The sequence below is a fragment of the Clostridium sp. MSTE9 genome (genome assembly GCF_000277625.1).
Classification (GTDB): domain Bacteria; phylum Bacillota; class Clostridia; order Oscillospirales; family Acutalibacteraceae; genus Faecalispora; species Faecalispora jeddahensis.
Map to the genome: position 1 here is coordinate 1 of NZ_AKFU01000017.1, position 56,999 is coordinate 56,999.

A 56,999-nucleotide genomic window follows, 5' to 3' on the forward strand; every position below is an offset into this window, starting at 1 on the left:
GGCGCCGCCCGAATCACAGTTGTGGTGTCAGCATAACTCCCTACGTTGGCATAATCCAAATCAGGTCAAGGGTCAAAGGTCGGTTCCTTTTTCTCAGCCCGAAACACGGGCTCCCCTGTTATTTCCGGTTTAGTATAGCACAGCCTTCTGTCTGCTGTCAAATCGGTTTATCCGATTTGACAGTCTCCGGATTTTCCGTTTCCTGCGTTTTCTGCCAAAGCTCCCCGGGCTGTGCTTCCTGCTCTTCAGAATAAGTTTGATCCTCGTTTTGCAGCGAGGCTTCCTGTTCTTCCGGCTGCGGCTCGGGAATCACCGGGAACGAAACGACAGCGCTGAAGAGATCGGCGTCCGTGCTGATGGAGAAGCTTCCGCCGCAGGCTTCGGTAAAGCTTTTGGCGATCGAAAGCCCCAGGCCGGAGCCGTCGGTGCTGCGGGATTCATCGCCCCGTACAAAGCGCTCGGTCACATCGGGCAGATTATCCAAGGCAAAGCGAGAGGTGTTTTTGATCTGCGTGAGAGCGGTGCCGTCCTGCACCGTGAGCTGAATGAACACGCGCGAGCCCTCCAGCGAGTACTGCAGCGCGTTGCGGATCAGGTTCTGGAAAACGCGGTACATCCGGTTGCCGTCGGTCAGAACATAAACCGGCTCCTGCGGCAAATCGAGGCGGAGGGCCAGATGCGCGGCCGCGACGGACTCTTCCATATCGGCCAGTGTCTGCTGAATCAGCTTCTGCAGAATCAGCGGCTCGGGGTGCAGTTCAATGTTTCCGGTGCTGGCTTTTGATACCTCGAAAATATCCTGCACCATTTTTTTCAGGCGGTCAGCCTTTCCGGCCAAAATCTCAATATAGTCCTGCACGTGCTCGGGCAGATCGCGCTCCTGCCGCAGCAGGCCGATGTAGTTGATGATAGAGGTCAGCGGCGTTTTGATGTCGTGTGAAACGTTGGTGATCAGCTCTATCTTCATGCGCTCCGCCCGCACCTGATCCTCCACCGCGTGGCTGATGCCGGACTGAATGCTGTTCAGGTCTTCGGCTGCAGGGGCCAGGGCCGATTCCGCGCGGAATGTGAGCGGCGGGGTATCGGCGCCGGCCTTCATTTCCGAAATCTGGTCGGTCAGCCTTGCAAAGTCGGTGAGAATTCCGGCAAAATACCGAATGTACAGCAGCAGAATAACCGCTGCCGCCGCGGCTGTAATCCATGCGCCGAGGGAAGAGGGGATCACCCGGAAAATCCAGAACAAAACGCCTTCCGTCGCGGCAAACAGGGCAAAACTGCTCATCATGCGCTGTTGGAAGCGCTTTTTCATCTGGTGCGTCAGGTACCAGCTTTTCGTGCTGCGGTAGCTGTTGTGCTGGTAAACATGGGGATTATAGCGAATGTCGTTGAGGAGGAACAGCAGCGTCCAGAACAGCAGCAGCAGGGGGAAGAGCGTTTCCTTGACGCTCTCCTTTTCCAGAAACGGCTGCGCACAGAACCATGTGACCCAGCCGAGAAACAGCAGCTTGATTTCAAACCAGACTTCCCCGCTGATCTGCGCAAGCTGACGGTCCACCTCTGCCTTTCTGTCGCGGGAAAACAGGTAGAAAACGAACATCAGAAGGGCCAGTACCAGCGCCGCCGCGCCGCCGAACCAGAGCATCTGCAGTGAAAACAGCTCACTGGCCGCGTCTGAAAGTACGGCGGAATCACGGTCGGTGCGCAGATTCGGCGCAACGACCATTACCAGCGAAAGATCGGAGAGATCGGAGTATTCCTCCCAGAACTCCCCGTCTTTATCGGCCAATTTGGAAAAATAAGTGCGGTAGCCGTCTGAATCGATCATTGCGTCGGTGTCGTATACGCGCACCCCGTCGCGCTCAATGACCAGACTGTCGCCGTCAAACAGCAGCATGTAATTGTAGCCCTCCGGCGCGCCCATCAGGTAGCTTTGCAGCAGCCGGGTGTTGCGTGCGCTTTCCGGGTCGGTGGAGCCGGTGTTGCTCAGTGTGTCGCGCGAATCCTCCTGAGCGAACAGCAGAATGTTCGAGGTTTCCCATTTTAAATTCGGGTAGGTTTTGGAAAAGCTTCCCCGCTGCTCCCTGTCCGCCAGGTCAGTCAAAGCGGCGTAGACGATCTGACTGACGTCCTCGCGGAACGCGACGGTTTCCTGCGGGTTGTCGTCCAGAGCGGTCTGCAAAGACTGCTTGGCCTGCGCTACCGCGCTCCCGCCGGAAAAAAACGTCTGCAGAGCGGCTGCGGCCGCCGTGAACAGAATGCTCACGCTCAGAACAAAGCACAGCCAGCTGAGCAGGTTCGCTCTTTTATGGTTTGTCGATTTTGTATCCAATCCCCCACACCACCTTCAAATATTCGGGTTCCTTCGGGTTGATCTCAATTTTCTCGCGGATGCGGCGGATGTGTACCATCACGGTGTTTTCAGCCGAAAAAGCCGGCTCGTTCCAAACGCGCCGATAGATTTCCTCCGCCGGAAAAATCCGGCCGGCGTTTTTCATCAGCAGCTCCACGATCTTTGTTTCGGTGGCGGTCAGCCGCACCGGCTCGCCGTCGGCCGTGAGCGTGTGGTTATCCGTGTCAAAGGTCAGGCGGCCGATCGTAATCAGGTTCTGCGCCGTCGAGTTGATATCCCCCAGGGTGGTGTAGCGCCGCAGCTGCGATTTTACCCGCGCTACCAGCTCCTGTGGATTAAAAGGCTTTGTAATGTAATCGTCCGCGCCCATAGAAAGGCCCAGAATCTTGTCGCTGTCCTCCGATTTGGCGGAAAGCACAATGATCGGCAGATTGCGGGTTTCGCGGATTTTCAGAATCGCGGCCAAACCGTTCTGCCGCGGCATCATCACATCGATCAGGATCAGATGGATGTTCCGGCTCATGGCAAAATCCACAGCTTGTACACCATCGTATGCGCACAGTACGTCGTAGCCCTCTTTTTCCAGATAAATCGAAATGGCCCGAACGATTTCCTTGTCGTCGTCCACGACCAGAATGCATTGTTTTTCCATCTCCGATTTTCCTCCAAACAATTGTTACAGGAACTTGACCGGATGTTCAAGGGACATAGGTTCCTTTTTTTATCTTAGTATAAAAAACTGACAAATTTGAGGCAGTTTTCTTACAGCTCTCTTACGATTGCCACAAGGCTCTTCCCATTGCCCAAAGGATATGCTTTGATGAGGATGGAGTGCAGCCCGAAGTTCTTCTTCCGTATTATAGCACAACAAAGACTTCCCTGTCATCCCGGCGTTTATTGGGAAATCGGTTTGTGGGCCCGGGAGACAAACCGGAAAAAGAAACAAAAGATTTTACGCAGATGGGAAGCTTCTGTTACTTTTACATCTTTATTCCCGGTCAAAATATGGTATAATGACCGCAGGCGGCCATTATACCAGCTTCGCCAATTGATAAAGATACCACAATGGCGCTTTGCGCCTGTGGTATCAGGAACATCGGAAATATGTTGCCGAAACAAAGGCGTTTCGCCGTTCAAATAGCAAATGAAATGTCAGGAGTGTGTGTGCAGATGCAGGCACCCGAGCTTTCCCTGATCCTGCCCGTGCGGGATATTGAAATAGAATTGCCTGGAATCCTGCGTTCTATCAAAGAGCAGGTGGGCGCCGCTGCGGCAGAGTGGATCATTGTCGATATGGGCTCTGAGGATCAGACGGTGCTGCGTGCGGTGCAGTATATCAAAGAAGAAAGACTGCAGGGCTTTGTGATTCAAAATGGAAAAGGAAGCGTTTCCGCCGCGCTGAACACCGGCATGCAGAAGGCGGCGGGGGAGTACCTTTCCTTCGTGTTCGCCCGCCGGCTGTACGGCGGGTATCTTTCCTCCTATCTGGAAGCGGCGCGGGCGGCGCAGGCGGATTTGGTGTTCGGCGGCCTGGATGCGAACGCGGAGCAATTAAAGGGCAAACCGGCGGGCGGCGACGGCCCCTGGTATGTGCAGCAGATGGCGCAGGGCCGCCTGCGCATCGATATTGCCGCGCTGCTGCTGCGCAAAGGCTTTCTGCAGGCGCAGAAGCTGTATTTTCAGGAAAACTGCAGCCACGGCTACAGCGAGGAGTTCATTTACTGCTGTCTGCTTTCCGGCGCAAAGGTTGCAAGAGCGCCGGTAGCGCTCAAACGCCGCCGCGAGCTGGAGCTGTGGCGGGCAAAGTCCGCCCCGGCGGGCCGCGAGATTTTTCAGGCGATTGAGGCAATGCTGCGGGTTCAGGCCGTGATCGAAAACCGCTGCCCGGACAATCGGGAGCTGTGTGAAAGCTTTGAGGAACGAAAGCTGCCCGAAACGGTGATGGACTGCGTAGATGTGCTTCTGCGCGAGGGCCTCGGTTACAATACCGTGCGCGGGTACCTGCGGGTAGAAGGATACGACCGCCTGCTGGTGCAGGGGAAGAAAACCGGCAGGGCGCTGCGGGGCCGCATCCGGCTGTGGCGGATGCTTCCGTGGATGTACCACCCGCGGTGACGGGGACGATCAAAAAACAGAATGGGCCGTCTGGGTTTCGATGCGGAGAGTTTCCCCGCCGATCCGGGCGGCCCTGCCGATTCTTCCGGTCTTTGTATTCGGGGAAAACGGCTCTTTACAAATGGGAAAACAGCGCCGCTTCCCATGGTGTTTTACTTGCCGGAAAAGGTAAAATATGATATAATACACTGATACCGTAGCATAGGAGGTCGCACTTTTTGACAGAGAAGCTGGAACAGACTACGCGGGAATTCACCCGCGAAGAGCATATTGAAGAAGTGGCGCAGATCATGTCCATCCGCGCCCGGGGCGCAGTGCCGATGGCGTGCGTGCGCACCTACGGCTGCCAGCAGAACGTGGCGGACGGGGAAAAAATCAAAGGACAGTTAGAGCAGATGGGCTTCTCTTTCACTGAGGACGAGGATGAGGCGGATCTGATTCTGTTTAACACCTGCGCGATCCGCGAGCACGCGGAAGACCGTGTGTTCGGCAACGTGGGCGCGCTCAAAAACGTCAAGCGCCGCAATCCATCCCTGATCGTGGCCGTGTGCGGCTGCATGATGGAACAGGAGCACGTGGCCGAGCGCATGAAAAAAAGCTTTCCGTTTGTGAATCTGGTGTTCGGCACCCACGTGATTCACAAGCTGCCGGAGCTGATGTTCCGCACGCTGACCGACGGGCGGCGCGTGTTTGAGCGCGGCGACGACAGTGAGGATAAAACGATTGTGGAGGGTCTTCCCATCCGGCGCGACGGCTCGTTCAAGGCGTGGGTGACCGTGATGTATGGCTGCAACAACTTCTGCTCGTACTGCATCGTGCCCTATGTGCGCGGGCGTGAGCGCAGCCGCAGGCCCGAGGCGATTTTCGAAGAGGTACGCTCTTTAGTAAGTGCAGGCTACCGGGATATTACCCTCTTGGGGCAGAACGTCAACTCCTACGGCAAAGAGCTGACTCCCGCAATTAGCTTTGCGGAGCTGCTGCGGCAGCTTGACGCGATCGACGGGGATTTTCAGCTGCGCTTTATGACGTCGCACCCGAAGGACGCGACGCACGAGCTGATCGACACCATCGCACAGAGCCGGCACATCTCGCACCATCTGCACCTGCCGTTCCAATCCGGCAGCAACCGGATTCTAAAGGCGATGAACCGCAGCTATACGCGGGAAAAATACCTCGGTCTGGTCGCCTACGCGAAAGAGAAAATCCCGGATTTATCGCTGACGTCCGATATTATTGTGGGCTTTCCCGGTGAAACCTACGAGGAGTTTTGCGAAACTGTCAGTTTGATCAAAGAGGTGGAGTTTACCTCTTTGTTTACGTTCATCTATTCACCCCGCATCGGTACCCGCGCGGCAGAGCTGCCGGACCCGGTTTCGTATGAGGAGAAGTCCCGCTGGTTCCGCGAGCTGCTCGCCGTGCAGGAAGAGATTGCGGCAAAGCGCTGCGCCGAGATGGTCGGTACGGTGCAGCGGGTGCTGGCGGAGGAAAGAAGCTCCAAAACCGGCCGCTTGGCCGGGCGCTCCGGCGGCAACATCATCGTAGAATTCGACGGCGGCGACGAGAAGATCGGTGAGTTCTGTCAGGTTCGGGTTACGGCCGCCCGAAACTGGATTTTAAACGGAGAATTGGCCTGACGATTCAGCGATGGCGCTTTTTTGCGGGCATGCTAATGACAGTGTACCCGGGAAAAGCGGTTTCGGTTTGGATACAGCCGCCACCCGGCGGCGCGCAGATAAAATTTTAATGAAATAAATTAGGAGGCAGTAACCATGGACGTTATTGAGATGGCCCGCCAGCTCGGCAAAGAGATTCAGAAGGACGAAAGATACCTTGATTTTCAGAAGGCCCGCAAAGAGAGCGAAGAAAACGAGGAACTGCAGAAGATGATCGCGGATTTCAACCTCAAGAGAATCGCGATCAGCCAGGAGGGCGGCAAAGCCGACCGTGACGAGGACAAGATGCAGCAGCTCAACGAGGAACTGCGCGAAGCGTATGACAGTGTGATGAACCACCCTGCCATGATGGACTTTAACCTTGCGAAGGAAGATATGGACATGATGCTCCAGCGCGTCAGCGCGATCATCAACGCTTCTGCCGACGGCGAAGACCCCGATCTGGCGGATTACCAGGCCGGCGGCTGCGGTGCGGGCGGATGCTCCGGCTGCTCTGGCTGCCATTGATCATCAGAACAAAGCAAACAGACGGGGGATGGAGAAATGGCGGATCTTTCGCCCATGATGAAGCAATATTTTGAAATCAAGGAACAGAATCCGGATACCCTGCTGTTTTTCCGGCTGGGCGATTTTTACGAGATGTTTTTTGAGGATGCGAAGCTCGCTTCCCGCGAGCTGGAGCTGACCCTGACGGGCCGCGACTGCGGGCAGGAGGAGCGCGCGCCCATGTGCGGCGTACCGTTCCACAGTGCCGAAAGCTACATCGCGCGCCTGGTGGCCAAGGGCTACAAGGTAGCGATCTGCGAGCAGATGGAAGACCCGGCGTTGGCCAAGGGGCTGGTCAAACGCGCGGTCATCCGCGTGATCACGCCCGGCACGGTCATGGAGAGCAGCATGCTCGACGAATCGAAGAACAACTTTATCTGCTCGGTGTTCGCGGGGGAACATGCCGCGGGCGTCTGTTTTGCGGATATTTCCACGGGTGAACTGCGGGCCACGGAGCTCCTGGCGGATTCCTTGCAGGAGCTGGAATCCCAAGTGAGAAACGAACTGGCCCGCTTTTCTCCCCGTGAGATTCTCATCAATCCCCAGACCCTGCAAATGACGGGTCTGGGCAAATTTATCAAGGAAAAACTCAGCGCGGCGCTGGAGTGCCTGCCGCAGGAGGAAACGACGGGCGCCGAACAGCTGCTCAAGGCGCAGTTTTCGCCCGAGCGGCTCGATTCCTCCGGCGTTTCCGCGTATCCCTTAACGGCACAGGCGGTCGGATGCCTGCTGCTGTACCTCAAAAAGACCCAGCGTACGGGCCTGGAGCGCATGGATACCATCGAGATGTATTCCGGCTCACAGTTTATGGGTCTGGATTTATCGGCCCGGCGCAATCTGGAGCTGCTTGAAACCATGCGCGGCAAAAGTAAGCGCGGTTCGCTGCTCTGGGTGCTGGACAAGACCAAAACCGCGATGGGCAAACGGCTCATCCGGGTGTGGATTGAACGCCCGCTTCTGAATCCTGCGCAGATTCTTCGCCGCCAGAACGCGGTGGAGGAGCTCTCGATGGACAGCATGTTCCGCGACGCCGTTGCCGAACAGCTCTCCGGGATACACGATCTGGAGCGGCTGATGACGCGCATCGTGTACGGCTCGGCCAACGCGCGCGAGCTGCGCTCCCTGTGCGCTGCGCTTTCGCGCCTGCCGGAATTAAAACAATTGCTGGGCGGCGTTTCCTCGGCTCTGCTCAGGGAAATCCGGGAAAAGATCGACCCGCTCGAGGATGTGGCGGCCTTAATTGAAAGCGCCATCGTCGACGAGCCCCCGTTTTCCATCCGCGAGGGCGGCATGATCCGCCCCGGCTACCACGAGGAGCTCGACGAGCTGAGAACCGATATGGGCAGCGGCAAAGAAATCATCGCCCAGCTCGAAGCAGGGGAGCGCGAGAAAACGGGAATCCCAAAACTCAAAGTAGGTTACAACCGGGTATTCGGTTATTATATCGAGGTTTCAAACTCTTACCGCGACAAGGTGCCCGACGAGTACATAAGAAAGCAGACTCTGACGAACTGCGAGCGCTTCATCACGCCCGATCTGAAACAGCTTGAGGGCCGCATTCTGGGCGCGCATGAAAAATCCGTGCAGCTCGAAACCCAGCTTTTTGAGCAGGTGCGGGCCGAAGCGGCGTCGCAGCTCGAACGGGTGCAGGCTACGGCCTCCGCCGTGGCGCAGCTCGATGTTCTCACCTCGTTTGCGGCGGTGTCTGTGGCGAACAGCTATCAGCGCCCCGAGGTGAACCTCAGCGGAAAAATCATTCTGAAAGAGAGCCGCCACCCCGTGGTGGAGCAGATGCTCGACGGCGCGCCCTTTGTGCCGAATGATGTGGAGCTCGATCAGGAAGAAAACCGCGTCGCGATCATCACCGGCCCGAACATGGCCGGTAAATCCACCTATATGCGCCAGATCGCGCTGATCGTGCTGATGGCGCAGATCGGCTGCTTTGTGCCGGCGCAGTCGGCGGAAATCGGCGTGGTAGACGCGATCTTTACCCGCGTCGGAGCGTCGGACGACATGGCCTCCGGGCAGTCCACCTTTATGGTAGAGATGACCGAGGTCGCGGATATTCTGAAAAACGCCACGAGCCGCAGCCTTTTGATCCTCGACGAGATCGGGCGCGGCACCTCCACGTTCGACGGCATGAGCATCGCCCGCGCGGTGCTTGAGCATGTGGCGGACAAGCATTCCCTCGGCGCAAAGGCGCTGTTTGCGACGCACTACCACGAGCTCACCGTGCTGGAGGAGCTCGTTTCCGGCGTGAAGAATTTCAATATCGCCGTGAAAAAGCGCGGTGACGATATCACCTTCCTGCGGCGCATCGTGCGCGGCGGGGCGGACGACAGCTTCGGCATCGAGGTGGCAAAGCTCGCCGGCGTGCCGAACTCCGTAGTGAACCGGGCCAAGCAGGTGCTGCGCGAGCTGGAAAGCGGCAGGCCGGTCACGCCGAAGGGCTCCGGCAGAAAACCGCGCGAAGAGGAAACGGCGCAGCTGTCCCTTGTGCCGCCGCAGGAGTCCGAGGTGCTGGCGCGTCTGCGGCAGATGGATGTCAATACGCTGACGCCGATCGAATGTATGAATACGCTGTTTGAACTGAGTAAGCTGGCGCAGAATTAGGGCCATATCATATGGAATCATGGCGGGTATCTTTCTCCGTCATAGGCGGGGGAAGATACCGCTGTACTTGCATCATATGGGATGGAAAAGCAATTGACCAACAGGAAGCAGGGAGGCAAGTGAATGGGGAAAATTAATCTGCTCGATAAACACGTTGCGGAGCTGATCGCCGCCGGTGAGGTGGTGGAGCGCCCGGCCTCCGTCATCAAAGAGCTGGTCGAAAACTCGATCGACGCCGGTGCGACGAGCATTTCGGTAGAGATTCAAAATGGCGGCGCGCTGCTGATGCGCGTCACCGACAACGGCAGCGGCATCGCGCGGGAGGATGTCCCCACGGCGTTTCTGCGCCACGCCACCAGCAAAGTGCTGCACGCGGAGGATCTCGAATCCATCGGCACGCTCGGTTTTCGCGGCGAGGCATTGGCCTCCGTTGCGGCGGTGGCAAGGGTCGATCTGCTCACCCGCATCGAAGAGGAACTGGCCGGAACGCATTATGTGATCGAAGGCGGCGAGGAACAGGCGCTGGAGGATGCGGGCTGCGCGCGCGGCACCGTCATTACCGTGCGCGACATTTTCTTCAACACCCCTGCCCGCATGAAATTCTTGAAGAAAGACACGGTAGAGGCAAACGCGGTCGCCGCCGTGATGGATAAAATCGCCCTGTCGCACCCGGAGCTTGCCGTACGCTTTGTGCGCGACGGAAAAGAGACCCTGCGCGCCCCAGGCGACGGGCAGCTGAAATCCGCGGTGTTTGCGGTGTTCGGCCGGGAATTCACCGCAGGGCTGATTCCGGTGGAGTATGAATTGCAGGGGGTGCGGGTCACTGGTTTTGTGAGCAAGCCCTCGCACGCGCGCCCGAACCGCAGCATGCAGCAGTTTTTCATCAACGGGCGCACGATCCGTAGCCGCACCGCGCAGGTGGCGCTGGAGCAGGCGTTCAAGGGCTCGCTGATGGTCGGCAAATTCCCGGCCTGCGTGCTGCATCTGGAGATTCCCGTGCAGGCGGTGGACGTGAACGTTCACCCCGGCAAGCTCGAGGTTCGCTTTATCAACGAACGCCCGGTGTTCGACGCCGTGTATTACGGGGTCAAGACCGCGCTCTCGAAGGGGGATTCCCCGAATAAAATCACGTTGCCCGGTACGGCGGAACCGCCGGCCGCGAAGCCGCAGACACCGCCTTTGCCGTTCGATGTGCCGGATACAAAACCCCAGCAGATTGCGATGCCCGGCGTGTTTGGCGCTGCAAAGCCTGCCGCCCTGGCCCTGAACGACAGTGCTGTGGACGACCCGGTGGAGATTGCCGTGCCGACCACGCCCGCGTATCACAAAATAGGCTCTCCGGAGTCTGCCCATCCTCTGACAGAGCGATGGCCGGACACACGACCCGCTTTGCCGGTACAGCCGAACGCAAGCACACCCGCTCAGCCCGGCACAGCCCCGCAAAGAGCTACCGAACCGGAGGAATGGGAGGTTTCCTCCAGCGGGGAGGCCACTCCTGTCGGCTCTGTGCCGGTCAGCAGTCTGGCACAGTCAGAAGAGAGTAATCCTTTCGCGGAACATCCCTCTATGGGGCAAATGGAAGCGCCGTCGCCCGACGTGCAGGCTCCAGCGGATTTCCGCTATATCGGCCACGCGTTCGGCACATATATCCTGCTCGAGCGCGACGGCGCGGACGGCGAGGAGCTGGTGCTGATCGATCGCCACGCGGCGCACGAGCGACTGCTGTACGAGCGACTCAAAGAGCAGAGCGGCACGGTCTTTTCGCAAATGCTGCTGGCCCCCGTACCCGTTCTGCTGGAAAAGAACGAATACGCGGCCGTGCTGGCTTCGCTGGATCTATGCGAAACAGCCGGCTTTGAAATAGACGATTTCGGCGGCGGCACCGTACTGGTGCGCAGCGCGCCTTTGTCCCTGACCGGGGAGGACGTACCGGAGGCCGTGATGGAGATCGCGGGTTACTTAGCGCAGTCGCGCACCGATGTGACGACCGAGCACCTCGACTGGCTGTACCATAATATCGCCTGCCGTGCGGCGATGAAAGCGCACGACGACCGTTCGCCGGAGGAACTGATCGCCCTGGTGAGGCAGCTCGATGAAAACCCGCAGCTCCGCTATTGCCCGCATGGGCGGCCGATCTCGATCGTGCTGACCCGCAAGGAATTAGAGCGCCAGTTCGGCCGGGCATAATCCGTGTCACGGGAAAAATGACGTAACTGCAACATAAAAAAAGCAATTTTGCTTCCTGTTATTTTGTCTCGTACAATTTTCAACGGCTGGGGAAAAAGTAAATCTGATTATTACGGAAGGGAGGAAGGCTTATGCCGCAGGAGAAAATACCGCTGCTTGTCATCGGCGGGCCAACAGCCAGCGGCAAGACCCGCCTTGCGGCGGAGCTGGCCCTGCGCCACGGCGGAGAAGTGGTTTCTGCCGATTCCATGCAGATTTACCGGGGGATGGAAATCGGAACCGCAAAGCCCACTCCCGAAGAAACGCTGGGGGTGCCTCACTATCTGATGGGTTTTGTGGAGCCGGGCCAATCCTTTTCCGTGGCGGATTATGTAGCCCTGGCCAAGGAAACGATCGTGGACATCCACAGCCGGGGTCACCTGCCGGTGCTGGCGGGGGGAACCGGGCTGTATATTCGCTCGCTCATTACGAACACCGCGTTTACCGAAGCGGACAACGACCCCGCCCTGCGCGCCGAGCTGACACAGCGGGCAGCGCAGGAGGGAACCGAGGGCCTGATGCAGGAGCTTCGCTCCTTTGACCCAGAGTCTGCGGATCGTATCGAGCCGCGCAATCTGCCGCGGCTGATCCGTGCGATCGAGCTGTACCGCGTCACAGGCGTAACGATGACAGAGCACCTGCGCCGTTCGCGCCTTGTGCCTTCGCCGTACCGGGTGTGCTTCTTATGCCTCGGCTTCCGCGACCGGGAGCGCCTGTATGAAAGAATCAACCAGCGGGTGGATGAAATGTTTCGCCGCGGGCTGGTGGAAGAGGCGAAGGAGCTTCTCGAAATGCCCAGCGGCGCCACGGCAATGCAGGCGATCGGCTATAAAGAGCTGCTGCCGTATTTTCGCGGTGAGGTTTCACTCCCTGAAGCGCAGGATACTATCAAGCGCGAAACCCGCCGCTACGCCAAGCGCCAGCTTACCTGGTTCCGCCGGGAGGAGCAGGCGCGCTGGCTGTTCGTGGATGATTACGCACAGTGGGACGCGCTCCGCGGTGCCGCAGAAGAGATCATAAGGGGGGAGCTGTATGAATAATCCGGTTTTAAAGCGCCTGGTTTCGGGCCTGATCGGCCTGCTGCTCCTTTTTTATATCGGCAATCAGATTTATAACGCCAGCTACAGCGGGGTCAAGGCTGAAACCGCTGTGTATGCCAACGCAGAGGATACGATCCAGATGACCGGCACGGTGATCCGCAAAGAACAGCTGCTCCGCCAGAGCGTGCAGGGCGTTCTCACGTACCCGCTCGGCGAGGGCGGCAAAATCGCCAAGGACGGCGTTGTGGCAGAGGTATACGACAGCGCCAAAGACGCCACGCAGCAGCAGCAGGCAGCACACCTTTCGGCGGAGATCGCCCGCCTGCAAAGCCTGAGCAAGCCCGGCGATACGTATGCCGCAAACCCCGGCTCGCTGACAAAGCAGATCAATCAGGGCCTCAAAGAAATTCTGACCTCGCTGCAGGGCCGTGATTACAACACTCTGTCGTCGCAGCGCGACTCCCTGCTGTACCTGATGAACGAGCAGCAGGTGGTCACCGGCGCGTCCAAGGATTTCAGCGCCAGAATCGCGCAGCTGCAAGGCCAGCTCGGTGCGATCCCCACCTCCGGCGGCACGAAAATGGGGCAGATCAAATCACCGGTTTCGGGCTATTTCGTCAGTGCGGCGGACGGGTACGAATCCCAGTACAATTACGCTTCCGTACTGGAGCTTTCGGTGGCTGACCTGAAAGCGAAAAAAAAGCCGCAGGCCCTTGGCAGCGATGTGATCGGCAAGGTGTGCGAGGAGTTTGACTGGTACTTCGCCGCCGTAGTCAGCCAGGATGACGCGCTCAAGCTCAAGGAGGGCAACCGCGTCAACATCAACTTTCCGTTTGCGGTGGGCAAGTCGGTCCCCGCGACTGTGGCCGCCGTGAATCAGCCGAACCATCAGGGAGACGCTGCCGTGATCCTGCAGTGCTCTTATATGGATACCGGCATCGCGTCCGTGCGCGACGCCACAGTGCAGGTACAGGCGGGAACCTACTCCGGGATCATGGTCAGCCAGAAGAGCATCCATTTTGAAAAGCTGACGAAGGAGTTCACGCAGGAGGACGGCACCAAGAAGAAGGTGGAAAAAGAAGTGCAGGGTGTTTATGTCATGCACGGCAATACCATCGAATTCGTGCAGATCATCCCGCTGATGAGCAGCGGCAGCTATGTCATCTGCAAAGAGCTGAGCGACACCGACCCGGAGTGGAAAGAACTCATGACAAAATCCCCTATCCGTTTATACGATGAGGTGATTATAGAAGGGACGGATCTTTATGACGGAAAAGTCGTTAAATGAAACCGAACAGGAATACGCGGAGCGGATGCGTGACCTGGAAGAAAACCTGAAGGTTGTTCGGGCGAAGATCGAAGAGGCCGCCGTCAAGTCCGGCAGAAGCCCCGAAGAGATTACGCTTTTGGCAGCGACCAAAACGGTCCCCGTTCCGGTGATCAACCGCGCGATCGAGCTGGGAGTTTCGCATATCGGCGAAAACCGCGTGCAGGAGCTGTGCGACAAGCTGCCGCTGCTTTCCCCCTGCGACCGCCAGTTTATCGGGCATTTGCAGACCAACAAGGTCAAGTTCCTGATTGGCCAGGTCAGCTTGATTCAGTCTGTGGACAACGAAAAGCTCGCAAAAGAGATTTCGCGCCTTTCTTTGCAGAACAAAACCACGACCAATGTGCTGATCGAAGTGAATATCGGGCACGAAGAAAATAAGTCCGGCGTTCTGCCGGAGAAGCTGTCGGAGCTGCTGGAAAAAGTTTCCTGCATGCCCGGCATTTCGGTGCGGGGCCTCATGGCAATCCCGCCTGTCTGCGATCGCCCGGAGGACGCGATGCCATATTTTTCGCGCATGCGCGAATATTATGTTGACATCAAGGCGAAAAGAATGGATAATATTCTCATGGATTACTTATCCATGGGCATGTCGTCAGACTATGCTCAGGCAATCCTTTGCGGAGCAAATATGGTTCGGGTGGGCTCGTCTCTCTTCGGACCTAGGAAATATCAAATCCTTTAGAACGAAAATAGGGAGGCATCAGAATGGCCGGATTGGTTCAAAAATTTAAAGATATGTTGGGCGCCCCTGAAGATGAGTATGAGGATGAGGAATATGTAGATGATCGCGCAGACGAGATCATCTCTGGCCCGGACAATCACGCGGATACGATCCGCGAGCGTGAAACGGCAAGACGCGGCGGCAGCACTGGCGGCAGCAATAAGGTCGTGAATATTCACGCCACCACGCAGCTGCAGGTGGTTCTCTTCAAGCCCGAGCGTTTTGGCGAGGAAACCCGTGCCGTGGCAGACGAACTGCTAAAAATGCACACCGTGGTGCTCAACCTTGAAAACACCAATAAAGACATCAGCCGCCGCATCATCGATTTTCTCAGCGGCGTGGCTTACGCAAACGGGGGCAAAATCAAGCGTGTTGCGGCAAGCACCTTTATCATCACCCCGTATAATGTAGAGCTGACCGGCGACGACGTGCTCGACGAGCTGGAAAACAACGGCGTTTATTTCTGATGAAGCAGAATTCCCCCGGGGATAACGCCATACTGGAGGCAAGGCTCCTGGATGCGGTCCGCCTATGTTCCCGGCGGTCTCAGCCGGTTTTTGTAGGCTTTCTGTCAGAAGCGGAAGCCTTCTCGGCACAGGGTGTTCTGCGCCGGGAGGGCTTTTTCCACTATTTATTCTGGGGCGGCTTTGAAGGGGCGGAGCGCGTGATGTTTGGCGCGTTCCCCGATTACCTTGAGCCGGAGCCGGAGTCGTTCCCCATTTGTGCCGTTACTGCCGCCTTCCGCGATTGCGACAAGCTCACACACCGGGATTTTCTCGGTGCGCTGATGGCGCTTGGCATTACCCGCGACACGGTGGGTGATCTTCTGATCGAGCCGGGCCGGGGCGTTTTATTCCTACGCGAAGAAATGGCCGGCTACGTACAGACGCAGGTGGAAAAGATCGGCCGGGTGGGGGTGCGGCTTACCCCCGGCTTTACCGAGCCTTTGCCGGGCGGCCTTGGCTTTGAGCCGTTCAGTACGGTGATCGCTTCGCCCAGGCTGGATTGTGTCGTCGCTGCGGCACTGCGCATCAGCCGCGAGAAAGCGGCGCGCCTGGTGGAATCGGGCGGCGTACTGCTGGGCGGCGTGCAAATTATGTCGGTTTCCGCGGCGGTCAAAGACGGCGACCGTCTCTCCGTGCGCGGTAAGGGCCGGTTTATTCTGGATCAGATCGGGCCCGAAACCAAACGGGGCCGTGTGAACTTGAGTGGAAGAAAATACAGATAACAGGAGGTTTTTGTCGTGCTTACTCTCAACGATATTATCAATGTCAGCTTCCGCAAATCGAATTTTTCCGGTTATCGTACCGAAGATGTAGATGCCTTTATTGATCAGGTGAAGGATTCCTACGACCAACTGCTGAAAAAAACGATGGAGCAGGCCGAAGTGTACGAAACACTGGCAAACGAAAAGAAAGAGCTGGAGAGAAAACTCTCCGTTCTGGCGGAAAAGATTGAGGATTACCGTCAGGAAGAAAGCGAGATCAAAACCGCTCTGGTCAGCGCGCAGAAGCTGGGCGAATCTTCTGTCAGGGAGGCGCGCCATAAGGCAGAAATCATCCTGAAGGACGCGAATTTGAAGGCCGAGCGCATTCTCGGCACCGCCAAGGCGGATGTGGTTGAACAGCAGCGCGAGCTGGATGAGCTGAAGAAAAAGGTCATCGAATTCCGCACCAAGCTGCTTGCGATTTACAAAGAGCATCTGACGCTGATCGATGCGATCCCCAGCCGCAAGGAAGAGTTTGCGCAGGAAGGCAGCCATGCCGCAGCCGAGCCGGAGAAAGAGCAGGAGGAGCCGGAGCAGCAGAGCCACTATATGCCCGAGGAGCCTCCCGTGCCCGCAGAGCCGGAGCCGGAGTACACCCCGGAACCGGAGAAGGACGACTTTTCTGTCGACGCCGCGGTGTTCGATACAGAGTCGCCGAATCACGACCTGCGTTATGATGTTTTAAAATTTGATGAAGTGGATGAATCCGGAGAAGAATAAGTACATCACCCGAAATCCGGGTCCGGAGTATTTCATAGATGGAGGAGGGACGGAGCGATCCGCCCTTTTTTCCTGAAAGAGAGGGAGTTTCTTTTGCCTTATATTGCAGTGTTTTTGTCCTTCGTCGCGGCAGCGGCGGGGATTGCCGTAGATCAGGTTCTGAAAGCCGCGGTGGTGGAGCAGCTGAAACCACTGGGCCGGATTGAGTTGATCCCGGGCTTTTTTCAGCTTACCTACGTGGAAAACCGCGGCGCGGCGTTCGGCATACTGGCGAACTACCAGTGGCTGTTTATTGCCGTTACCGCTGTGGTTTGCCTTTTGATCGCGGCGGCGCTGATTTTTTACCGCGGCCACACCGCCCTGACCCGTACGGCGCTCACGCTGATTCTGGCCGGTGGAATCGGAAACATGATCGATCGGCTGCGCTATCAGTATGTGGTGGATTATATTCACTTTCAGTTCTTCCCGCCGGTATTCAACTTTGCGGACATCTGCGTCACGGTTGGCTGTGCGCTGCTGGTGATCTACCTGCTGTTCTTTGCAGACGACAGGGGCCGGCCCAAGCAGCCGGGGCGTTATGCCAAATACGCGCACTACAATCAGAACAGAAATCACAGAATGGGTGGTTAAGGTGCAGAAAAAGCTGCTGGTAATCGGGGCGGAGCATCAGGATGCCCGGGCGGACCTGGCAGTGAGCGAGCTGCTGGAGGGCCAGACGCGCTCCGGCGTGCAGAAGCTGATGCTTGCGGGCGCGGTGCTGTGCGGCGGGCGTCCGCTTTCTAAGAACGACCGGGTGGCCGAGGGCCAGACGATCGAGGTGCTGCTGCCGGACCCTGCCCCTATGGAGCAGGCGAAACCGGAAAACATCCCGCTCGATATCGTCTATGAAGATGACGACCTGCTGGTAGTCAATAAGCCGAAGGGCATGGTGGTTCATCCCGCGCCGGGCAACCGCGACAAAACGCTTGTCAACGCGCTGCTGTACCATTGCGGCGATTCCCTGTCCGGAATCAATGGGGTCATCCGCCCCGGCATTGTGCACCGTATTGATAAAGATACCAGCGGCCTTTTGATCGTCGCGAAGAATGATTTTGCCCACCAGAGCCTTGCCGCGCAGATTAAAGAGCATTCCTTTACCCGTGAATACGAGGCCGTGGTATACGGCCATCTTCGCGAGCAAAGCGGCACGGTGGATGCACCCATCGGCCGGCACCCGACCGACCGCAAGAAGATGACGGTCACGCAGAAAAACAGCCGCCGCGCAGTCACGCACTATCAGGTGCTGGAGGAACTGCCCGGCTTTTCCTATGTGCGTCTGCGGCTTGAAACGGGCCGAACCCATCAGATTCGGGTGCATATGGCGTATTTGGGCCACCCCGTTGCGGGCGACCCGGTATACGGGCCGAAAAAAGTGATTCCCTCGCTGAACGGCCAGTGCCTGCACGCGAGAGTCATCGGCTTTTGTCACCCGCGCGACGGCCGGTATATTGAGCTGACAAGTCCGCTTCCGCCGTATTTTACCGATTTTCTGGCACGTCTGCGCAGTCAGCCGTACTGATCTTCCATAAAAATTTGGAATTGTAGCGGCGCTCCCCTGCTAAAGATATGGGGGCAATGCCTGTTTTTTTACTTTTCGTCGCTGGTGATAGTATAAGGAGGTTCTCTTTTGAAGCTTCAGGATATATTCTTGGTGTCTGATCTTGACGGTACCCTGATTGGTGCAAACCATACGATACCGCAGCGCAATATCGATGCGATCCGGCGGTTTCAGGAGCAGGGCGGCCGCTTTGCCGTGGCGACCGGGCGCTCCGTGAATTCCGGAGAGCGCTATTGCCGCCAGGTGCAGCCCAAGGGGCTTTGTGTGATGCTGAACGGCTCTATTTTATACGATTATGAGCAGGATGAGATTGCCAAGGCGTTCTTTCTGCCGCCGCAAGCGAGGGACTATGCCCGCCTTCTCACAGAACACTTTCCGGAGATAGGCTGTGAGGTATTCGCGCAGCGCAGGCAGTTTGTTTTGCGCGCGAATCAGTATGTCAGGGCGCATCTGGGGAATGAGAACCTGCCCTGTGTAGAGATAGACGCAGGCGAAATTACCGACCACTGGTGCAAGGCGTTGTGTGCCGCCGACCCCGAAACCAAGCTGAAAATACAGGCCTTTACCGAGTCCTTTGCGCACCCCGGAGTCCGTTTTGTGCAGAGCGAGAAGTGCTTTCTGGAAATGCTGCCCGAAGGAGTCGACAAAGGCAGCGGCCTGTTAGAGATTCTGCGGCAGACCGGCTTGCCTCGTGAGAATCTGGTGGTGATCGGCGACTATTATAACGATGTGGAGATGCTGCACGCCGCCGGTTTTGCAGCAGTGCCCTCCAATGCGCCGCAGGACATTCGGCAGATGGCTGATCTCGTCGTAGGCGACTGCCGAGACGGCGCGGTAGCCGACCTGATTGAATATCTGGAACGCGCGGAATAAGGGGTGGCGGTGGAAGAATGGATCAGGATGCCCGTCAGGTTCGCTGGCTGCTTGCCGTCGCGATCATTCTCTGCGCCTTGATGATCGGGTATAACGTGCTGTTTGTGCCGCAGGTAACGCTGACGGCCGTGGTGAAAACAGACCTTTCTTCTGCGGCGCAGGCGGCGGTTCCCTCCGCACCGGACGACGTTTCTCAGCCGGAGGGCTACGAGCCGGAGCCGGTGGAGCAGACCGCGCTGGTCAATCTGAATACGGCAGATGCCGAAGAGCTGGAAACGCTGCCCGGAATTGGTCCGGCAACAGCGCAGAAGATCATCGCTTACCGCGAATCCGTCGGGGCCTTCCAGAGCACGGAGGAGCTGATGCAGGTAGGCGGGATCGGTGAAAAAACATTCGAAAAGCTCAAAGAGCTTGTGACGGTGGAAGCAGCAGAGTGAAAACCCCCGACGGGGCCGACTGCCCCGCACAGGTTTTGATATCTACATAAGAAAGGGGAAGATCCAATGCAGGAAAACGGACAGAACGACATGCTCTCGGAAAACCAGAAGAGATTTCGATGCAGAATCTGCGGATATATTTTTATCGGCAGTGAGCTTCCCCAGGATTTTCGATGTCCCCGGTGCGGGTCCGATAGCGAGCAGTTTATTGAATTAAGACAAAGATGAGTAAGAGGGGACTGCATCCTTACCAAGGATGCAGTCCCCTCTTACTCTGCATCTGCGCAAATCCCGCAGGAATTACTTGCAAAATGCAGGGAAAATGGGTAAAATAAGGAAAATAAGCAGAGGGGGAGAAGTTTATGGCGGTGAGTCCCTTGCAGGATATCATGAATCATTACCTTTGGAATTTCAGCGCATATCTGTTGGCGCTGGCGATTATTTTGCTGAACGCGGCCCGCAGCGTGTATTTTTATTTGAGGAGCAAGCATAGACCCCTGTACCCGAAGCGCGGCAGACTGGACCTTCTCATCAGCCTGCTGTGCGGCGTGTCGCTGGCGATGGGTCTGATGTTCCAGGGGGTTCTGGCGGACAACAATGCCCCCGACATCTATCATTGGTCAAGCTATCTCTGGATGGTCTGCCTTGTTTCGCTGGCGCTGTTTGTCGTTCAGATCGTATTTCACATCAAGACCCCCTCTGTGCGCCCCAGAGTGGAACCGACAGACGAAATTCCGGCGCTGCAGACCGCGCCGCAGGAGCAGTTCCAGCCACAGACTCCTTTGGAGCAGCCCGCGGTTTCTCAGGAAGATTCCGCGCCGAAGGACGGGGAATGACGGCAAACTTTTCCCGTGCGGAGTGAATTAATTTTATAAGGCCAAGAGCAAACTTCGCGCTATGAGCCTTTTGACATTTCGGGATGTTTCGGAATACAGAAATTTATTGTAAATAAAATTCCGGTTCTACTTGTGTGCCGCTTCTTTGTCTGTTACAATCAAGGCAAAGGAGTGGCCACTGTGAATTTAGCCGTAATTCATATTTTAAATAATAAACTCCATCGTTACTGCTAACGGCTATCCCTGAAAGGGAATAGCCGTGGGTCGTTATGCCCACATGGCAGTAAACGGATTTCTGTCATTGGTGAGCAGCCAATGACTTTTTTATGTTTGGAGTGAATTATAATATGAATAAAAAGCTGGCCTATCATGCTTTTATTGTTTTGGAATGCGTCCTCTGGGGCGTTGGAAATACCGTCACTAAAATTGGCCTGCAATCGATCTCGCCATTTTATTGTCTGACGATCCGCTTCTTTTTATCGTTTGGTTTGTTTGTTCTGTTTTTCTTTCCAATACTGACAAAATACAGCACTGAACTGAAAAAATGTATCCCAATCAGCGTTATGACAGCCGCATCTTTTATTTTATCAACGCTGTCCCTGCAATTTGCGCCTGTGACCACGGCCGGGCTGTTGATGGCTTTGTCCGTAGTGTTTACCCCCATTTTGGCCCTTTTGGTTCACAAAACGCAACCTGAAAAGAAAATAGCAGGCGCTGTGCTGCTGGTGCTTACGGGTTTGTATCTCATTTGTGGCATTAGTGGAGAGAATGCTTTTGGGATTGGTGAACTTATGGCGCTGATCAGTTCGTTTTGTTTAGCCGTCACACTTACATTCAGCGCAAAGCTTGTCAGCACAATCGAACCTGTCGTTTTATCAACAGTCCAATCAGGAGTGACTGCCCTGATTTCACTCTTCTTTTCAGTTATGCTGGAGGATTTTCGTTCCCTTTATCATGTATCTGCCTCCGGGTGGCTTTCCATCCTTTATTTGGCAGCGGGGTGTACGTTTATCGCTTATCTTCTGCAAAACATTGCATTAAAGCATATCTCTCCTGTTTTTGCATCGATCGCTTTTTGCACAGAGCCTGTTTTTACCGCTTTGTCTGCCTATCTGATGTTAGGTGAGCAGTTGTCTGCTTTCGGGTATCTGGGGTCGGTATTTATCCTTATGGGGATGGTCGTGAGCTCGCTGCCGAAAAGGGTGTCCTCTAACTGACTTTCAAGGGTAGGGGAACTGAAACTGCATTTTAAACTTTTCTAAAGTAGTATCCATATCCTGACGACAAGGAAAGGGCCGGATTTTCAACACTGAAAATCCGGCCTTTTCCATTTTTATATTGGGGATGATTTCTTTTGTATCTGATGTCGTCGAGGCTCAGTCGCCAAAGCTGATGCCGATGTCCCGCGCGGACTGAATCATCTCGCAGTCCAGCGGAACAGCCTTGAGCTTGCCTGCCACCTCTCCCAGCGGAACGGGTACGATCTTCTGGTTCTGCAGGGCCATCATGCAGCCGAAATGGCGATCCTGAATCATTTGGGCCGCGGCGGTGCCAAGGCGGGTCGCCAGCACGCGATCATAAGGACAGGGGCTGCCGCCGCGCTGAAAATGACCGGGAATCGTCACGCGCACCTCGTTGCCGGTGCGCTCGCTGATCTCTTTGGCCAAACGGTAAGAAAGGGAAGGCTCTGTCATTTTGGCCCGCTGTGCTTTCAGTTCTTTTTTGGAAAGGGCCGCTTCTTTATCCGAAATGGCTCCCTCCGCCACGGCCAGAATCGAAAACTGCTTGCCGGAGCGCTTCCTCTGCTGCAGCGCACGGCTGATGGAATCGATGTTATAGGGGATTTCGGGCAGGAGAATCGCATCCGCGCCGCCCGCGATGCCCGCGTGCAGCGTCAGCCAGCCCACCTTGTGGCCCATCAGCTCCACGATGAACACCCGCCCGTGCGACGTGGCGGTGCTGTGGATGGAGTCGATGACCATCGAAGCGATCTCCACCGCGCTGGAAAAGCCGAAGGTCATTTCGGTGTTCCACAGGTCGTTGTCGATGGTTTTGGGCAGTGTGATCACATTCAGCCCCTCCCCGCTGAGCAGGTTCGCGGTTTTGTGGGTGCCGTTGCCGCCCAGAATCACAATACAGTCGAGCCTGAGCTTCTTATAGTTTTTCTTCATCTGCTCAACCTTTTCGCTCTGGCTGCCCTCGGGGCCGCGAATCTCTTTAAACGGCTGGCGCGAGGTGCCCAGAATCGTGCCGCCCAGCGTTAAAATACCGGAAAAGTCGCGGGGGGACATCTCCCAGTAATCGCCCTCCATCAGGCCGCGGTATCCGTCGCGGATTCCAAATATGGCAACGTCGTCCTCAAATTTTTCGTAAAGTGCTTTTCCTACGGCGCGAATCGCGGCGTTTAGCCCCTGGCAGTCGCCTCCGCTGGTCAGAATTCCAACTCTCATCGTTGTGGGCCCCTTTCCGTTATTTGAGCCGCTTCGCCTTATCCGCATCGCGGATCGGCTCCATCAGCTTGCTTTCCTCCGATTTTTTCAGTTCCGTCAGGCTCTTTCTCGCCATGGTGGAGAACAAAGACTGGCAATTGACGGCGGCCTTGCCGCGCCGGCTGACGTGCAGGTAAGTCGTATCCGGCTGCATCATGCGTGTGTTGACATTGTCGCTGCGCAGAATTTCCAGAATTTCAAACGCGCGGCGCTTCAGCTCTTCGCCCTCAATGGGGAACACGAGCTCTACCCGGCGGTCCAGGTTACGGGGCATCCAGTCGGCGCTGCCCATATAGATTTTGGGGTCGCCCCCGTTTTGAAAGGCGTAAATGCGGCTGTGCTCCAAAAGCTGGCCCACAATACTCTGCACGGTGATGGTTTCGCTCAGCCCTGGCAGCCGGGGAATGAGACTGCACATGCCGCGCACGATCAGGTGGATCGGCACGCCGGCCTGCGATGCTTCGTACAGCAGTTCGATCATCTGCGGGTCGATCAGAGCATTTACCTTTACGGTGATGCCGCTGGGCAGCCCCTTGTTCGCGTTTTCGGTTTCGCGGCGGATCATGCGTTCAAAAACGTTCCGCATTCCCTGCGGCGCCACCACGAATTTGCGGTATTCCGGCGGGCGGGAATAGCCGGTAAGCACGTTGAACAGCGACGAAGCGTCGATGCCGTACGGCTCGCGGCACGTGAACACGCCGATGTCAGTATAGATTTTGGCGGTGGAGTCGTTGTAATTTCCGGTTCCCATGTGTACGTACCGGCGGATGCCGTCTTCCTCGCGCCGCACCACCAACAGGATTTTGCAGTGGGTCTTGAGGCCCGCAAGGCCATAGATGACGTGGCATCCGGCCTGTTCCAGCTTTTTGGCCCAGTTGATGTTGTTTTCCTCGTCAAAGCGGGCTTTCAGCTCTACCAGCACCGTTACCTGCTTGCCGTTCTCCGCCGCGCGGATCAGCGCCGCGATGATAGGGGAATGGCCGCTGACGCGGTACAGGGTCTGCTTGATGGCCAGCACATCCGCGTCATCGGCCGCGCGGCTGACAAAATCGACCACGCACTGAAAGCTTTCGTACGGGTGGTGCACCATCCGGTCTTTTTCCCGAATGGCCTCGAAAATATCGTCATAGCCCCAGAAGGCCGCGGGGGGATAGACCGGCTTGATCGGGTCAAAGCACAAAGCGTCGTACCCCGGCAGGGACGCAAATTTGGTCAGGTATGTCAGGTCGATGGGCCCGGGCACCTCGAACAGGTCGTTCGGCTTCAGGTCGAGCATCTCTACAAGAAAATCCTTGATTTCGGCGTCGCAGTTCTGCAAAAGTTCCAGCCGCACGGGCCGCCCGCGCTTGCGCTTTTTAATGGATTTCTGCACCTCGGTCAGAAGGTCCTCGGCGTCCTCGTCGATTTCCAAATCAGAGTTTCTCGTCAATCGAAAGGGCGAGCAGGCTTCGATGTGGTGCATGCCGAACAGATTGTTGATTTTATAAGAGATAATATTCTCCAGCAGCACATAAATTTTTCGTTCCGGGTCGGGTACCAGCAAAAACCGGGAAAGGATCGACGGCACCTGTACCACCGCGAACAGGGATTCCTCTTCGCCCTTCAGGCGAACCGCCAGATTCAGGCTCTTGTTTGTGAGCATGGGGAACGGGCGGCTGCGGTCTACCGCGAGCGGCGTCAGCACCGGGTACAGAATCTTATCAAAATAATCCGAAAGAAAATTCTGTTGTTCCTCACTCAGGTCGCTCGGCGCGCAGAAAAAGACGTTCTCCTTCCGCAGGGCCGGCAGAATCGAGCGGTGCAAAGACGTATACTGCTGCTCGGTAAACGAACGGATTTTGCGTGTCAGGCGAACCATCAGCTCATCCGGCGTCAGGCCGGAAAGGTCGGGAATTTTATAGCCCGAGTGCACCTGGGCCTTGACGCCCGCTACGCGCACCATAAAAAACTCATCCAGATTGGAAGAGGTGATCCCCAAAAACCGCAGGCGCTCCATGACGGGATTTTCCTTTTCAAAGGCCTCCTCCAAAACGCGCCAGTTAAAATCCATCCAGCTCAGTTCCCGGTTGATAAAGGGGAGCTGTTTGTTCTCACCCATAGTGTTTCCCCCTCTCTCAAAGCATCAGCGTTTTGATTTTCAGTACGGGATGAATCCCGAATACCTCCTGGAAAAACGGCGCGCACAGATCGAACGCCCATTTTTCCAGCGTCAGGTTCCCGTCGCTGCTGCCCGTGATCACAAGCCGGTCTTTTTCCAGCTTGATCGTAATATCCTCCAGCTTCTGCGTCTGCGATTTATCCAGCGCGTTCGAAAGGCGGAAAATCGCCACGAGCTTTGAAATCATCAGGCGGGTCTGTTTGTCAAGGCGGTTGAATTCCGGGTCGTCGTCGCTGGGTACGCAGTATTCGTCGTAGCTGGACAAAAACGCGATCATCAGCACCTCGCGGTCGGTCAGGCCATAAATGTCGATGTTCTTGACCAGATCGAACGTGCTGTTCAGGTGCTCTTTGGAATTGATGTAATACCCCGCGTCGTGCAGGATGCAGGCCAGCTCCAGAATCAGTCTGCTCTTGTAATCCATGCCGTGAATCTTTTTGGTTTTGTCAAAAATCCGGCACGAAAAACGGCGCACCGCGTCCGAATGCGAGCGGTTGCAGCGGTAGCGGTCGGCGATCCACTGCGCGCACGAAATCGCGCTGTTTACGACATGGGTTTCGTAATCCTTTTTGCTTTTCGGTACCAGCATCTGGCGCAGAAGAGCGTCCCACAGCTCTACCTTCGGGCAGATCACCCGGTCGGCGTGCGTCAGCTGCAAAAGCTGCATGTAAATTACCAGCACCGGGTACAGCACCTGTGCGCTGGCATCGGTGATGTCGTACTTGGCAGCGAGAGAGTCCGGCGTCATGACGCGAACCTCCTGCAGCAGGCGGCCGATCAGCTCCGACTGGATGATGTAATGCCCCTGCTCGGGTGTAACGCTGCAAATGCGCGCAATCAGCTCGATCTCGCTGCCTGCCAGCACCAGGTTGCGGATGCTCTTCAGGCGTCCGGGAATGGGGATGTGCTTCACGATCAGGTTCAGGTATTCCTCTACCACCGTATCGAAATCGCCGCTGTTTTCCTGAATGCTGCCGAGCATGTTGTACAGCTTCATCGGCCCGATGGAGATGTTCTGCGAGAAGATCATATTCGTTCCGTCGAAAATGGAAAGTCCGATGCTGCCGGTGCCGATGAACGAAATCAGGGTGTTGCCGGCCGGAAAGTTCGGCATGGCCTGGATCGAGTTCAAAACCTCGGAGTAGATCAGCGTTTTTTCCTGGTCGTCCTCCAAAACCTGTACGGTGATCCCGTTCTGGATTTTCAGCTGGTCGGTGATGTAATCCCGGTTCTTCGCCTCGCGCAGGGCCGTGGTGGCCACCACGCGCTGCTGCTCGGCGCCGTATTCCTTCATCACATCGCTGTATCCGTGCAGGGTGGAGGAAATATTCCAAAGGCTTTCAAAGCTGATTTTCCCGCCGTGAAACACCTCAGAGCCAATCTTGACGGGGTATTCCAGCCGATCCAGCGTGACGATTTTGTCCTTTTGCAGCTGAGCAATTTTCATTTTCAGCATGCTCGAGCTGATGTCAATAACAGCGGCCACTTTGCCTCCCTTTTTACGGTTCATCCCACAGTCCCTCCTCTGCAATATGAAATAGTATACTCAAATAATAGGATGGATTTCTTCTCCGCTGAAGACGGGAAAGAAATCCGCACTTTTTATGATTGTATGATTATAGCATGATAACAACGGTAAGGGTATTTTCTTTCCTCAAAAGCGGTACCTTGAGCAGTGTTATCATGCTTCAATGTTCTCTCAGGCGCCCGAAGCTTTGCTTCGGCTTGCGCCGTGAGGTTATTATAGCAAACAGGGCATAGAATATCAATTCGCTTCCCTTTAAAATTCTGCGAAAAATGTCGCAAAACCGGAGCCCCAAAATGAGAGTCAGACGCGAGGTATTGCGTTTTGCCGGTAGATTGTGGTATACTTCTTAAATATAAAGAATCGGGTGGTGTGCGTTCCGCCCGAAAAACAGCCGGGCTGATCCGGAATGCCCGGCGTTATCCGCCGGAGAGGGCTGTGGCGCCAACCGGCGGGATAACGCCTGCTTTGTGTGTCCATAATAGCATTATGGAGGAACCAGTATGACTGACTTTGAGCTATGCATGAACTGTATGTCGGAGCGGCCCGTGGGCGAGCCATGCCCTCATTGCGGGTGTCCGACGGATGAGCCGCAGCGGCCGGACGCGCTGCCGTTCAAAACCATGCTGCAAAATCGATATATGATCGGCTTGGCCCGCAAGAGCAACGGAGAGGGAATCTCTTATATCGGCTACGACAGTGTGCTGAATATCAAAACGTTGATTCGTGAGTTTTTTCCCCAGACGATGAGCGAGCGCCTGCCGGACAGCCAGACGGTGCGTGTGGTAGACGGCAGTGAGGTCACGTTTCAGGAATATAAAACCTCCTTTTTAAATGATGCGCGTGAGCTGGCACATATGCGGCAGCTTTCTGCCATCGAGCAGATTTACGATATTTTTGAAGAAAACGGAACGGCCTATACGGTAGCGGAGTGGGAAGAATGCATCACACTGCGCTATTTTGTGGAGCGCCGCGGCGGCAGCCTGGACTGGAATGCCGCCCGCCCGCTGTTCATGCCGGTGCTGTCCGCGCTTTCCACACTGCATTCCAAGGGCGTAAATCACCTTGGCATTTCGCCTGACACGCTGGTGATTCTGCAGGACGGCCGCATGAAACTGACCGATTTTGAGCTGGACGCCGTGCGCCGTATGGATACCGACCTGCCGCCGGACTTGGTGGCGGGCTGCGCCGCGCTCGAGCAATATGTGATGAATTATGTGCCGGATGAGTCGACGGACGTGTACGGCTTTGCCGCATGTCTGTTTTTTGCGCTGACCGGCGCTCTGCCGCAGGATGCTTTGCGCCGCAAGGGGGATTCGCGGCTGATGATCCCGACCAGTACGCTCAAAAGTCTGCCCCCGTATGTGATCACCGGCCTGGCCAACGCTCTGCAGGTGATGCCGTCCAAACGAACCCCTCATTTTGAGCGCCTGCGGGCTGAGCTTTCGGCAGCGCCCACTGTTACGGCAAAAATAGAGGAACCCCTGCCGCCGGAGTCTGCTCCGGAACCGGAGCCCGCCCGACGCGGCATCCCGGGCATTGCCTGGGCAATCGGTTCCGGTGTGGTTTCTTTGGCTGTTTTTGTTTGTATCGGGATCTTCTGGCTGTTCCCGCCAAGCTTTGGCGGCACGGCCGGCGCTGCGGATTCCACCGCCATGAAGGCGACTGTGGAATCTGCCGATTCCGGGATGCTGATGAACGGCCTTGACGCGGCGGAGCTTTCCGGCACGGAGCGCGTTCAGGTTCCCGATCTGGTGGGGCAGAAGCTTGACGACGTTCTGGCGGCGGAAAGCGCCGGAACCGAGGACTACGACATTCTGGTCTCTGATCAGGAGTTCAGCGATACGGTGGCCGAAGGCAAGATCATCCGGCAGTCCCCTACGGCGGGCGAGCTGGCGCAGAAGGGCGTGAAAATCGTCGTTGTCGTCAGTCAGGGCGCTCAAATGCGTTCCCTGCCCGAGATTCGGGGCATGAGTCTGGAGGATGCCTCTCTGGCGGTTACGTCTGCGGGGCTGACCCCTGCAAAGCGGGATGTGTTTGACGACACCGTACCGGCCGGGCAGGCCGTCGGTTACCAGGACCACAAGGCGGGCGATTCGCTGGAGTACGGCGCCCATGTGGTGATTTTATTGAGCAAGGGGCCGGACCCGTCCGTTCTGGGCGGCCCGGCCGGAAGCGGAGGAACATAATACAATGGCAAAGGTAGCGTTGATCGCTTATACGCCGCAGCCGGAGCAGACGGTGGCAGCCGCCGCAAAGCTCTGCTATTCCGCTGCGGATGTGGAACATATTATGGACGGTCTCACAGAGGAAAAAACCGCCCGTTTTGTCGAGATGCTCTCTGAGATCGGGCATGAAAGCCCGATTGAGCACGCATCGTTTACATTTGCGATCGAAGGAGTGTCGCGCGCGTTTCTGGCGCAGATGACCCGTCATCGCATTGCTTCTTACAGCGTGCAGAGCCAAAGATATGTAGCGGAGCATCAGTTCGGCTACGTGATCCCGCCCGAGATTGAGGCGATCCCCGAGGCACGGCAGGAATTCATCGAATCGATGGAGGAAGCCCAGCGCCGGTATGAAACTCTGACCCGCCTGCTGCAGGAAAAACATCAGGCCCAAATGATCGCGGAGGGCAAAAAGCCGGAAGAGGCTGCCCGCGCGGCGCAGAAAAAGGCGATTGAGGACGCGCGCTTTGTGCTGCCGAACGCCTGTGAAACCAAAATGATCTGTACCATGAACGCCCGGTCGCTGTACAATTTCTTTTCGCACCGCTGCTGCAACCGCGCTCAATGGGAAATTCAGGAGGTCGCGATTCAGATGCTGCGTCTGGTGCGCGGCGTCGCGCCGAACCTGTTCTCTCACTGCGGCCCGCCGTGCGTGCGCGGCGGCTGTCCCGAAGGGAAGATGAGCTGCGGCAAGATGACAGAGGTACGCGCGTATTACAAAAATCTGGAGGAGCAGCCGTGAGCGGCCGGCTGGTCGTGATCGAGGGCCTTGACGGCAGCGGGAAGGCCACACAGACCGCGCTTCTGTGCGAGGCGCTCACAAAGAGCGGCGTGCGGCTGCGGCGGGTTTCTTTTCCGGATTATCAGGAGAAATCCTCCGCGCTGGTGAAAATGTATCTCGGCGGCGAGCTCGGCGCGCATCCGCAGGAGGTCAACGCCTTTGCGGCCAGCTCCTTTTACGCGGTGGACCGCTTTGCGAGCTATGTGCGCCACTGGCGCAGTGACTACGAAAACGGCAGCCTGATCGTTGCCGACCGGTATACCACCTCTAACATGGTATACCAAATGACGAAGCTGCCCCATTCGGAGTGGGATTCCTACCTGGATTGGGTCTGCGATTTTGAGTATAATAAACTGGAGCTTCCCGCACCGGACGCCGTGATTTATCTGGACATGCCGCTGGAAATCTCTCAGCGTCTGCTCCGGGAACGGTATGAGGGCGACGAAGCGAAGAAGGATCTGCACGAGCAGGACACCGCCTTTCTGGCTGCCTGCCGGCAAAGCGCATTATACTGCGCCGAAAAGCTGGGATGGCTTGTCATCCCATGCGCCGAAAATGGGCAGATCAAACCGGCACAGCAAATCCATGCGGAAATCATGGAAAGTGAAATCATAAAGGAATGTAGCGATTTATGTTAAAATTTGAATATGCAACGATCGAGGATCGGAAATGGCTTCAGCCGATTTTGGCGGCCAGCGGTAAAATGGGGAGCGAGAACGCGTTTGGCACCCTGCTTATCTGGAATGAATCATATCATTCCCGTATTTGCCGTCAGGATGGGTATGTGCTTTTGTCCTCGGGCGAGCATTTTCACACCTATAATTTCCCTTATGTGGCAGACCCTGCAAGCGCCGGGAGCCTCAGGGACGCTCTGCAGCTGCTGATTGACGACGCGGCGGAAAAGGGCTTTCGCTTTCAGATGTGGGGCATGACTGAAAAAGAGGTCGCCCGCATGGAAGAGGCGATGCCGGGCCGTTTTGAATTCAGCATCGACAGAGACGGCGCGGACTATATTTATAACAGCAGCGATCTGATTGAGCTGGCGGGCAGAAAATACCACGGTAAGCGCAATCACGTTTCCAAATTCAACCGCCAGTATCAGTGGGAATATGAGGATGTCACGGTCGATACGCTCGATGCGTGCCGCGAGGTCAGCTGCGAGTGGTGCCGCCAGAACGGATGCGACCCGGAAAACGGGCTGGATAAAGAGGTGCGCGCGCTTCGAAAAGCGTTCGCCAACTTTGAAGAGCTGAAGCTTTCCGGCGGTCTGATCCGCATTGATGGTAAGCCGGTGGCCTACACGATCGGCGAGGAAATCAATCCGCAGGTATTCCTGCTTCATTTTGAAAAGGCGCTGGCCGGTTACGACGGCCTGTACGCGGCAATCAACAACGAGTTTGCCCGCCGCAATCTCTCGGGCTACCAATATATCAACAGGGAAGAGGATCTGGGGCTGGAGGGCCTGCGCAAGGCAAAGCTGTCTTACCACCCCGTAATCATACTGGAGAAGTACCGTGCGGTACTGAAGGGAACGGAATAATGAGCGGCAGAATCATCAGGCTGGCCCGCTGGGGCATGCAGCCGGAGCTCGAAACGATATGGCAGGTCTGCTTTGGGGACCCTAAGCGGCCCGTTGCCTATTTTTTCAATAATGCCTTTCAGCCGCGTACCTGTTTGGTCTACGAAATAGACGGCAGGGCGGCTGCAATGGTGCATATGCTGCCGGTGCGCATGGTGCAGCCGGGCGGCGAGGTGCGCGGCCACTATATTTACGCCGCCGCCACTCTGCCGGAATACCGTAAGCAGGGCTGCATGGGCGCGCTGCTGCGGGCCGCGGCGCATCTGGGCCTGAAACGCGGCGAGCACTTTTCGTGCCTGCTGCCGTCGAGCGATGCGCTGTATGATTACTACGCGAATTATGGTTACGAAGAAGCCTTTTTTACCCGTTTTGTCACCGTTTCGGCGGAAGAGCTTTCGCAGCTTTCCGCGGGGGCGCAGCGCGGGCAGGTGGTTTTGGGCTATTCGAAGATGAAACAAATCCGGGAAGAACAGCTTTCTTCCCTTTGGGGTTCCGTTTTGTGGGATGAGCGCGCGCTCTGCTTTGCGCAGGGCTTTAACCGCCAGTACGGCGGCAAGCTGATCGCCGTGCAGTCGGGCGAGGATGCGGCCTGGGCGCTCTGCCGCCTGCTGGAGGACGGCTCCTGCGAGGTGACCGAGCTGATGGCGAATGAAGCGGCGTTCCCGGCGCTTCTCGGGCAGTTGCTTGCCGAAATGCCGGCGCAAAGCTATCACCTGCGCCTGCCGGAAAACGGAGCGCTGTTCCCGAACAGGGGCGAGGTTCGGCGGTTTGGTATGCTCCGGCCGCTCAGGCCGGTGGAACATAACGGCAAGGCCTATTTGGGGCTGACGCTGGATTAACTGAAAAAGGGGATGTGACTGGAATGACGTACGTATTTTTGGCGAATGGATTTGAAGAGATTGAGGCTTTAACGGCGGTTGATCTGCTTCGGCGCGCCAATGTGCCGATTCAGACAGTGGGGGTCGGCGGCAGGCAAATCATGGGTGCCCATCAAATCCCTGTCATAGCTGATCTGGAAGAAAGCGAAATCTCTCTGGAGAGCCTTCAGATGGTGGTTCTGCCGGGCGGACTGCCGGGAACACCGAATCTGGAGCAGTCACAGGTGGTAAAGGATACGGTGATGCACTGCTATGAGCATGGCGCTTATGTGGCGGCCATCTGCGCGGCTCCGTCGATTCTGGGGCACATGGGGCTGTTAAAGGGCCGGCGCGCCACGGTCAGCGACGGATTCGTTTCTGAAATTACCGGCGCGGAATATACCGGTGAGCTTGTCACTGTGGACGGAAAAATCATTACGGGCCGCGGCCCGATGGCTGCGATGGCGTTTGCGCTGCAGCTCACTGATCTTTTGGCGGACAAAGAAGCCGCGGAAAAGCTGAGGAATTTGATGCAATGCCAGTAAAGAACATCAAAGAGGTAAAGACAGGTCTGCGGGGCAAATATCGCAGGCTCAGAGAAGATCTGTCGGAGGAAGAAAAGCTGAGGTTGGATTCTGAAATCCAGTCCCGGCTGCTATCTTTGCGGGAATACAGTCAGGCCGATACGGTATTTACCTATATCAGCAAAGAGCTGGAGGTAGATACCCTTGCCATTGTGCAGGCGGCCTGGGCAAATCAGAAGCGGGTGGCTGTTCCCCGGTGCATTCCGGGAACCCGCGACATGGAATTCTATTACATTCGCTCCTGGCAGGACCTGGAGCGCGCGTCGTTCGGCGTGATGGAGCCGATTGTGCAGCGTTGTGAAAGGGTGGAAGACGAGTCCCGCGGCTTTTGCCTGGTGCCCGGCTTTAGCTTTGACGTACAGGGCTTTCGGCTCGGGTATGGCGGCGGCTATTACGACCGCTTTTTGTCCCGCTTTGGCGGGTTTACGGTGGGCGTGTGCTATTCCTTCTGTGTTCAGTGGAATCTGCCGCACGGCTATTACGACAGATCGGTCGATCTGTTGGTAACGGAAAAGTATGTCCGCAGGACATCGAAGAAAGCAAGATAGGGGGTCTGTCATGCGCGACGACGACAATCAGCGGCGAAACCGCGGCCAGGAGGATCAGCGGCAGAACCGGGCCCAGCATTTCAGGGTCGAAATCAATGACAACGATGATATGGATCAGTCCGTTTCGCAGGAGTCAAGGCCGGCTGCCGGTGAGCCGGATGTGCTGCACAGCTACAGTAGCCCCCAGACGCGTAAGGCGATGGCGGAATCGGAGCGCCGCGCCCAAAAGGCCGAAGAGAAGGCCCTGCGGGAAAGAAGCCACGAAAAGGGCCGCAGAAACAGGCGTTTTTTCCGCATGATCTGGATGTCGATGATCCTTATCCTCGGGATTGGAACGGGCCAGTATCTGGTGACCGGAATGGCGGATATGCTCGCGTACCAGAAACCGGAATCCTCAGTGACCGTCGAGATTCCGAAAGGCGCAAGCGTCGGTGAAATCGCCAAGGTGCTGTACCGCGGCGGCGTGATCGAACAGCCGGGCTTTTTCCAGCTGTATTCCACCATCACGCGCGCAAACGGTTCCTATCTGCACGGCACGTACGAGCTGACAACAGATATGGACTACGAGGCGATCATCAATTACCTTCAAACGAACAATAACCGTACCGATATTGTGAAGGTCTTGTTCCAGGAGGGCCTGAACGTGCAGGAGGTCGCCGCTCTGATGGAGAAAAACGGCGTCTGTTCCGCACAAGACATTTTAAAATATGCCAATTCTCAGGACTTTAATAACTACGACCTGATCAAGACAATCGGCAACGACAACGATCGCTATTATCTGCTGGAGGGCTACCTGTTCCCCGACACCTATGAATTCTATAAGGACGAGGATCCGAAGCAGGCCCTGGGCAAGATGATCAACAACACGAGCAAAAAGCTGACCGCCGAGGTGCGTGAGAAGGCGGAGGAGCAGGGAATGACGCTCGATCAGGTGCTGAACCTTGCCTCCATCATTCAGGAGGAATCCGCAGACGAAGAGGATATGTATCAGGTTTCTTCCGTTTTGCACAATCGCCTGAAAAACGGCGTGGCGACCGGCACACAGCAGCTCGGGTGCGACTCCACCATCTACTATCCCTACCGCACGAAGGCGCAGGTGCCCGAGGCGCAGCGGGATACGTACAGCAGCCGGTACAACACCTATAACATTGTCGGGCTGCCCCCGGGGCCGATCGCAAATCCCGGCAGTGCGGCGATTGACGCGGCGCTGAATCCGGCGAAAACAGATTATTATTACTTCTGCCACTCTGCGGACGGCAAGGCCTATTATGCCAAGACAGCGGAGCAGCATCAGAAAAACTTGAAAAAGGCGGGTCTGACTCAGTGAATATGGAACTATTGGCTCCGGCGGGGGATTTTGAACGGCTGGAGGCCGCTTTGGCTTTTGGGGCGGATGCGGTTTATCTGGCGGCAAAGGAGTTCGGAATGAGAGCCGGCCCGGCCAATTTCTCACCGGAAGAGCTGGCGGCGGCCGTTCAGGCTGCCCACCGGAAAGGTACCCGGGTTCACATGACCTGCAACACGCTGCCCCGTGTGGATGAGCTCGACCGCCTGCCCGATTTGCTGCGTTATGCCCAGCAGGTAGGGGTGGACGCATTGATCGTCGCCGATCTCGGCGTGATGAAGCTGGCGCAGAAATACGCGCCGGACGTGGAGCTTCACGTTTCTACCCAGGCGGGAGTCGTCAACCACGAGACCGCGCGCGTCTTTTATGAAATGGGCGCGTCGCGCGTGGTGCTGGCCAGAGAGCTGAGCATGGACGAGATCGCGCAGATCCGCGCCAAGACGCCGCCCGAACTGGAGCTGGAAGCGTTTGTGCACGGCTCGATGTGCGTGTCCTTCTCCGGACGATGTCTGCTGTCGAACTATCTGACCGGCCGGGACGCCAACCGCGGCGACTGCGCGCAGCCGTGCCGCTGGTCGTACCGCCTTGTAGAAGAAAAACGACTCGGCGAGTATTTCCCCATTGAGGAGGACGACCGGGGGACTTATATCCTCAATTCCCGCGACATGTGTATGATCCGCCATATTCCGGAGCTTCAAAAGGCGGGGATCAGCAGCCTGAAAATCGAGGGCCGGGCCAAATCGGCTTATTACGTGGCGGTCACGGTCAACGCGTACCGCAGCGCGATCGATTTCTGTGAGCAGCATCCTGGCGAGCCGCTGCCGGAATGGATTCCCGAGGAGCTGAACAAAATCAGTCACCGCGAATACAGCACCGGCTTTTATTTCGGCACGCCGGGGCAGGTATACCAGAACGGCGGCTATGTGCGCGATTACGAGGTCGCGGCTGTCTGCGAGGGCTGGGAGAACGGCATGGCGACTCTGTCGCAGCGCAACCGCTTCTTCCGGGGAGATACGGTGGATGTGCTGGAACCCGGCGCGCAGCCTTATCTGCTCACGCTCGACGAGCTGTACGACGCGGAAATGACGCCGATCGACGCGGCCCCTCATGCGACCATGCGGGTTCTGGCAAAAACCGAGCATCCCGTTAAACCCGGCGCTTTGCTGCGGCGGATGCGCGGCGAATGATTCCGTAATGCCGAAAGGGCAGAAAGCCGGAAAGCTTTCTGCCCTTTTCCAAATTTGTAATATAGAGACTTCGTTTTCGCCTTTGGCGGCGGAAGAAGCGAACGGTACGATGAATAAGGCCGCAGAATCCGCAAAGTATGATAAAAGGAATCTTCAGCTCGAGATGGAATTTTTGCCGCTGTGTTTGCCCTGGTACAGCTTTTGATCCAGGTGGTCGAAAAAGTCGACGGCGGAAGAACCGTCCTCCGGGTTGGCGCTGGAGACGCCGCAGCTGATCGTCGTAGAAACGGTGCAGCCGCGAAGCTCAAATGTTTCCTGCTCAATCTGCTGCCGAATCCGCTCTGCAATTTTCCTGGCGTTTTTCTGGTCGGCATCCGGCAGTACCACTAAGAATTCGTCGCCGCCGTACCGCGCGACCCAGTCGCCCTTGCGTTGGATATTGTTTTGCAAAATCTCCGCGACCTTTTGCAGCACGCGGTCGCCCATGCTGTGGCCGTAGGTATCGTTGATCTGTTTGAAATCATCAATGTCGATCAGGATCGCGGAAAGAACGCCGCCGTTCAGAACAACGGCATATAAATCGATCGGCAGCTTCTCATTGATAAAGCGCCGGTTATACACTTGGGTAAGCTCGTCGGTAATGGCGGCCTGGTTCAGGCTCTCAATAATCTGGTTGATTTCCTCAACGCTTTTGCCCTTCAGGTCGGGCACAATACCGGTTTCGGAAACATCCTTCAGCATCTCTACAATATAAGTGCGGCTGCTCAGAATTACTGGCGTGGCCATCACCATAAAAATTTTATCCTGGTTGTATTCAATCTTGACGAACGTATCGTTTTCGTTGGCGGCGCGCATTGAAACGCAGTTGGCGCAGTGGCTGTTTTTTTCCCAGAACTCGTAGCAGATGGAATCCTCAATCATTTCTGCACTGCAGCCGGTGATGGAAATCACCCGCTTCGCCAATGGGTCAACAACACGGACCAGATTGTACATCTTTTCAAATTGCTGAAGAAATTGCATGAGCTGCTGGGGATTCTCCATTTCCGACATTCTGCTTTCACCTCTGCGCGATTCCGGTATATGGGATCTGTTTTTATTTGATAACATGATGGCAGTCAAGGCCATTTTTGGCCATGAAAGCAATTTTCCGTACAATGTGATCATGCTTCAATGCTCTCTCAGCCGCCCAAAGCTGTGCTTTGGGATGCGGCGTAAGGTTATTGAAATTATTATAACATGTCCCTTACTTCGACACAAGCAATGAAAAAGCAAAAAATGCAAATCAAGAACAGCTCGTTTTATCAGAATTGGATAGACTGCGGGCCGTCAGGCCATAACATGGGGAGGCAGTATGGACATTACAGCAAAATATGAGATTGCGGTTGTCGGCGGCGGCGCGGCAGGGCTGATGGCCGCCGGCGAAGCGGCAAAGCTGCTTGGCGGCGGGAAGGTTGCTCTGTTGGAGGCGGCCCCGCGTGTGGGGAAAAAACTGCTGGCTACCGGCAACGGCAGATGCAATATCACCAATCTGTCGGCGGCCTGGCCGATGTATCACGGCGATGCACCGCTGGCCAGAGAGGTGTTTGAATCCATTTCACCGGCAGAGGTATTGCAGCAATTTGAAGCGATGGGCCTTTTCTGCCGGGAAGAGGAGCAGGGCCGGGTATACCCGCAAAACGGGCAGGCCTCCGCTGTGCTGGACGCGCTGCGTCTGTTCTTTCAAAAGAAGGGCGGGGAAGAGCTGTGCGGTGCTGCGGTGGTTCAGGTAAAACGGCAAAAAAGCGGATATTTGCTGAGCCTTGAGGATGGCAGAACCCTTTTGGCGAGCCGGCTGATTCTGGCGCAGGGCGGCAAGGCCTCACCGCAGATCAGTTCGGATCAGGGAATTTCTCTGGCCCGCCAGCTCGGCCACAGTCAGACTGCGCTGCTCCCCGCGCTGGTGCAGGTGACAGTGCCGCAGGCGAGGGTCCGGGCACTCAAGGGCGTGCGCTGTTCAGGCGCCGTCCGCTTTCTGGCGGACGGACATGCAGTGCGGCAGGAAGAAGGAGAAATCCAGTTCACGGAGCGCGGCTTATCCGGTGTCTGTGTATTCCAGTTGTCGCGGCTGGCGGCGGAGTATGCCGCGTCCAAAACCGTTCAGGGCAAACCCTGTAAAAATGTGCAGCTTGCAGTGGACCTTTTGCCGGAATCCTCTTTTCAGGAGGTTTGCGAGCTGCTGCGCTGTCTGGCGTCCATTTATCCGCAGCTTGCGGCAAGAGACTTGCTGTTTGGCGTGCTGCCCAAGCGCGTGGGCCAGCAGGTGATGGCGTCCGCCCTTTCCGAAAAAGCCGGAGAACCGGCAGGCAGTCTCGGCGGCCCGTGGGTGAAAACGGTGGCCGGTGTGCTTAAGGGCTGGGCCTTCCCAGTCACAGGCACGCTGCCCTGGCAGTATGCACAGGTGACGGCGGGCGGAGTACCGCTTGCGGAACTGTTTCTGCCGTCCATGGAATCACGCATCAGCTCCGGCGTTTATCTGGCCGGAGAGCAGTTGAATGTGGATGGAGACTGCGGCGGCTTTAATCTGCACTGGGCGTGGATCAGCGGCATGGCAGCCGGCAGAAGCGCCGCTATGGCGGCAAAGGAGGAAAACGTATGATTCGAATTTCAGAGATCGCCCTGCCCCTTTCCGCGGGGGAGGGAGAGCTTTTGCGGCAGGCGGCGGCCCGGCTTTCCCTGCCGGAGCAGCAGATCCGTTCCCTGACCATTTTGAAAAAATCGGTGGACGCCCGAAAAAAGCAGGATATTCACTTTCAATATACCGTTGGCGTAACGCTGGAAAGCGGGGAAGAAACAGTTTTGTCCCGGTGCGGCGGCGCGAAGATTTCCCGCTTTCAGCCGTACAGCTATGAACTGCCGCCCTGCCGCAGGCTGGGGGAGCGGCCGGTCGTTGTGGGCTTTGGGCCTGCAGGGATGTTTGCCGCGCTGATTCTGGCGCAGGCAGGACAGCGTCCCATTGTGATCGAGCGCGGAGCGGATGCGGACAAGCGCACACAGCAGGTGGATGCTTTCTGGAAAGGCGGCGCTCTGAATCCCGAAACGAATGTGCAGTTCGGTGAGGGCGGCGCCGGAACCTTTTCGGACGGCAAGCTGAACACCGGCACCAAGGATGGCCGTGCAGGCAAGGTGTTCGAGGAGCTGGTCAAGGCCGGCGCGCCGGAAGAGATTCTATATGACGCAAAACCGCATGTCGGTACCGATTTGCTGCCGGGGATCGTGAAGAAGATCCGCGGGCAGATCGTGGAGCTGGGCGGAGAAATCCGGTTTGAAACAAAGCTGGTCGAGATCGTATCGGTGCAAGGCAGGGCGACGGGCGTCATCGTAGAGCATGATGGAGTGCGCCAGCAACTGGATACACACCATGTGATCCTGGCGATCGGCCACAGCGCACGCGATACCTTTGAAGGTCTGCTGGAGCAGGGTGTGGCGATGGAGCAGAAGCCCTTTTCCATCGGTGCGCGCATCGAGCATCCGCAGGCGGCCATCAACCGCGCGCAGTATGGCGCATTTGCGGAGCATCCCGCGCTGGGAGCGGCGGATTACAAGCTTGCGGTGCATCTGGAAAACGGCCGGGGCGTGTACACCTTCTGCATGTGCCCCGGCGGTCGGGTCGTCGCGGCCGCCTCGGAGCCCGGGCGGCTGGTGACGAACGGAATGAGCCGCTGGGCGCGTGACGAAAAGAATGCAAACTCCGCCCTGCTCGTCGGCGTATCCTCTTCAGATTTTGAAAGCACGCATCCGCTCGCGGGCATGTGGTTCCAGAGAAGGTGGGAAGAGGCGGCGTTTCATCTGGGCGGCGGGGATTACCGTGCCCCTGCCCAGCGCGTCGGCGATTTTCTGAAAGGCAAAGCGTCGGATTCGTTCGGTATGGCCCCCAGCTACCAGCCCGGCGTGGTCCCGGCAGATTTGTCGGGTTGTCTGCCGTCTTACGCCGTAGAATCGATGCGGCAGGGGATTTTGCTGATGGATCGCAGGCTGCGTGGATTTGCCCATCCGGACGCGGTTCTGACGGGTGTGGAAACCCGCAGCTCCTCCCCGGTGCGGCTGACGCGCGGGGCCGACGGCCAGTCGATCACTCTCGGCGGGCTGTATCCCTGCGGGGAGGGCGCCGGTTACGCGGGCGGCATCGTATCCGCGGCAGTGGATGGAATCCGGAGCGCGGAGGCCGTGCTGACCTCGCCAAAAGAAGGATAATCAGATTTTGATTCTGTAAAACCCGGAAGTCCGCACCCGGTAAAATTGGAACTTCCACCGAATGAGCACGGGCTTTGCCGGGTATGCTAACAGCGTACCCGGCGGGATATAGCGGGCGATCATTTCTGCTTTGCCCAGTGCCTATATCGCTTTACTGCGAAAACGACAGAATTCCTTTTTTCCGTTGGATAAAATTCAAAAACATTCAAATTTTCAGTAGATTTTTTTTAGAAACCTATTGACATTCGTTGGAATTTTGCTATAATAAATGACGTTGCTTCTGGCAATTAAATATTGATGCGGAATTGTGTAATGGTAGCACGACAGACTCTGACTCTGTTTGTCTGGGTTCAAATCCTAGTTCCGCAGCCATATAGCCTCGGGAAACCGAGGCTAGCTTTTTCGAGGTGTGGCTCAGCTTGGTAGAGCGCTACGTTCGGGACGTAGAAGTCGCAGGTTCAAATCCTGTCACCTCGACCATTGAAAAAATGCATTAGATAGCCATTTGGGGATATCTAATGCGTTTTTTTATTTTTGGAAAATCCAGAAAATTATAGAGAGACAGGTAAAAATAGAATACACGTAGAAATTCGACTCATGACAAATACGTACGTCTTTCAATCTACGCTTTTGCCGAAAAAATATTGACTCAGTTTGTCCATACCGCAAGCTTGACTTATTTGTCCTGATGTGAAGAAAGGAATACAAACCAGAAAGGAATCTGTACCCTCATAGCTCAATCAGGGCGCAGGCTTTGACATGTCTTCGCTAAATATCTAATTACTGACAATTCTTGCTGTGGTTTTGATTCATATTGACATTTTTAGTTCGCCATGCTAGAATAAGCGCGAATTAAGCTTATTGGTTCTAAGACATCCTTTTGGAACTGTGATAAGTGAAGCGTACAATGAAATTTGCCTCTGATTCATTCTTACTTAGAATTTTAGGAACAAGCGCTCTTTTCGCAAGCCTTTCAAAACAGATGAGGAGAAAACAAAGCAGATGTATTATCCGAAGTCTTCCGTCTTTGTAACTGGCGTTGCGCAAATCGGTAAAACGGATGCGATCAACGCGATGTACGGAACGTTTTCTTTGAGTCTGATTATAGACACGCACAGCGATACTATCATCAGTCTTAGCTGTAATATGGTAATGGCTGAAACCATTGAGTTTGTCCGTCAGCTTCTGATCGGCAAAAACATCGTTACAGATATGGATGAAATGATTGAGACCATTCAGAAACGCTTTTTGGCGCTTTCTCAAAAAGCGTTAATTGTTGCTTTGCGTGACGCGCAGAACCGTTACCAGATGTCAATGAAAGAGTTTTAAATTTCGTTTCAGAAAGTATCAAAATTAAATAGTCTCTTTTTTAAAGGGTGACCAAAAACCTTGGGTACTCGATTTAAGGAAGATCAGATTTGAATTTTTATTCAGATGTGATCTTCCTTTTTGTTTTTTCACCGATCATTTCCCAATATCCAATATTTTTTATTTTGAAAGGAGTTTTTCTCTATGTCTATTCCCACCAAACAGGACGCAATGAAGCTTCTCGACATTTTTGACCCCGAAATGGCCGACTTACTCCATCGCGAGGAAAAGCGTCAATTCGAAACACTCAGTCTGATTGCCTCTGAAAATGTGGTTTCTCCCTTGGCCTCTTGTCTGGAAGGTTCCGTCTTTACAAACAAGAATACCGAAGGCTACCCCGGCAAACGCTTTGTCGGCGGATGCCAGCTTTCCGATCAGGCAGAGATTCTGGCCATTGAACGCGTGAAAAAGGCCTTTGGTGCGGAACATGCCAACATCCAGTCCGGCAACGCAACCATTGCGAACATGGCGGTTCTAACCGGTCTGCTGAACCCCGGTGACACCTTTCTGGGCCTGACGCTGGACAACGGTGGACATTTGAGTCACGGTGCGAAATTCCATTACAGCGGCCGCAATTTCAACGCTTTGCACTATGGTGTCGATAAGGAAACCGGAATGATCGATATGGATCAGGTGCGCCAGATGGCCCTCGAAAACAAACCCAAGCTGATCGTGACCGGCGCTTCCTCTTATCCCCGTGCGATCGATTACAAAGCATTCCGTGAGATTTGCGATGAGGTCGGCGCCTATTTCTGGGTCGACTGCGCGCATGACTGTGGTCTGATCGCAGGCGGCGCGATCCCCAGCCCGGTGCCTTATGCCGATGTTGTCACGATGTCCACCCAGAAAACACTGCGCGGCCCGCGCGGATGCGGCGTGATTCTTTGCAGGGAGGAACTCGCAGCCAAGCTTGACCGCGGTGTGTTCCCCAGACTGCAGGGCGGCCCCAAAGGCGATATGCTGGCTGCACGCGGCGTCCTGTTCCTCGAGCTGCTTCAGCCGGAATTCAAGACATACGCTCATCAGGTCTGCGCGAACGCCAAGGCTTTGGCACAGGGCTGCCAGGAGGAAGGCATGCGCATCATCACCGGCGGAACCGATACCCATATGGTGATGCTGGATGTCACTCCGGTGATCGCCAACGGTCAGGAAGCGGAAGATTTGCTGAGCAGCGTTGGAATCGTCGCCAACAAAAACATGATCCCCTACGATACGCTTCCCCCGAGCCTTGGCAGCGGCCTGCGCATCGGTAGCCCCACTATGACGACCCGGGGAGCCAAAGAAGAAGAAATGAAGCATATCGGCCATCTGCTCGGGCGCACCTTAAACAACAAAAATAACCCTGCGGTATTGGCGGAAATCAAAGAGGAAATCTACAAAATCGCCACCTCTCATCCCATGTTCTCCAGCGAGTGGGTTTCTCCCAGCATTCGTGAAGAGTTTGAGGCAATGTATTATAACCGATAACCCACAGGTCACTGATCGTAAGAGAAGACAAAATATTCCGAGAGGTGAACAGTATGTCCTTGAAAAGTGATATTGAAATTGCACAGCAGTACGAAGCAAAAGACATTCGAGACATCGCAAAGACCGCGGGTATCGACGAGAAATACCTGGAAATGTACGGACGGAACAAGGCAAAGGTAGACTATAAGCTTCTGGGTGATCTGGCGGACAAACCGAACGGCAAACTGATTCTGGTCACGGCGATCAATCCGACCCCCGCGGGTGAGGGAAAGACCACCACCAGTGTCGGCCTGACCGACGGCCTGCGCCACATTGGCAAAAAGGCGATTGTTGCCCTGCGTGAACCCTCCCTCGGCCCGGTATTCGGCGTAAAGGGCGGCGCGGCCGGCGGCGGATATGCCCAGGTCGTCCCGATGGAGGATATCAATCTGCACTTTACCGGCGATTTCCATGCGATCGGCGCGGCGAATAACCTGCTGGCTGCTCTGCTGGATAACCACATTTATCAGGGCAACGAGCTGCGCATCGATCCCAAGCGCATCACCTGGAAGCGCGTTGTCGATATGAACGACCGTCAGCTGCGCAGCATTGTGGACGGCCTTGGCCCGCGCACCAACGGCGTCACCCGTGAAGACAGCTACGACATCACCGTCGCTTCCGAGATCATGGCGGTTCTGTGCCTGTCCTCTTCCATCAGCGACATGAAAGAGCGCCTTGGCAAAATGATCATCGGCTATACTTACAACGAAGAGCCCGTTACCGCTGCTCAGCTCAAGGCAGAAGGCGCGATGTGCGCTCTGCTGAAGGATGCGATCAAGCCGAACCTGGTGCAGACGTTGGAAGGCACCCCGGCCTTCATCCACGGCGGCCCGTTCGCGAACATCGCTCACGGCTGCAACTCCCTGATGGCGACCCGCATGGCGCTTAAGCTGAGCGATTATGCCGTTACAGAGGCAGGCTTCGGCGCCGACCTGGGCGCGGAGAAATTCCTCGATATCAAATGCCGCATGGCGGGCATTGCTCCCAGTGCGGTTGTCATCGTAGCAACAGCCCGTGCGCTCAAGCATCACGGCGGCGTTGCAAAGCCCGACCTGAACAACGAGAACCTGGAGGCGCTGGAGAAGGGCATGCCCAACCTGCTCCGCCATGTAGAGAACGTCACAAAGGTGTATGGCCTGCCCTGCGTAGTTGCCATCAACCGTTTCCCCACCGATACCGAAGCCGAGCTGACCCTGATCCGCAGCAAGTGCAAAGAGCTGGGCGTTGAGGTTGCTCTCAGCGAGGTATGGGCAAAGGGCGGCGCCGGCGCTGTAGAGCTGGCGGAAGAGGTCGTTCGTCTGTGCGAGGCCCCGAACAACTTTAGCTATGTGTACGATGCCGAGCTGTCGATCAAAGAGAAGCTCAATGCGATCGTACAGAGAGTGTACCACGGCAGCCACGCTGTTCTGACCGGCCCGGCCGTGAAGCAGGCGCAGCAGCTCGAGCAGCTTGGCTTTGGCAACCTGCCGATCTGCATGGCGAAAACACAGTACAGCTTTACCGATGACGCGAAGTCCCTGGGTGCTCCCGAAGGCTTCGAAATCGCGGTCAAAAACCTGAAGGTATCCGCGGGCGCCGGATTCATCGTTGCTCTCACCGGCGACGTCATGACGATGCCCGGCCTGCCGAAGAAGCCGTCGTCCGAGAACATCGACGTGGATGAAAACGGCCGCATTTCCGGGTTGTTCTGAGAAACATACTCCTTCGGGCCGGCCTGTGCAGGCATGTTCCGCACAGGCTCGCCTGAATCTTCAACAAAGGAAGAAAATCATGTGCGAAAAACTGATCGAAAAAAGCTGTCTGGATTTTACAGGGATTCTGGCGTCCAAAGCGCCGGTGCCCGGCGGTGGCGGGGCCGCAGCCCTGGTGGGAGCGCTGGGAATAGCGCTGTGCTCCATGGTGGGGAATCTGACCGTTGGCCGCAAAAAATATGCCGAGGCAGAGTATGATATAAAAATCATGCTGAAAAAGGCAGAAGCCATTCAGGCCCGTCTGTTGGATTTGGTGGAGGAAGACGCCGCTGTTTTTGAACCTCTCGCAAAGGCATATTCCATCCTGAAGGAGAATCCGAAGCGCGCGGAATTTCTGGAGGAAGTGACTCTGAATGCCTGCAAGGCTCCTTTGAAAATGATGGAATGCTGCTGCGAAGCCATTGACTTGCTGAAAGAAATGATGGATAAGGGCAGTGCAACACTGATTTCGGATATCGGCTGCGGCGCACTGTGCTGTAAGGCGGCTCTGGAAAGTGCGGGCATGAATGTTTTTGTCAACACAAGAACTCTGGCCGATAAAAATCAGGCGGCGGAGACAGAAGCAAAAGCGGACGCGATGTTGATCGTTTACAGCGGGATTGCGGACCGGATTGCGGAGGAAGTAACGCGCCGCCTGCGGGGAGTGAAATAAATATGGCAAGGATTTTAAAGGGCGCGCCCGTTGCCGCCTCTTTGAGCGAAAAGCTGTCAGAACGCGTGAGCGCTCTGAAAACGGATGGAGTCATCCCTACTCTGGCGATGATCCGTGTCGGGAAGAAGGACAGCGATGTCGCCTATGAGCGCGGCGCGGTAAAACGCTGTGAAAAAGTAGGGATCAACGTTTTAAATTATATTTTAGCGGAGGACTGTACTCAGGATTACCTGATGCACGTGATTGATCGAATCAATCAGGATGAAAACATTCACGGCTGTCTGCTGTTCCGTCCTCTGCCCAGGCACATCGATGAACGGACCGTCTGCGAGGCGCTTCTTCCGGAAAAGGATATCGATGGCCTGACAACAGGCTCGCTGAGCGGTGTGTTTACCGGAAAAGGCTCCGGCTTTTCTCCCTGCACCGCACAGGCCTGTATCGATATTCTGGATTACAACAGCATTCCCCTGCGCGGGAAGCGCGCCGTTGTGGTTGGCGCGAGTTTGGTGATCGGCCGTCCGGTGGCAATGATGCTGCTGGCGCGCGGAGCCACCGTTACGCTGTGTCACATCGACACCGTTGATCTTCCGTCCGAATGCCGCCGGGCCGAAATCATTATCGCCGCCGCGGGAGTTCGCGCGCTGCTGAACAGTGACTGCCTTTCTCCCGGGCAAATTATTCTGGACGTAGGCGTTACGGTTGGGGAGGACGGAAAGCTGCACGGGGATGTCGACCCCGACGCGGCGGATGCGGCGGCCGAAGCGTTTACTCCGGTTCCGGGCGGGGTAGGCACGGTCACTACCTCCATCCTCGCGAAGCATATCGTAGAAGCGGCGGAGAAGAGGAGAATGACAAAGTCATGCTGAACTCTTCCGATTTTGTAGAAAGCTATACGCCAATTGGCGGGAAAAAGGCAAATTCCCCGGCATTCAGGTTGCTGCTTTTGGGAATCCTCGCGGGGTTTCTGATCGGAATGGGAAGCGCCGTCACCAATGTGGCGGTTCACAGCATGGCGAATGTGTCTGCGGCGAAGGTGATTGGCGGCCTTTTGTTCCCGTTTGGTTTGATTGCGGTCATTCTGACAGGCGCTGAATTATTTACCGGCAACTGCTTTCTCATCATGCCTGCGCTTTCCCGTCAGATTCAAATCGGCGCAATGCTTCGAAATCTGGTTCTCGTTTATCTTGGGAATTTGATTGGCGCAATCGCCCTTGCGGCGGCATATTGTTTTAGCGGGCAGATGAATCTTTCCGGCGGTCATTTAGCTGTTTATACCATGAAAGTTGCGGCGGCCAAATGTTCTCTTTCCTTTGAAAGCGCCGTCGTGCTGGGGATTCTGTGCAATGTTCTGGTTTGCATCGGCGTCATGTGCGCGCTCTGCGCGAAAGATGTGGCGGGGCGTGCCGCAGGGGCGTTTGGTCCGGTCTGCTTTTTCGTGGTGTGTGGTTTTGAGCATTGTGTGGCAAATATGTATTATATTTCTGCCGGGCTGTTCGCCCTTTCGAATCCGGATTATTCTGAATTGGCCTCGGTAGCGGGGGTGAATCTCTCCGCTTTGACCTGGAACGGATTCCTGCTTCACAATTTACTGCCGGTTACGATCGGGAATTTGATCGGCGGCGTTGCTTTTGCAGCACTGATATGGGCAGCGAATCATAAAAAAGAACAAATCACAGAGTAGGCCAGCGCGTCAAGCACCGCTGAGCGGGAAGTTGGGACAAAGAGGCTAGGGCTTCATGTTGCGGTACCCGCATCCGCCGCCACAAGAAAGAGAAGCGTTCTCCTGATGTGGCGGCTGGCACAAAGGGAGGATTTTAAAATGCAAAAGATGAAATGGAATACGGAGGCAATTGTACTGTTGGGAGTTCTGATTTCCACAGAGGTGGTGCTTTCCCGCTTTTTCTCCATTTCCGCATGGAATATCAAAATCGGTTTTTCGTTTCTGCCCGTTGTGGTGGCCGCGCTGCTGTTGGGGCCGCTGCAGGCGGGAATCGTGGCCGCGCTGGGTGATTTGATCGGGGCTCTTTTGTTTCCAATCGGCGCTTATTTTCCGGGCTTCACACTGACGGCCTTTCTTAGCGGAATCGTATTTGGCCTTTTTCTCCGCAAGAGCCAAAGCATGACGAGGGTAATCGGGGCCGTGGCAGTGAATCAGCTGGTGCTGAGCCTTCTGTTAAACACCCTGTGGATTTCTGTGATGTACCATTCCCCTTTCAGCGCCCTGCTGGTGGTTCGTATCGTGCAGTGCGCGATTTTGATCCCGATTCAGATCATCATGATTCGATTGATGAGCAAAGCGCTGAACCATGATTGGAAGAAGGCAATTGTATAATGTTCTTACCGACACGTTCTTCCATAATGTAGAGTCTGTATTCGAATTGCTCTGCAAAAAGAAAAATGCTTTGCTTTAAAATCAGCTTTGAGAATGCTGTAATCCGGACAGAAAGCCTGGAACGCCAGTGCTTTGACTGGAAAGGTTATCCTGCAAAAGACAAAAAAGGAAAAGTGCGGAATAGATATCTATTCCGCACTTTTCCTTTTATCTGGCATAGGCTTTCAAATTTTTCGTTCTGCCTAAAATGTAGTCTGTTGAAGTATTATAATAATTTGCCAATGTAATCAAATGCTCTACTGGTATAGTCTGAAAGCCTCTCTCATATCGTGAATAAACAGTTTGACTGATTCCAAGTACTTCTGCAACATCTTTCTGCAATAAATCTTTATCAATTCTCAGATCTTTTATTCTAGGAAAATACATAAAATCCCCTCCGTGCAGTACCGTTTTGTACTATCGACTTTAGCATGGAATAGTAGTATGATGTGCTTTTCAGTACTTATTAGTACTAAATGAATGCTTAATACAATCGTTACAATATATTTTTATAGAAAGAAGTCGATTGCTGAGAATCGACTTCTTTTGTTTTTTATAGTACAATACTTATTAAGATTTTATTTGATAGAGGTTCCGAATGCGTATTGAAATAAAAGAAGCCTATGATAGTATAGAAGAGATTAAAATCCTTTTTCATGAGTATGTTGCTTTGATCGGGATCGATCTGACCTTTCAAAGCTACCAGGAAGAGCTGTCAAATTTGCCGGGGAAATATTCCAGACCATTTGGCAGGTTATATATGGCATCTGTTGATGGAGTTCCAGCCGGGTGTATTGCCTTACGAAGGTTTGATGAAAAACGCGGAGAGATGAAACGATTGTACGTCCGTGATCAATTCCGCGGCTGCAAAATAGGAAGACTGCTTTCAGAAAAAGTCATTCTGGAAGCACAATTCATCGGCTATCAGGCCATTTTGCTGGATACGCTGTCTGCGATGGAAGAGGCCAGGGCGCTTTATCAGAGCCTGGGATTTGTAGAAATTGCTCCTTATTATGAAAGCCCCTTAAAAGATACCCACTTTTTAAGCCTTTCATTATAATTTTGCAGAACAGGTCCTTTTCTTGATCAGCGCTGCTGTCAGTTGACGGTATGAATAAAACATGATAAAATATTTTATACCCCATGGGGTATAAAGGAGGCAGAACAATGCGGCAATGTATGGATTCCGAAAACCTGCACAGGCGATTGAGCAAGATCATGGGCCAGGTAAAAGCCATTGATAAAATGATAGATGAGGATGTACCCTGCGAAGATGTTCTCGTTCAGATCAATGCGGCAAAGGGCGCATTGCAGAAGGTTGGCCAGGTCGTTCTGGAGGGCCACCTGAACCATTGTGTCCGTGAGGGGATTGAGCATGGCGACGCGGATAAAACCATCGCGGATTTTGCCAAGGCGGTAGAGCATTTTTCCAGAATGTCATAAGAAAAATTTTCAGAATACAGAACAGCGGTTTTTCAAAAAGCCGCTGTTTTTTTATTGACACTCTATACCCCCAGGGGTATAATATACCTATAGGGGTATGGGTATAAAAGAGGGTGATGATTTGATAGACCTTGTAAAAAATGAAGAGAAGCGAACGGTGTTTTTCTTGTTGTTGTCCGCCTGTTCGCTGGTCATTGGCTTTTTTCAGATTGGGAATCTGCCGGTTGATCCGGTTTGGGTCGCTATTTTGCTGTGCGGAACTCCCATTGTGAAGGGAGCGGTTGTCGGGCTGGTTACAGAGTTTGATATAAAAGCGGATGTTCTGGTGTCGATTGCGCTGATTGCCTCTATCGTAATCGGAGAAATCTTTGCTGCCGGGGAAGTGGCCTTTATTATGGCTGTCGGAGCATATTTGGAAGAGCGCACCGTGGCAAAGGCCCGTGCAGGCATTGAAAAGCTGGTTCACCTGACACCTGCCACGGCCCGCGTGGTGCGGGACGGCACGGAGGAGATGATCCCTGCGGAGCAGGTGAAAATCGGGGATACCCTGCGTGTATTGGCCGGAGAAACCGTCGCTGTGGACGGAGTGATCCTGAAAGGCAAAACCTCTGTCGATCAATCTGTGATGACGGGGGAATCTCTCCCTGTAGATAAAGAGGAGGGAGACGAGGTGTTCAGCGGTACCGTGAATCAATTTGGGACCTTCGATATGGCGGCCCAAAAGGTTGGTGCGGACAGCTCGTTGCAGCGTATGATACGTCTGGTGGAATCCGCTGACGCGGGGAAGGCAAAAATCGTTGGAATTGCTGACCGCTGGGCAACCTGGATTGTTGCAATTGCGCTGCTGGCCGCCGCTGCTACCTGGTTTGCCACTGGGGAAATCATACGCTCCGTGACCATTCTGGTTGTATTCTGCCCCTGCGCTCTGGTGCTGGCCACCCCCACCGCTATTATGGCCGGGATCGGCAATGCAACAAGGTTCGGAATTCTAGTCCGTGAGGGGGATGCGCTGGAGCGGCTGTCGCAGGTGAAGCGCATCGCTTTTGATAAGACCGGCACCTTAACCTACGGAAAGCCCGCGGTCACACAAATACATAGCATAGATGACACACTGGGGGAGAAGGCCCTTCTGGCTCTGGTGGCTTCCTCAGAATTGCGCTCCGAGCACCCACTGGGGAAGGCCATCGTTGCGCACTATCGGCAGAAGTACGGCGCTCTGCCGGAACAGCCGGAGACATTTGAACTGCTGGCAGGGCGCGGTGTTGCCGCCCAAGTAGCTGGCCGAAAGCTTCTGGCAGGGAACGAGGCCCTGATGGCAGAGAGAAAGGTCGCAATGCCGGAGGCGCTCTTGAGTCTGTCTGAGAACGCGAAAAGAAATGGCTGCACCGTGATTTATATTGCAGAGCATCCAAGAGCCATCGGGATGATTGCCTTGTCAGATACTCTGCGCCCGGATGCCGCACAGACGATAGACGCGATTCATCAAGCCGGAGTCCGAACCGTTCTGCTGACAGGGGATGCGGCGCCGGCGGCTTCTCATATTGCCGCAAGCGCCGGCCTTCGTGACGTGCAGACAGATTGCCTGCCGGAAAATAAGCTGGAAGAAATCCATGCTTACCAGAAAGCGGGGGAGCCGGTGTGCATGGTGGGCGACGGCATCAATGACGCGCCGGCGCTCAAGGCTGCTTTTGTCGGTATTGCTATGGGCGGCGTCGGCAGCGATATCGCCATCGATGCGGCCGATATTGTGCTGGTGAGCGACGATATCAAAGAAATTCCTCACCTTCTGCGGCTTTCTCAAAAGACAATGCGCACCATCAAAATCAATCTTGCCGCATCCATGGCTTTGAACTTTGCAGCCATCGCGCTTGCGATCACAGGTGTTCTTACCCCGATGATTGGCGCGTTGGTGCACAATGCCGGTTCTGTTGCTGTTATTATTCATTCTTCGCTATTACTGAAATGGAGGAAAATAAAATGAAAGAATGGCTTTTATTCGCGTTGTTTCTGATTGTCGGTGCAGGGATGCTTTCTGCCGGTATCGTTTACCTGCGGAAAGAAAAGGACGACCCGGATTCGGTAAAAATTTATCGGGTGGTCTCTATTCTGGGTTCTGTACTGGTGGCCGTGGCTCTTCTCACAAAATTTGTGTTTTGATTACCAGGCTAAAACTGACTGCTTTGTGATTGCGCTGTTCCCCAATTCTATGGGCGATTTCTACTGCGTGAATACTTACTGAATAAAGGCCCCGGAATCCAGCCGACGCTGGTTTCGGGGCCTTTATTTTGAGGTTATGAGATACATAGGTGAGCGCAAAAATGCCCTTTCCATCTATAACGCGAGGCGTGTTTTTATGTGGAAGGGTATCTTTACTTGGCACTTTACAAATTGAAAGAATACAATTATACTGAAAGTTAATTATATGCTGGAAATTACAAAATGAAAGGAAGAATGAATCGATGAACTGCTGCTGGTGCACCATTACGACGGATCAACTGGAGGAATCCGTGGCGTTTTATGAGGAAGTAATCGGCCTTTCTGTGGCTCGGCGCTTTTCCCCTTCACCGGATACGGAGATTGCTTTTTTAAAGGACGATCGCGGCTTTGAGGTGGAACTTCTGAAAAACGGGAGACCGACAAGTGATGACCTCAACGGAATTTCACTTGGGTTTGAGGTGGAATCGCTTGCGGATACACTGGCCCTAGTCAAATCCAAAAACATTTCTGTTTTCGGCGGGCCAATCAAAGTGCCGGGCTGCACCTTCTTTTTTGTGAAAGACCCGAATGGAGTCTCCATCCAGTTGATAGAGAACGATCATTAAAAGTAAATTTTATCGCCTACCGTAAAAGAACACCCTGATCGGCAGAACCGACGAGGGTGTTTTTTTATTGCCCTGTAGTCTTTATTTTTTCTGTCAGCCATTCGATCATCGCAGTTCGTCCGTCTTCGCTCAGTTCAAATTCAGACTGCTCCCCGATCTCAGACTTTTCAAAACAGTACGGGCTATACCATACGTAGGTAACCAGCATATCGTTTGCGGGTTCGATTTTGTACCGCATCTTGCCTGCGCTCCCTTTGTATACTCCGCCGTTTTGATAATATAACAGACCTGGTAAATCCATGTTATCACCTCACCCGGGGACCATTATACACCGTTCCGGCCGGGCTGTAAAATTCTTCCTTGCTTTTTTGTAAATCAGCTCTTCCACCGTCGCCGGCCTGTTCTGCCCAAAGCTGGGGCATCCGGTGCGCATATAATAATCTTACGCCACAGGCGAAAGCAAAGCTTTTGTGCCTGAAAGAGCATGGAATCATCTGCTTTCTGGCTCCGGCCTTTTTGTAGGCGCTTTTTCAAATCTATGATATAATAACTTCACGGAATAGGCGAAAGCAAAGCTTTTGGCGGCTGAGAGAACATTGAATCATCCTCTTTGTGATTCCGGTTATTTGAGCGGTGCTTGATGAAGTTAGCTTCAAATTTATGATATAATAACCTCAAAGCGCAAGGAATCTTCTTAAGCTATCTGAATTATATATGATATAATAAACTGGAATTGAATTCCAGATGGAAAGGATTATTATATCATGCAGGGGATTTTAGTCGGCTTTTGTTCGTTTCTTCTGATTGGGCTTTTCCACCCGATTGTCAGAAAGGCGGAGTATCATTTTACCAAACGCATTTTTCCGGCGTTCCTTTTGGCGGGGGCCCTTTGTCTGGCGGGGGCGTATTTTGTGGGAAATCAGTTTGTATCTTCCATTCTGGGCGTGGCGGGCTTCTGCTGCTTTTGGAGCGTAAAGGAGCTTTTTGAGCAGGAAAAAAGAGTGGAGAAGGGCTGGGCCCCACGTAACCCGAAGCGCGATCAAAAGTAATCATGTCTTTCTCATGGTATCTTCATGATTCTGCTATATTTTTCTCATAAATTCACGGTAGGATAAAATTGGAATTATTTTGAGATAGGGCGGGAGAAGCATGTCAAAGCAAAAGGTTTTGATCATTGAGGATGACCCCAATATTGTTCGGGTGTTGGAGCTGGAGCTTCAGCATGAGGGATATTTGGTAGAAAAGGAATACGATGGGCTGTTCGGTCTGCGCAGGGCGCAGGACGAGTCGTTCGATTTGATTTTGCTGGACGTCATGCTTCCGGCAATCAACGGGCTGGAGGTTCTGCGGCAGCTGCGCACGGAATGCCAGACGCCGGTGATCCTGCTGACTGCGCGCGACTCGGTGATGGACAAGGTACACGGCCTGGACGAAGGGGCCGCGGATTATGTGACAAAGCCCTTCGCCATTGAAGAGCTGCTGGCCCGTATGCGGGCGGTGCTCCGCCCGGCAGCCTTACAGAAGGGCGATGCGCTGGTTGAAACCGAAAGTCTCACCATCAATAAAAACAGCCGCGAGGTATTTTGCTGCGGCGAGCCGGTTTCCCTTACCCGGCGGGAATTCGATCTGCTGGCTTATCTGGTCGAGCACCGCAACATGGTGTGCTCGCGCGATTTGCTGATGGAGCAGGTGTGGGGATACGACTTTCGCGGCCAAACAAATCTGGTGGATGTTTATATCCGCTATCTTCGCACCAAAATTGATTATCGCTTTCATAAGGAGTTCATCCATACCATTCGTGGGGTTGGGTATATTATTCGATTATGAAGAAAGACGATTCGCCTTTGAATCATCAAAAAGTTGTGTTGAAAGGCGTAAAAAAATCGCTCAGCTCGTTTCTGTCTTTTCTGAAAAGGTGTAAGGCGTCCATCGTTTTCAAAACGGCGATGGTCTATGTTGTCATGTTCGGAATCGTTTTGGTGATTGCGGCCTCTGTGATGAGCGCCGCTTTTGTTTCGTATTCCGCCCATTCGGAAGAGTTGGAGAGGACGATGTCCTTTGTGGTCAGCAGGCTGCAAAGCCCCGCAGGGCAGTTGTTTGATTTTGAAGAGTTCGCACAGTTCAGCAAAACCATGATCGAAATATCGGACGTGCGCACGCACGAGATGGTGCGCTTTGGCGAAGAAATTACGGATGTTTCTGAAAAAATGCAGACTGTGCGCCGGATCGACAGGCCGGATTTGCACCTGATGATCAAGGTGGTGAGCACCGAATACGCAAATGCGCCGTTTGAGGGCGGAATCGGCATCGCGTATGCGTTTGCGCTGGCCGGTTTGCTCATCGCGGCGATTCTGCTCGGTTCGCTCAGCACGAAAAAGCTGCTGCATCCCGTTTATGTCATGACGCAGACCGCGCGCTCCATTACCGCGAGTGATCTGAGCGTGCGCATCGACGAGGGAAACTCGAACGATGAGCTTGATGAGCTGGCCAGAACCTTCAACGAAATGCTGGATCGTCTGGAAGAGGCTTACCGCAAGCAGAACCGCTTTGTTTCGGATGCTTCGCACGAGCTGCGCACGCCGCTTTCCGTCATTTCGGGCTATGCGAATCTGCTGCGCCGCTGGGGCAGTGAAGACCCCGTCGTGCTGGAGGAATCCGTGACAAAGATTATCGAAGAAACCGACAACATGCAGCAGCTCGTGGAGCGCCTGCTGTTTTTGGCCCGGGTGGATCAGCAGACGCAGGCGATCAATCCCGAGCTGTTCAATGTCAGTGAGCTGATGAGTCAGATTACAAAGGAGACCCGCCTGATTGACGACAGCCACACGCTGTGCGAGCAGATCGAGCCCGGGGTGACGCTGACGGCCGACCGTGCGCTGATTTTACAGGCAGTGCGGGCGATTGTGGAAAACAGCATGAAATATACGCCGCCGGGCGGCACGATCACGCTGTCCTGCCGGGCCGAGGGAACACAGGTATGCCTTTCTGTCGCAGACACGGGGATCGGCATCGAAGAGAAGGATCTCCCTTATATTTTTGACCGCTTTTACAAAGCTGATGAAGCCCGTTCCCGTCAGGCAGGGGGAACCGGCCTGGGGCTTTCTATCGTCAAGTGGATCGTAGAGCGCCACGGCGGAGAGATCCGGGTCAGCAGTATTCCCGACCATGGGACAGAATTTCATATCCTGATCAGCCGGCAGCTCTGCCTGCCCGCCTGAACGTTCCGTATCCGGCGTTTTCAGGCCATCGGAAAAGCGGCGCAACCGCAACATCGTTTCTGAATTTTGCTTCCGGCACTGCTGTGTGCCCGCAGGGGAGCGGCACCCGCAAATTTTAGGGCTGTTCCTTCCTTTGCCGCCTTGCCCTGCGCAGTTTTCGGCAGCTTGTATTTTTTCGATCAACCAAAGCCTCTCCCATGCGGGAGAGGCTTTTTCATGTGATTCTAATTCTGGGGTTATTCTTTTCTCATAATCTTTCGTTAGGATAAATTTGCTTGTATTTCTGGAAAAGATTCCATTCCTTTTTCAGGGCATTTTTTAATTGTTTGGGAGGATTACCATGGTAGAAAAGCTGAAGTTCCTCGGTCAGTTTGCCGCGGCGCACAAAAAATTGGCAGTCATCGTGTGCCTGAGCGTGGTGGTTATCACCGGCGGCGCTGTTTGGTTTACCGTCTGGCGGAGCGCTCAGTCTGCGGAAAAGACGGTTTCTTACCGGGAATCCACCGTAACAACAGGGGATGTTACCGTAGGCGTTTCAGAATCCGGAACCGTTTCGCTCGATTCCGAATCGATCACCTTTCCGGTAGACAGCGAGATCGCGAAGGTGCTGGTCAAATCGGGCACCACCGTGAAAAAAGGAGACGCGCTGATTCAGCTCGATCTGAACAGCGTTTCGGAAGGGAGCCTGGAAACCCGCCAGAAGCTGGAGGAGGCAAAACTCTCTTTGCAGGAGGCCCTGGGCGATCAGAAGTCGAAGCTGGAGGAAGCGAAAATTACATATGAATCCAGCAAATACCTGTCTCAAACGGCGCCGGTTACCCGGCAGCTGACGGAAGAACAGCTGCAAAATGATATTACCTCTGCGGAATCGTCGCTGAAAGAAAAGCAGGAATCCCTGGCGGAATATCAGTCGCTGCAGAAGACCTTCTCCGCAGATTACGCAAAGCTGAATCAGCTGGAAAAGTGGATGGATGATGCCGAAACTGCCAAGACCAGCTATCAAACGCAGCTGACACAATACGAAAAGGATTACAAATCGGTCATTGACCGGTATGACTCGCTGAAATCCGCCGCAGAGTCTGCGAAAACAGCGTGGCTGCAGGCCAAGTATACCGAAAGTGACGACGAAGATGACCTGAAGGATGCGTACGACGAAGCGGAAGAGATTGCCGAGACCTATTACAGCAAAGCGGCCGGCAGTATCATCAGCCAGCAGACGATTTTAGAAAACAAGGTGGCGCAGTATACGGCAGAGTATTCCAACTACACCACGGCCTATAACAAATATAAGGATACCTTTAATGATAAATATCATGTCAGCAGTGATGATGATGATGAGAGCGTTTCGGCAAAAGAGCTTGCGGATCAAGTGACACAGCTGCAGGCCGACGTGAAAACCGCGGAATACAATCTGAAAAAAGCGCAGAAAACGGCGCAGATTTCTTCCCTTGACGCGCTGACCAAAGAAAAAAGCGATCTGAATACAGCCTCCAATGCGGGCACAGCGTACGACCTGACAGTCAGTCAACTGGAGCAGGCGGTGACCACACAGCAGGAAAGCTGCGACACCCTGCAAAACAAGATAGACAACATCAACAGCGCGATGAACAATGTCGGCATTATCACAAGCCCCTGCGACGGTATTGTCGCAACGGTGACCTACAAAGACGGCGACAGCGTAACAGCGAATCAGGCCATGATGACCATTTCGCGCTCGGGTTCGGTCTCTCTCTCCGTTTCGGTGTCTGAGGACGACATCACCAGCGTGGAGGTGGGGCAGGCGGCTTCCATTCAGCTTTCCGCTTATGAGGATCAGTCTTTCGACGCTCTGGTCGAGAGCATCACGGCGGAACCGGCCCGCAGCGGCTCTTCCTCCGTTACGTATACCGTCACCGTACGAATGACGGGTACCAATACCGTCTCCGGGAAAATTTATACGGGGATGAGCGGCGAAGCCACATTGATTCAGGGGAGCGCGAAGGATGTTCTGTACGTTCCGAATCGGGCGGTCAAGTT

General features: G+C 54.9%; 52 protein-coding genes, 2 tRNA genes and 1 riboswitch (1 of these 55 running past the window's edge). Of the genes, 46 read left to right on the top strand and 8 right to left on the bottom strand.

Annotated elements, in window-relative coordinates:
• Positions 1 to 20: 20 nt before the first annotated feature.
• Positions 21 to 127: riboswitch (TPP riboswitch) on the bottom strand.
• 30 nt (positions 128 to 157) lie between these two features.
• Positions 158 to 2,329, bottom strand: a complete 2,172-nt coding sequence (locus HMPREF1141_RS03715) for a HAMP domain-containing sensor histidine kinase (RefSeq protein WP_009061295.1) — start codon at positions 2,327 to 2,329, stop codon at positions 158 to 160.
• Positions 2,304 to 3,002, bottom strand: a complete 699-nt coding sequence (locus HMPREF1141_RS03720) for a response regulator transcription factor (protein WP_009061193.1) — start codon at positions 3,000 to 3,002, stop codon at positions 2,304 to 2,306. The genes HMPREF1141_RS03715 and HMPREF1141_RS03720 overlap by 26 nt, the downstream gene beginning before the upstream one ends.
• A gap of 518 nt (positions 3,003 to 3,520) precedes the next feature.
• On the opposite strand from HMPREF1141_RS03720, the gene HMPREF1141_RS03725 reads away from it, so the two are divergent.
• From HMPREF1141_RS03725 to HMPREF1141_RS03805, 17 genes are all read left to right on the top strand, one after another.
• Positions 3,521 to 4,465 carry a glycosyltransferase family A protein gene (locus HMPREF1141_RS03725; protein WP_009061215.1) on the top strand — a complete coding sequence of 315 codons (945 nt, stop codon included), beginning with the start codon at positions 3,521 to 3,523 and terminating at the stop codon, positions 4,463 to 4,465.
• A 218-nt stretch (positions 4,466 to 4,683) separates the two neighbouring features.
• Positions 4,684 to 6,099, top strand: coding sequence for a tRNA (N6-isopentenyl adenosine(37)-C2)-methylthiotransferase MiaB (gene miaB / locus HMPREF1141_RS03730; protein ID WP_009061204.1), 1,416 nt, complete (start codon positions 4,684 to 4,686; stop codon positions 6,097 to 6,099).
• A gap of 135 nt (positions 6,100 to 6,234) precedes the next feature.
• Entirely contained in the window at positions 6,235 to 6,645 is a 411-nt protein-coding gene (locus tag HMPREF1141_RS03735) for a YlbF family regulator (protein WP_009061303.1), read from the top strand.
• Between the two features lie 36 nt (positions 6,646 to 6,681).
• The gene (gene mutS / locus HMPREF1141_RS03740; RefSeq protein ID WP_009061221.1) at positions 6,682 to 9,297 is read left to right on the top strand and encodes a DNA mismatch repair protein MutS; all 2,616 of its coding nucleotides are present in this window, start codon (positions 6,682 to 6,684) and stop codon (positions 9,295 to 9,297) included.
• A gap of 123 nt (positions 9,298 to 9,420) precedes the next feature.
• Positions 9,421 to 11,484, top strand: a complete 2,064-nt coding sequence (gene mutL / locus HMPREF1141_RS03745; RefSeq protein ID WP_009061298.1) for a DNA mismatch repair endonuclease MutL — start codon at positions 9,421 to 9,423, stop codon at positions 11,482 to 11,484.
• 131 nt (positions 11,485 to 11,615) lie between these two features.
• A complete protein-coding gene (gene miaA / locus HMPREF1141_RS03750) occupies positions 11,616 to 12,563 on the top strand; it encodes a tRNA (adenosine(37)-N6)-dimethylallyltransferase MiaA (RefSeq protein ID WP_009061202.1) in 948 nt (315 codons plus the stop codon).
• Positions 12,556 to 13,851, top strand: coding sequence for an HlyD family efflux transporter periplasmic adaptor subunit (locus HMPREF1141_RS03755; protein ID WP_009061291.1), 1,296 nt, complete (start codon positions 12,556 to 12,558; stop codon positions 13,849 to 13,851). Before miaA ends, HMPREF1141_RS03755 begins: the two co-directional genes overlap by 8 nt.
• Positions 13,829 to 14,575 (top strand): YggS family pyridoxal phosphate-dependent enzyme, encoded by a 747-nt coding sequence (locus HMPREF1141_RS03760; RefSeq protein WP_009061305.1) that lies wholly within the window; start codon positions 13,829 to 13,831, stop codon positions 14,573 to 14,575. Before HMPREF1141_RS03755 ends, HMPREF1141_RS03760 begins: the two co-directional genes overlap by 23 nt.
• Before the next feature lie 23 nt (positions 14,576 to 14,598).
• Positions 14,599 to 15,081 (top strand): cell division protein SepF, encoded by a 483-nt coding sequence (locus HMPREF1141_RS03765; protein WP_009061284.1) that lies wholly within the window; start codon positions 14,599 to 14,601, stop codon positions 15,079 to 15,081.
• On the top strand, positions 15,081 to 15,842 hold the full coding sequence (locus HMPREF1141_RS03770; protein ID WP_009061275.1) for a YlmH/Sll1252 family protein: 762 nt from the start codon (positions 15,081 to 15,083) through the stop codon (positions 15,840 to 15,842). The genes HMPREF1141_RS03765 and HMPREF1141_RS03770 overlap by 1 nt, the downstream gene beginning before the upstream one ends.
• A gap of 15 nt (positions 15,843 to 15,857) precedes the next feature.
• Positions 15,858 to 16,601, top strand: coding sequence for a DivIVA domain-containing protein (locus HMPREF1141_RS03775; RefSeq protein WP_009061244.1), 744 nt, complete (start codon positions 15,858 to 15,860; stop codon positions 16,599 to 16,601).
• 93 nt (positions 16,602 to 16,694) lie between these two features.
• Positions 16,695 to 17,231: a signal peptidase II gene (gene lspA / locus HMPREF1141_RS03780; RefSeq protein ID WP_009061216.1), complete on the top strand. Its 537-nt coding sequence runs from the start codon at positions 16,695 to 16,697 to the stop codon at positions 17,229 to 17,231.
• Entirely contained in the window at positions 17,224 to 18,159 is a 936-nt protein-coding gene (locus HMPREF1141_RS03785) for an RluA family pseudouridine synthase (RefSeq protein WP_155863471.1), read from the top strand. The genes lspA and HMPREF1141_RS03785 overlap by 8 nt, the downstream gene beginning before the upstream one ends.
• A 108-nt stretch (positions 18,160 to 18,267) precedes the next feature.
• On the top strand, positions 18,268 to 19,071 hold the full coding sequence (locus tag HMPREF1141_RS03790) for an HAD family hydrolase (protein ID WP_009061248.1): 804 nt from the start codon (positions 18,268 to 18,270) through the stop codon (positions 19,069 to 19,071).
• Between the two features lie 17 nt (positions 19,072 to 19,088).
• Positions 19,089 to 19,508 carry a ComEA family DNA-binding protein gene (locus HMPREF1141_RS03795; protein ID WP_009061198.1) on the top strand — a complete coding sequence of 140 codons (420 nt, stop codon included), beginning with the start codon at positions 19,089 to 19,091 and terminating at the stop codon, positions 19,506 to 19,508.
• A gap of 362 nt (positions 19,509 to 19,870) precedes the next feature.
• Complete coding sequence (locus tag HMPREF1141_RS03800; RefSeq protein ID WP_009061236.1) at positions 19,871 to 20,344, top strand: hypothetical protein; 474 nt, start codon at positions 19,871 to 19,873, stop codon at positions 20,342 to 20,344.
• 347 nt (positions 20,345 to 20,691) lie between these two features.
• Positions 20,692 to 21,561 (top strand): DMT family transporter, encoded by an 870-nt coding sequence (locus tag HMPREF1141_RS03805; RefSeq protein ID WP_035316521.1) that lies wholly within the window; start codon positions 20,692 to 20,694, stop codon positions 21,559 to 21,561.
• Positions 21,562 to 21,720: 159 nt separating this feature from the next.
• On the opposite strand, the gene HMPREF1141_RS03810 is transcribed toward HMPREF1141_RS03805, so the two are convergent.
• Genes HMPREF1141_RS03810 through HMPREF1141_RS03820 form a run of 3 tightly spaced genes read right to left on the bottom strand, consistent with a single transcriptional unit; the run spans position 21,721 to position 26,501 of the window.
• Positions 21,721 to 22,794: an ATP-dependent 6-phosphofructokinase gene (locus HMPREF1141_RS03810; protein ID WP_009061256.1), complete on the bottom strand. Its 1,074-nt coding sequence runs from the start codon at positions 22,792 to 22,794 to the stop codon at positions 21,721 to 21,723.
• A 19-nt stretch (positions 22,795 to 22,813) separates the two neighbouring features.
• Complete coding sequence (locus HMPREF1141_RS03815; RefSeq protein ID WP_009061287.1) at positions 22,814 to 24,931, bottom strand: RNA degradosome polyphosphate kinase; 2,118 nt, start codon at positions 24,929 to 24,931, stop codon at positions 22,814 to 22,816.
• Positions 24,932 to 24,947: 16 nt separating this feature from the next.
• Positions 24,948 to 26,501 (bottom strand): phosphatase, encoded by a 1,554-nt coding sequence (locus HMPREF1141_RS03820; RefSeq protein WP_009061194.1) that lies wholly within the window; start codon positions 26,499 to 26,501, stop codon positions 24,948 to 24,950.
• A gap of 518 nt (positions 26,502 to 27,019) precedes the next feature.
• Here HMPREF1141_RS03820 and HMPREF1141_RS03825 point away from each other — a divergent pair.
• Genes HMPREF1141_RS03825 through HMPREF1141_RS03865 form a run of 9 tightly spaced genes read left to right on the top strand, consistent with a single transcriptional unit; the run spans position 27,020 to position 35,622 of the window.
• A complete protein-coding gene (locus HMPREF1141_RS03825) occupies positions 27,020 to 28,705 on the top strand; it encodes a PASTA domain-containing protein (protein WP_009061186.1) in 1,686 nt (561 codons plus the stop codon).
• 4 nt (positions 28,706 to 28,709) lie between these two features.
• Positions 28,710 to 29,483, top strand: a complete 774-nt coding sequence (gene thyX, locus HMPREF1141_RS03830) for an FAD-dependent thymidylate synthase (protein WP_009061311.1) — start codon at positions 28,710 to 28,712, stop codon at positions 29,481 to 29,483.
• Positions 29,480 to 30,160, top strand: a complete 681-nt coding sequence (locus HMPREF1141_RS03835) for a deoxynucleoside kinase (protein ID WP_009061191.1) — start codon at positions 29,480 to 29,482, stop codon at positions 30,158 to 30,160. The genes thyX and HMPREF1141_RS03835 overlap by 4 nt, the downstream gene beginning before the upstream one ends.
• A complete protein-coding gene (locus tag HMPREF1141_RS03840; RefSeq protein ID WP_009061262.1) occupies positions 30,154 to 31,062 on the top strand; it encodes a phosphatidylglycerol lysyltransferase domain-containing protein in 909 nt (302 codons plus the stop codon). Before HMPREF1141_RS03835 ends, HMPREF1141_RS03840 begins: the two co-directional genes overlap by 7 nt.
• Entirely contained in the window at positions 31,062 to 31,940 is an 879-nt protein-coding gene (locus HMPREF1141_RS03845) for a GNAT family N-acetyltransferase (protein ID WP_009061268.1), read from the top strand. The genes HMPREF1141_RS03840 and HMPREF1141_RS03845 overlap by 1 nt, the downstream gene beginning before the upstream one ends.
• A gap of 23 nt (positions 31,941 to 31,963) precedes the next feature.
• The gene (locus tag HMPREF1141_RS03850; RefSeq protein WP_009061285.1) at positions 31,964 to 32,503 is read left to right on the top strand and encodes a DJ-1 family glyoxalase III; all 540 of its coding nucleotides are present in this window, start codon (positions 31,964 to 31,966) and stop codon (positions 32,501 to 32,503) included.
• Positions 32,494 to 33,090, top strand: a complete 597-nt coding sequence (locus tag HMPREF1141_RS03855) for a 5-formyltetrahydrofolate cyclo-ligase (protein ID WP_009061211.1) — start codon at positions 32,494 to 32,496, stop codon at positions 33,088 to 33,090. Before HMPREF1141_RS03850 ends, HMPREF1141_RS03855 begins: the two co-directional genes overlap by 10 nt.
• A gap of 10 nt (positions 33,091 to 33,100) precedes the next feature.
• Complete coding sequence (gene mltG, locus HMPREF1141_RS03860; RefSeq protein ID WP_009061205.1) at positions 33,101 to 34,417, top strand: endolytic transglycosylase MltG; 1,317 nt, start codon at positions 33,101 to 33,103, stop codon at positions 34,415 to 34,417.
• Positions 34,418 to 34,419: 2 nt separating this feature from the next.
• Entirely contained in the window at positions 34,420 to 35,622 is a 1,203-nt protein-coding gene (locus tag HMPREF1141_RS03865) for a U32 family peptidase (protein WP_035316529.1), read from the top strand.
• 153 nt (positions 35,623 to 35,775) lie between these two features.
• Here HMPREF1141_RS03865 and HMPREF1141_RS03870 read toward each other — a convergent pair whose 3' ends face one another.
• Positions 35,776 to 36,672 (bottom strand): GGDEF domain-containing protein, encoded by an 897-nt coding sequence (locus HMPREF1141_RS03870; protein WP_155863467.1) that lies wholly within the window; start codon positions 36,670 to 36,672, stop codon positions 35,776 to 35,778.
• A 301-nt stretch (positions 36,673 to 36,973) separates the two neighbouring features.
• Here HMPREF1141_RS03870 and HMPREF1141_RS03875 point away from each other — a divergent pair, with 301 nt between their 5' ends.
• The 11 genes from HMPREF1141_RS03875 (at position 36,974) to HMPREF1141_RS03925 (ending at position 47,461) form a co-directional block, all read left to right on the top strand.
• Positions 36,974 to 38,257 carry an aminoacetone oxidase family FAD-binding enzyme gene (locus tag HMPREF1141_RS03875; protein ID WP_009061272.1) on the top strand — a complete coding sequence of 428 codons (1,284 nt, stop codon included), beginning with the start codon at positions 36,974 to 36,976 and terminating at the stop codon, positions 38,255 to 38,257.
• Entirely contained in the window at positions 38,254 to 39,852 is a 1,599-nt protein-coding gene (locus tag HMPREF1141_RS03880; RefSeq protein WP_009061289.1) for an FAD-dependent protein, read from the top strand. Before HMPREF1141_RS03875 ends, HMPREF1141_RS03880 begins: the two co-directional genes overlap by 4 nt.
• A gap of 298 nt (positions 39,853 to 40,150) precedes the next feature.
• Positions 40,151 to 40,224 (top strand) — tRNA-Gln (locus HMPREF1141_RS03885).
• Between the two features lie 31 nt (positions 40,225 to 40,255).
• Positions 40,256 to 40,332 (top strand) — tRNA-Pro (locus HMPREF1141_RS03890).
• A gap of 522 nt (positions 40,333 to 40,854) precedes the next feature.
• Positions 40,855 to 41,181: a DUF3870 domain-containing protein gene (locus HMPREF1141_RS03895; RefSeq protein ID WP_009061258.1), complete on the top strand. Its 327-nt coding sequence runs from the start codon at positions 40,855 to 40,857 to the stop codon at positions 41,179 to 41,181.
• A 183-nt stretch (positions 41,182 to 41,364) separates the two neighbouring features.
• Positions 41,365 to 42,687 carry a serine hydroxymethyltransferase gene (glyA, locus tag HMPREF1141_RS03900; protein WP_009061299.1) on the top strand — a complete coding sequence of 441 codons (1,323 nt, stop codon included), beginning with the start codon at positions 41,365 to 41,367 and terminating at the stop codon, positions 42,685 to 42,687.
• Between the two features lie 53 nt (positions 42,688 to 42,740).
• A complete protein-coding gene (locus tag HMPREF1141_RS03905) occupies positions 42,741 to 44,417 on the top strand; it encodes a formate--tetrahydrofolate ligase (protein WP_009061253.1) in 1,677 nt (558 codons plus the stop codon).
• Between the two features lie 79 nt (positions 44,418 to 44,496).
• The gene (locus HMPREF1141_RS03910) at positions 44,497 to 45,129 is read left to right on the top strand and encodes a cyclodeaminase/cyclohydrolase family protein (RefSeq protein ID WP_009061246.1); all 633 of its coding nucleotides are present in this window, start codon (positions 44,497 to 44,499) and stop codon (positions 45,127 to 45,129) included.
• A 2-nt stretch (positions 45,130 to 45,131) separates the two neighbouring features.
• Positions 45,132 to 45,995, top strand: coding sequence for a bifunctional 5,10-methylenetetrahydrofolate dehydrogenase/5,10-methenyltetrahydrofolate cyclohydrolase (locus HMPREF1141_RS03915; protein ID WP_009061200.1), 864 nt, complete (start codon positions 45,132 to 45,134; stop codon positions 45,993 to 45,995).
• Positions 45,989 to 46,810 (top strand): formate/nitrite transporter family protein, encoded by an 822-nt coding sequence (locus tag HMPREF1141_RS03920; protein ID WP_009061274.1) that lies wholly within the window; start codon positions 45,989 to 45,991, stop codon positions 46,808 to 46,810. The genes HMPREF1141_RS03915 and HMPREF1141_RS03920 overlap by 7 nt, the downstream gene beginning before the upstream one ends.
• Positions 46,811 to 46,948: 138 nt before the next feature.
• A complete protein-coding gene (locus tag HMPREF1141_RS03925; protein WP_035316522.1) occupies positions 46,949 to 47,461 on the top strand; it encodes a folate family ECF transporter S component in 513 nt (170 codons plus the stop codon).
• Positions 47,462 to 47,668: 207 nt separating this feature from the next.
• On the opposite strand, the gene HMPREF1141_RS03930 is transcribed toward HMPREF1141_RS03925, so the two are convergent.
• Positions 47,669 to 47,887, bottom strand: coding sequence for a helix-turn-helix transcriptional regulator (locus HMPREF1141_RS03930; protein ID WP_035316523.1), 219 nt, complete (start codon positions 47,885 to 47,887; stop codon positions 47,669 to 47,671).
• A 211-nt stretch (positions 47,888 to 48,098) separates the two neighbouring features.
• Between HMPREF1141_RS03930 and HMPREF1141_RS03935 the strand changes: the two genes are divergently transcribed.
• From HMPREF1141_RS03935 to HMPREF1141_RS03955, 5 genes are all read left to right on the top strand, one after another.
• Complete coding sequence (locus tag HMPREF1141_RS03935) at positions 48,099 to 48,560, top strand: GNAT family N-acetyltransferase (protein ID WP_009061282.1); 462 nt, start codon at positions 48,099 to 48,101, stop codon at positions 48,558 to 48,560.
• A gap of 107 nt (positions 48,561 to 48,667) precedes the next feature.
• Positions 48,668 to 48,943, top strand: a complete 276-nt coding sequence (locus HMPREF1141_RS03940) for a metal-sensing transcriptional repressor (RefSeq protein WP_009061232.1) — start codon at positions 48,668 to 48,670, stop codon at positions 48,941 to 48,943.
• A gap of 121 nt (positions 48,944 to 49,064) precedes the next feature.
• Complete coding sequence (locus tag HMPREF1141_RS03945; RefSeq protein WP_009061309.1) at positions 49,065 to 50,924, top strand: cation-translocating P-type ATPase; 1,860 nt, start codon at positions 49,065 to 49,067, stop codon at positions 50,922 to 50,924.
• A complete protein-coding gene (locus tag HMPREF1141_RS03950) occupies positions 50,921 to 51,100 on the top strand; it encodes a hypothetical protein (RefSeq protein WP_009061280.1) in 180 nt (59 codons plus the stop codon). The genes HMPREF1141_RS03945 and HMPREF1141_RS03950 overlap by 4 nt, the downstream gene beginning before the upstream one ends.
• A 302-nt stretch (positions 51,101 to 51,402) precedes the next feature.
• Positions 51,403 to 51,765 (top strand): VOC family protein, encoded by a 363-nt coding sequence (locus HMPREF1141_RS03955; protein WP_009061251.1) that lies wholly within the window; start codon positions 51,403 to 51,405, stop codon positions 51,763 to 51,765.
• A 64-nt stretch (positions 51,766 to 51,829) separates the two neighbouring features.
• Here HMPREF1141_RS03955 and HMPREF1141_RS03960 read toward each other — a convergent pair whose 3' ends face one another.
• Complete coding sequence (locus HMPREF1141_RS03960; protein ID WP_035316524.1) at positions 51,830 to 52,066, bottom strand: hypothetical protein; 237 nt, start codon at positions 52,064 to 52,066, stop codon at positions 51,830 to 51,832.
• Positions 52,067 to 52,529: 463 nt separating this feature from the next.
• Here HMPREF1141_RS03960 and HMPREF1141_RS03965 point away from each other — a divergent pair, with 463 nt between their 5' ends.
• The 4 genes from HMPREF1141_RS03965 to HMPREF1141_RS03980 all read left to right on the top strand — a co-directional run.
• Positions 52,530 to 52,814 carry a DUF4491 family protein gene (locus tag HMPREF1141_RS03965; RefSeq protein ID WP_009061277.1) on the top strand — a complete coding sequence of 95 codons (285 nt, stop codon included), beginning with the start codon at positions 52,530 to 52,532 and terminating at the stop codon, positions 52,812 to 52,814.
• Positions 52,815 to 52,914: 100 nt separating this feature from the next.
• Positions 52,915 to 53,592, top strand: coding sequence for a response regulator transcription factor (locus HMPREF1141_RS03970; protein ID WP_009061259.1), 678 nt, complete (start codon positions 52,915 to 52,917; stop codon positions 53,590 to 53,592).
• A 17-nt stretch (positions 53,593 to 53,609) separates the two neighbouring features.
• The gene (locus HMPREF1141_RS03975; protein ID WP_035316532.1) at positions 53,610 to 54,983 is read left to right on the top strand and encodes a HAMP domain-containing sensor histidine kinase; all 1,374 of its coding nucleotides are present in this window, start codon (positions 53,610 to 53,612) and stop codon (positions 54,981 to 54,983) included.
• Positions 54,984 to 55,323: 340 nt separating this feature from the next.
• On the top strand, positions 55,324 to 56,999 hold the 5' portion of the coding sequence (locus tag HMPREF1141_RS03980) for an efflux RND transporter periplasmic adaptor subunit (protein WP_009061207.1). Its footprint extends 160 nt past the window's final position; 1,676 of the gene's 1,836 nt are visible here — the first part of the coding sequence; the start codon lies at positions 55,324 to 55,326; the stop codon falls past the right edge of the window.

What these genes read in the sequence shown, in the direction of transcription:
- mutL (WP_009061298.1), top strand. Translation starts at nt 9,421, where the DNA reads ATGGGGAAAATTAATCTGCTCGATAAACACGTTGCGGAGCTGATCGCC.
- HMPREF1141_RS03920 (WP_009061274.1), top strand. Translation starts at nt 45,989, where the DNA reads ATGCTGAACTCTTCCGATTTTGTAGAAAGCTATACGCCAATTGGCGGG.
- HMPREF1141_RS03840 (WP_009061262.1), top strand. Translation starts at nt 30,154, where the DNA reads ATGTTAAAATTTGAATATGCAACGATCGAGGATCGGAAATGGCTTCAG.
- HMPREF1141_RS03795 (WP_009061198.1), top strand. Translation starts at nt 19,089, where the DNA reads ATGGATCAGGATGCCCGTCAGGTTCGCTGGCTGCTTGCCGTCGCGATC.
- HMPREF1141_RS03870 (WP_155863467.1), bottom strand. Translation starts at nt 36,672, where the DNA reads ATGTCGGAAATGGAGAATCCCCAGCAGCTCATGCAATTTCTTCAGCAA.
- HMPREF1141_RS03805 (WP_035316521.1), top strand. Translation starts at nt 20,692, where the DNA reads ATGAATAAAAAGCTGGCCTATCATGCTTTTATTGTTTTGGAATGCGTC.
- HMPREF1141_RS03925 (WP_035316522.1), top strand. Translation starts at nt 46,949, where the DNA reads ATGCAAAAGATGAAATGGAATACGGAGGCAATTGTACTGTTGGGAGTT.
- HMPREF1141_RS03915 (WP_009061200.1), top strand. Translation starts at nt 45,132, where the DNA reads ATGGCAAGGATTTTAAAGGGCGCGCCCGTTGCCGCCTCTTTGAGCGAA.
- miaA (WP_009061202.1), top strand. Translation starts at nt 11,616, where the DNA reads ATGCCGCAGGAGAAAATACCGCTGCTTGTCATCGGCGGGCCAACAGCC.
- HMPREF1141_RS03865 (WP_035316529.1), top strand. Translation starts at nt 34,420, where the DNA reads ATGGAACTATTGGCTCCGGCGGGGGATTTTGAACGGCTGGAGGCCGCT.
- HMPREF1141_RS03725 (WP_009061215.1), top strand. Translation starts at nt 3,521, where the DNA reads ATGCAGGCACCCGAGCTTTCCCTGATCCTGCCCGTGCGGGATATTGAA.
- HMPREF1141_RS03970 (WP_009061259.1), top strand. Translation starts at nt 52,915, where the DNA reads ATGTCAAAGCAAAAGGTTTTGATCATTGAGGATGACCCCAATATTGTT.
- HMPREF1141_RS03820 (WP_009061194.1), bottom strand. Translation starts at nt 26,501, where the DNA reads ATGAACCGTAAAAAGGGAGGCAAAGTGGCCGCTGTTATTGACATCAGC.
- HMPREF1141_RS03735 (WP_009061303.1), top strand. Translation starts at nt 6,235, where the DNA reads ATGGACGTTATTGAGATGGCCCGCCAGCTCGGCAAAGAGATTCAGAAG.
- HMPREF1141_RS03770 (WP_009061275.1), top strand. Translation starts at nt 15,081, where the DNA reads ATGAAGCAGAATTCCCCCGGGGATAACGCCATACTGGAGGCAAGGCTC.
- HMPREF1141_RS03765 (WP_009061284.1), top strand. Translation starts at nt 14,599, where the DNA reads ATGGCCGGATTGGTTCAAAAATTTAAAGATATGTTGGGCGCCCCTGAA.
- HMPREF1141_RS03875 (WP_009061272.1), top strand. Translation starts at nt 36,974, where the DNA reads ATGGACATTACAGCAAAATATGAGATTGCGGTTGTCGGCGGCGGCGCG.
- mltG (WP_009061205.1), top strand. Translation starts at nt 33,101, where the DNA reads ATGCGCGACGACGACAATCAGCGGCGAAACCGCGGCCAGGAGGATCAG.
- HMPREF1141_RS03895 (WP_009061258.1), top strand. Translation starts at nt 40,855, where the DNA reads ATGTATTATCCGAAGTCTTCCGTCTTTGTAACTGGCGTTGCGCAAATC.
- HMPREF1141_RS03950 (WP_009061280.1), top strand. Translation starts at nt 50,921, where the DNA reads ATGAAAGAATGGCTTTTATTCGCGTTGTTTCTGATTGTCGGTGCAGGG.
- glyA (WP_009061299.1), top strand. Translation starts at nt 41,365, where the DNA reads ATGTCTATTCCCACCAAACAGGACGCAATGAAGCTTCTCGACATTTTT.
- HMPREF1141_RS03955 (WP_009061251.1), top strand. Translation starts at nt 51,403, where the DNA reads ATGAACTGCTGCTGGTGCACCATTACGACGGATCAACTGGAGGAATCC.
- HMPREF1141_RS03810 (WP_009061256.1), bottom strand. Translation starts at nt 22,794, where the DNA reads ATGAGAGTTGGAATTCTGACCAGCGGAGGCGACTGCCAGGGGCTAAAC.
- HMPREF1141_RS03965 (WP_009061277.1), top strand. Translation starts at nt 52,530, where the DNA reads ATGCAGGGGATTTTAGTCGGCTTTTGTTCGTTTCTTCTGATTGGGCTT.
- thyX (WP_009061311.1), top strand. Translation starts at nt 28,710, where the DNA reads ATGGCAAAGGTAGCGTTGATCGCTTATACGCCGCAGCCGGAGCAGACG.
- HMPREF1141_RS03935 (WP_009061282.1), top strand. Translation starts at nt 48,099, where the DNA reads ATGCGTATTGAAATAAAAGAAGCCTATGATAGTATAGAAGAGATTAAA.
- HMPREF1141_RS03960 (WP_035316524.1), bottom strand. Translation starts at nt 52,066, where the DNA reads ATGGATTTACCAGGTCTGTTATATTATCAAAACGGCGGAGTATACAAA.
- HMPREF1141_RS03815 (WP_009061287.1), bottom strand. Translation starts at nt 24,931, where the DNA reads ATGGGTGAGAACAAACAGCTCCCCTTTATCAACCGGGAACTGAGCTGG.
- HMPREF1141_RS03930 (WP_035316523.1), bottom strand. Translation starts at nt 47,887, where the DNA reads ATGTATTTTCCTAGAATAAAAGATCTGAGAATTGATAAAGATTTATTG.
- HMPREF1141_RS03910 (WP_009061246.1), top strand. Translation starts at nt 44,497, where the DNA reads ATGTGCGAAAAACTGATCGAAAAAAGCTGTCTGGATTTTACAGGGATT.
- HMPREF1141_RS03825 (WP_009061186.1), top strand. Translation starts at nt 27,020, where the DNA reads ATGACTGACTTTGAGCTATGCATGAACTGTATGTCGGAGCGGCCCGTG.
- HMPREF1141_RS03905 (WP_009061253.1), top strand. Translation starts at nt 42,741, where the DNA reads ATGTCCTTGAAAAGTGATATTGAAATTGCACAGCAGTACGAAGCAAAA.
- HMPREF1141_RS03755 (WP_009061291.1), top strand. Translation starts at nt 12,556, where the DNA reads ATGAATAATCCGGTTTTAAAGCGCCTGGTTTCGGGCCTGATCGGCCTG.
- HMPREF1141_RS03880 (WP_009061289.1), top strand. Translation starts at nt 38,254, where the DNA reads ATGATTCGAATTTCAGAGATCGCCCTGCCCCTTTCCGCGGGGGAGGGA.
- HMPREF1141_RS03850 (WP_009061285.1), top strand. Translation starts at nt 31,964, where the DNA reads ATGACGTACGTATTTTTGGCGAATGGATTTGAAGAGATTGAGGCTTTA.
- mutS (WP_009061221.1), top strand. Translation starts at nt 6,682, where the DNA reads ATGGCGGATCTTTCGCCCATGATGAAGCAATATTTTGAAATCAAGGAA.
- HMPREF1141_RS03855 (WP_009061211.1), top strand. Translation starts at nt 32,494, where the DNA reads ATGCCAGTAAAGAACATCAAAGAGGTAAAGACAGGTCTGCGGGGCAAA.
- HMPREF1141_RS03760 (WP_009061305.1), top strand. Translation starts at nt 13,829, where the DNA reads ATGACGGAAAAGTCGTTAAATGAAACCGAACAGGAATACGCGGAGCGG.
- HMPREF1141_RS03940 (WP_009061232.1), top strand. Translation starts at nt 48,668, where the DNA reads ATGCGGCAATGTATGGATTCCGAAAACCTGCACAGGCGATTGAGCAAG.
- HMPREF1141_RS03845 (WP_009061268.1), top strand. Translation starts at nt 31,062, where the DNA reads ATGAGCGGCAGAATCATCAGGCTGGCCCGCTGGGGCATGCAGCCGGAG.
- HMPREF1141_RS03720 (WP_009061193.1), bottom strand. Translation starts at nt 3,002, where the DNA reads ATGGAAAAACAATGCATTCTGGTCGTGGACGACGACAAGGAAATCGTT.
- HMPREF1141_RS03800 (WP_009061236.1), top strand. Translation starts at nt 19,871, where the DNA reads ATGGCGGTGAGTCCCTTGCAGGATATCATGAATCATTACCTTTGGAAT.